General features: G+C 47.9%; 41 protein-coding genes and 3 riboswitches. Of the genes, 20 read left to right on the top strand and 21 right to left on the bottom strand.

The genetic code is table 11. From position 1 onward, the window contains the following. Positions 1–277: 277 nt before the first annotated feature. A complete protein-coding gene (locus tag KNQ13_RS10065; protein WP_014971664.1) occupies positions 278–1,150 on the bottom strand; it encodes a prohibitin family protein in 873 nt (290 codons plus the stop codon). Between the two features lie 300 nt (positions 1,151–1,450). Here KNQ13_RS10065 and KNQ13_RS10060 point away from each other — a divergent pair, with 300 nt between their 5' ends. Both KNQ13_RS10060 and KNQ13_RS10055 read left to right on the top strand, forming a co-directional pair. Further along, positions 1,451–3,076: an ABC-F family ATP-binding cassette domain-containing protein gene (locus KNQ13_RS10060; protein WP_014971666.1), complete on the top strand. Its 1,626-nt coding sequence runs from the start codon at positions 1,451–1,453 to the stop codon at positions 3,074–3,076. A 236-nt stretch (positions 3,077–3,312) separates the two neighbouring features. Continuing rightward, positions 3,313–5,190, top strand: coding sequence for a PhoX family protein (locus KNQ13_RS10055; RefSeq protein ID WP_209548333.1), 1,878 nt, complete (start codon positions 3,313–3,315; stop codon positions 5,188–5,190). 100 nt (positions 5,191–5,290) lie between these two features. On the opposite strand, the gene KNQ13_RS10050 is transcribed toward KNQ13_RS10055, so the two are convergent. From KNQ13_RS10050 to KNQ13_RS10025, 6 genes are all read right to left on the bottom strand, one after another. Next, the gene (locus tag KNQ13_RS10050; protein ID WP_014971668.1) at positions 5,291–5,749 is read right to left on the bottom strand and encodes an SRPBCC family protein; all 459 of its coding nucleotides are present in this window, start codon (positions 5,747–5,749) and stop codon (positions 5,291–5,293) included. 103 nt (positions 5,750–5,852) lie between these two features. Further along, positions 5,853–6,800 carry an ATP-grasp domain-containing protein gene (locus KNQ13_RS10045; RefSeq protein ID WP_209548332.1) on the bottom strand — a complete coding sequence of 316 codons (948 nt, stop codon included), beginning with the start codon at positions 6,798–6,800 and terminating at the stop codon, positions 5,853–5,855. Beyond that, a complete protein-coding gene (locus tag KNQ13_RS10040; RefSeq protein ID WP_209548331.1) occupies positions 6,797–7,855 on the bottom strand; it encodes an LLM class flavin-dependent oxidoreductase in 1,059 nt (352 codons plus the stop codon). Before KNQ13_RS10040 ends, KNQ13_RS10045 begins: the two co-directional genes overlap by 4 nt. A 72-nt stretch (positions 7,856–7,927) precedes the next feature. Beyond that, positions 7,928–8,033, bottom strand: a riboswitch (SAM riboswitch). 118 nt (positions 8,034–8,151) lie between these two features. Further along, on the bottom strand, positions 8,152–8,790 hold the full coding sequence (locus tag KNQ13_RS10035) for a DUF975 family protein (protein ID WP_209548330.1): 639 nt from the start codon (positions 8,788–8,790) through the stop codon (positions 8,152–8,154). A gap of 67 nt (positions 8,791–8,857) precedes the next feature. Next, a complete protein-coding gene (locus tag KNQ13_RS10030) occupies positions 8,858–10,120 on the bottom strand; it encodes a DUF2325 domain-containing protein (protein WP_209548329.1) in 1,263 nt (420 codons plus the stop codon). A gap of 84 nt (positions 10,121–10,204) precedes the next feature. Continuing rightward, complete coding sequence (locus tag KNQ13_RS10025) at positions 10,205–10,990, bottom strand: DUF817 domain-containing protein (protein ID WP_014971673.1); 786 nt, start codon at positions 10,988–10,990, stop codon at positions 10,205–10,207. A gap of 150 nt (positions 10,991–11,140) precedes the next feature. Here KNQ13_RS10025 and KNQ13_RS10020 point away from each other — a divergent pair, with 150 nt between their 5' ends. The 5 genes from KNQ13_RS10020 to KNQ13_RS10000 all read left to right on the top strand — a co-directional run bounded on the left by KNQ13_RS10020 (position 11,141) and on the right by KNQ13_RS10000 (position 15,139). Next, on the top strand, positions 11,141–11,809 hold the full coding sequence (locus tag KNQ13_RS10020; RefSeq protein WP_014971674.1) for a YczE/YyaS/YitT family protein: 669 nt from the start codon (positions 11,141–11,143) through the stop codon (positions 11,807–11,809). Between the two features lie 151 nt (positions 11,810–11,960). Continuing rightward, the gene (locus KNQ13_RS10015) at positions 11,961–12,416 is read left to right on the top strand and encodes a MarR family winged helix-turn-helix transcriptional regulator (protein ID WP_034774103.1); all 456 of its coding nucleotides are present in this window, start codon (positions 11,961–11,963) and stop codon (positions 12,414–12,416) included. A 15-nt stretch (positions 12,417–12,431) separates the two neighbouring features. Next, positions 12,432–13,067, top strand: coding sequence for a nitroreductase family protein (locus KNQ13_RS10010; RefSeq protein ID WP_209548328.1), 636 nt, complete (start codon positions 12,432–12,434; stop codon positions 13,065–13,067). A gap of 52 nt (positions 13,068–13,119) precedes the next feature. After that, on the top strand, positions 13,120–13,755 hold the full coding sequence (locus tag KNQ13_RS10005) for a nitroreductase family protein (protein WP_014971677.1): 636 nt from the start codon (positions 13,120–13,122) through the stop codon (positions 13,753–13,755). A gap of 73 nt (positions 13,756–13,828) precedes the next feature. Beyond that, on the top strand, positions 13,829–15,139 hold the full coding sequence (locus KNQ13_RS10000; protein WP_026830453.1) for an NAD(P)/FAD-dependent oxidoreductase: 1,311 nt from the start codon (positions 13,829–13,831) through the stop codon (positions 15,137–15,139). A 44-nt stretch (positions 15,140–15,183) separates the two neighbouring features. Here KNQ13_RS10000 and KNQ13_RS09995 read toward each other — a convergent pair whose 3' ends face one another. The 5 genes from KNQ13_RS09995 to KNQ13_RS09975 form a co-directional block, all read right to left on the bottom strand. Next, positions 15,184–16,629 carry a DEAD/DEAH box helicase gene (locus KNQ13_RS09995; RefSeq protein ID WP_014971679.1) on the bottom strand — a complete coding sequence of 482 codons (1,446 nt, stop codon included), beginning with the start codon at positions 16,627–16,629 and terminating at the stop codon, positions 15,184–15,186. A 140-nt stretch (positions 16,630–16,769) separates the two neighbouring features. After that, positions 16,770–17,843: a dual-specificity RNA methyltransferase RlmN gene (gene rlmN, locus KNQ13_RS09990; RefSeq protein WP_014971680.1), complete on the bottom strand. Its 1,074-nt coding sequence runs from the start codon at positions 17,841–17,843 to the stop codon at positions 16,770–16,772. 144 nt (positions 17,844–17,987) lie between these two features. Next, positions 17,988–18,794: an ABC transporter permease subunit gene (locus KNQ13_RS09985; protein WP_014971681.1), complete on the bottom strand. Its 807-nt coding sequence runs from the start codon at positions 18,792–18,794 to the stop codon at positions 17,988–17,990. After that, positions 18,791–19,672: an ABC transporter ATP-binding protein gene (locus KNQ13_RS09980; protein ID WP_026830454.1), complete on the bottom strand. Its 882-nt coding sequence runs from the start codon at positions 19,670–19,672 to the stop codon at positions 18,791–18,793. Before KNQ13_RS09980 ends, KNQ13_RS09985 begins: the two co-directional genes overlap by 4 nt. A 40-nt stretch (positions 19,673–19,712) precedes the next feature. Further along, a complete protein-coding gene (locus KNQ13_RS09975) occupies positions 19,713–20,345 on the bottom strand; it encodes a methyltransferase (RefSeq protein ID WP_026830455.1) in 633 nt (210 codons plus the stop codon). A gap of 85 nt (positions 20,346–20,430) precedes the next feature. On the opposite strand from KNQ13_RS09975, the gene KNQ13_RS09970 reads away from it, so the two are divergent. From KNQ13_RS09970 to KNQ13_RS09960, 3 genes are all read left to right on the top strand, one after another. Then, positions 20,431–20,769: a heme oxygenase gene (locus tag KNQ13_RS09970; protein WP_014971684.1), complete on the top strand. Its 339-nt coding sequence runs from the start codon at positions 20,431–20,433 to the stop codon at positions 20,767–20,769. 153 nt (positions 20,770–20,922) lie between these two features. Continuing rightward, a complete protein-coding gene (locus KNQ13_RS09965) occupies positions 20,923–21,663 on the top strand; it encodes a uracil-DNA glycosylase family protein (protein ID WP_026830456.1) in 741 nt (246 codons plus the stop codon). Positions 21,664–21,732: 69 nt separating this feature from the next. Then, positions 21,733–21,908, top strand: a riboswitch (Lysine riboswitch). Between the two features lie 105 nt (positions 21,909–22,013). Continuing rightward, complete coding sequence (locus KNQ13_RS09960) at positions 22,014–23,597, top strand: Na+/H+ antiporter NhaC family protein (protein WP_026830457.1); 1,584 nt, start codon at positions 22,014–22,016, stop codon at positions 23,595–23,597. A gap of 97 nt (positions 23,598–23,694) precedes the next feature. Here the strand turns inward: KNQ13_RS09960 and htpG are convergent, their stop codons facing one another. Further along, positions 23,695–25,560 (bottom strand): molecular chaperone HtpG, encoded by a 1,866-nt coding sequence (gene htpG, locus KNQ13_RS09955; RefSeq protein ID WP_209548326.1) that lies wholly within the window; start codon positions 25,558–25,560, stop codon positions 23,695–23,697. Between the two features lie 82 nt (positions 25,561–25,642). Next, the gene (locus tag KNQ13_RS09950) at positions 25,643–26,515 is read right to left on the bottom strand and encodes a hypothetical protein (protein ID WP_026830459.1); all 873 of its coding nucleotides are present in this window, start codon (positions 26,513–26,515) and stop codon (positions 25,643–25,645) included. Between the two features lie 146 nt (positions 26,516–26,661). Here KNQ13_RS09950 and KNQ13_RS09945 point away from each other — a divergent pair, with 146 nt between their 5' ends. Both KNQ13_RS09945 and KNQ13_RS09940 read left to right on the top strand, forming a co-directional pair. Then, positions 26,662–27,483: an SDR family oxidoreductase gene (locus tag KNQ13_RS09945; RefSeq protein WP_014971689.1), complete on the top strand. Its 822-nt coding sequence runs from the start codon at positions 26,662–26,664 to the stop codon at positions 27,481–27,483. 168 nt (positions 27,484–27,651) lie between these two features. Continuing rightward, positions 27,652–28,809, top strand: a complete 1,158-nt coding sequence (locus KNQ13_RS09940) for an ArgE/DapE family deacylase (protein WP_026830460.1) — start codon at positions 27,652–27,654, stop codon at positions 28,807–28,809. Between the two features lie 39 nt (positions 28,810–28,848). Here KNQ13_RS09940 and KNQ13_RS09935 read toward each other — a convergent pair whose 3' ends face one another. Further along, on the bottom strand, positions 28,849–29,196 hold the full coding sequence (locus tag KNQ13_RS09935; RefSeq protein WP_236624374.1) for a hypothetical protein: 348 nt from the start codon (positions 29,194–29,196) through the stop codon (positions 28,849–28,851). Positions 29,197–29,306: 110 nt separating this feature from the next. On the opposite strand from KNQ13_RS09935, the gene KNQ13_RS09930 reads away from it, so the two are divergent. After that, positions 29,307–29,729 (top strand): DUF1801 domain-containing protein, encoded by a 423-nt coding sequence (locus tag KNQ13_RS09930; RefSeq protein WP_026830462.1) that lies wholly within the window; start codon positions 29,307–29,309, stop codon positions 29,727–29,729. Positions 29,730–29,790: 61 nt separating this feature from the next. Here KNQ13_RS09930 and KNQ13_RS09925 read toward each other — a convergent pair whose 3' ends face one another. Beyond that, a complete protein-coding gene (locus tag KNQ13_RS09925) occupies positions 29,791–31,029 on the bottom strand; it encodes an MFS transporter (RefSeq protein WP_026830463.1) in 1,239 nt (412 codons plus the stop codon). Between the two features lie 15 nt (positions 31,030–31,044). Further along, a complete protein-coding gene (locus KNQ13_RS09920; protein ID WP_014971694.1) occupies positions 31,045–31,500 on the bottom strand; it encodes a CBS domain-containing protein in 456 nt (151 codons plus the stop codon). Positions 31,501–31,684: 184 nt separating this feature from the next. Between KNQ13_RS09920 and KNQ13_RS09915 the strand changes: the two genes are divergently transcribed. Further along, positions 31,685–32,107, top strand: coding sequence for a MarR family winged helix-turn-helix transcriptional regulator (locus KNQ13_RS09915; protein ID WP_026830464.1), 423 nt, complete (start codon positions 31,685–31,687; stop codon positions 32,105–32,107). Positions 32,108–32,170: 63 nt separating this feature from the next. Here KNQ13_RS09915 and mmuM read toward each other — a convergent pair whose 3' ends face one another. The 4 genes from mmuM to KNQ13_RS09895 all read right to left on the bottom strand — a co-directional run bounded on the left by mmuM (position 32,171) and on the right by KNQ13_RS09895 (position 37,312). Further along, the gene (gene mmuM / locus KNQ13_RS09910) at positions 32,171–33,103 is read right to left on the bottom strand and encodes a homocysteine S-methyltransferase (RefSeq protein WP_026830465.1); all 933 of its coding nucleotides are present in this window, start codon (positions 33,101–33,103) and stop codon (positions 32,171–32,173) included. Beyond that, the gene (locus KNQ13_RS09905; protein ID WP_014971697.1) at positions 33,078–34,478 is read right to left on the bottom strand and encodes an amino acid permease; all 1,401 of its coding nucleotides are present in this window, start codon (positions 34,476–34,478) and stop codon (positions 33,078–33,080) included. The genes mmuM and KNQ13_RS09905 overlap by 26 nt, the downstream gene beginning before the upstream one ends. An 81-nt stretch (positions 34,479–34,559) precedes the next feature. Further along, positions 34,560–34,661: riboswitch (SAM riboswitch) on the bottom strand. A gap of 107 nt (positions 34,662–34,768) precedes the next feature. After that, on the bottom strand, positions 34,769–36,187 hold the full coding sequence (locus KNQ13_RS09900; RefSeq protein WP_014971698.1) for a polysaccharide pyruvyl transferase family protein: 1,419 nt from the start codon (positions 36,185–36,187) through the stop codon (positions 34,769–34,771). Between the two features lie 213 nt (positions 36,188–36,400). After that, a complete protein-coding gene (locus KNQ13_RS09895) occupies positions 36,401–37,312 on the bottom strand; it encodes a ketopantoate reductase family protein (RefSeq protein ID WP_026830466.1) in 912 nt (303 codons plus the stop codon). 181 nt (positions 37,313–37,493) lie between these two features. Here KNQ13_RS09895 and KNQ13_RS09890 point away from each other — a divergent pair, with 181 nt between their 5' ends. From KNQ13_RS09890 to ahpF, 6 genes are all read left to right on the top strand, one after another. Beyond that, the gene (locus KNQ13_RS09890) at positions 37,494–38,210 is read left to right on the top strand and encodes a GntR family transcriptional regulator (RefSeq protein WP_026830467.1); all 717 of its coding nucleotides are present in this window, start codon (positions 37,494–37,496) and stop codon (positions 38,208–38,210) included. Then, positions 38,203–39,744 carry a gluconokinase gene (gene gntK / locus KNQ13_RS09885; protein WP_026830468.1) on the top strand — a complete coding sequence of 514 codons (1,542 nt, stop codon included), beginning with the start codon at positions 38,203–38,205 and terminating at the stop codon, positions 39,742–39,744. The genes KNQ13_RS09890 and gntK overlap by 8 nt, the downstream gene beginning before the upstream one ends. 25 nt (positions 39,745–39,769) lie before the next feature. Then, the gene (locus tag KNQ13_RS09880) at positions 39,770–41,116 is read left to right on the top strand and encodes a GntP family permease (RefSeq protein WP_014971702.1); all 1,347 of its coding nucleotides are present in this window, start codon (positions 39,770–39,772) and stop codon (positions 41,114–41,116) included. Between the two features lie 18 nt (positions 41,117–41,134). Then, positions 41,135–42,535 carry a decarboxylating NADP(+)-dependent phosphogluconate dehydrogenase gene (gene gnd, locus KNQ13_RS09875; protein WP_014971703.1) on the top strand — a complete coding sequence of 467 codons (1,401 nt, stop codon included), beginning with the start codon at positions 41,135–41,137 and terminating at the stop codon, positions 42,533–42,535. A 220-nt stretch (positions 42,536–42,755) separates the two neighbouring features. Next, complete coding sequence (ahpC, locus tag KNQ13_RS09870) at positions 42,756–43,319, top strand: alkyl hydroperoxide reductase subunit C (protein WP_026830469.1); 564 nt, start codon at positions 42,756–42,758, stop codon at positions 43,317–43,319. A gap of 14 nt (positions 43,320–43,333) precedes the next feature. After that, entirely contained in the window at positions 43,334–44,863 is a 1,530-nt protein-coding gene (gene ahpF / locus KNQ13_RS09865; RefSeq protein WP_026830470.1) for an alkyl hydroperoxide reductase subunit F, read from the top strand. The last annotated feature ends 191 nt before the right edge of the window (positions 44,864–45,054 follow it).

Genomic DNA, 45,054 nt, shown 5'->3' with positions numbered 1-45,054 from the left:
ATGGCTACCGAAACCTCGAACGATTCTTTTTGAGATTGCGCCTTGAGCTTGGTCGTTAAAATAGCAACCACGTGTTATGGTGATGAGCCTCAAAACAGGTAAATAAACCAATTAATGGGTATTTTAAAAAGGTACTTTACAGATTTTTTTCTTGAAATATGATTTTAAGCGTCTTCCACTTAACTTTTTACTTTATTTTACTTTTTCAGAATTACAGTTTCCTTTTAAATTTTCAGCAAAAAAAATACGCCTTTCAATCGAAAGACGTACCCATTTCTTACTTTTCTTCTGTTGTTGTTTGCTGATCCGGAATCGGTAGTTGGACCATGCTGCCCGATCCACTAACGAGCGGTGATTTTCCGTCCCACTTCTTGACGGCTTCATACTGAATCATTTCTTCCGTCAACGTTTTCTGTAATTCTTTTTGGGCTTTCGCGAGCCCCTGTGCTTCAATGAGTCGGGCATCCGCTGCCCCTTTCGCTTCGACCCGCAGACGTTCCGCTTCTGCTTTCGCAATCGCAAGATCCGTCTTCTTTTTATCGAGTTCCTGTGAAGCTTTCACCCGTGCATCGATTGCTTCCTGCGTTTTCACATCTGGTTTTGGTGCACCGAGTGCGACGTCTTCGATGATGAAGCCAATCTTTTTCACATCTTCGGCAAATTGTGTCTGAATGCTTGTTGAGACGTTACCCGACTGTTCTCCGAATAATTCGAGGACGGTGACTTTCGAAATCTGTTCACGTGACGCATCATAAAGACGCTGTTTTAAGTAACCGGCTGCAATCTCATCAATTTCAACAGGACCAAATTTATTGAATACTTCCGTCACTTGATCAGGCGAGACAGAAAAACTGTACGTAAAGTCAACGACGATGTTTTTACCGTCCTTTGTTGCCAGTGTCATGTTGTCGAGTGACTTGGTCTGTGTCCGGATCGGATATTCCGTGACGCGTGTAATCGGCGAAACGATATGCCATCCTTGCGAGAGTGTCTCATCCTGGACACCACTTGACGGTTTGTAGACGACCCCGACCTGTCCCGGTTCGATTTGTTCGACGATGAATGGTGTCATCGCAAGAAGTGCGACGACAATCACACCTGCGATGATCATCGACGGCCTAATACGTTTTTTCGGTTTAATTTCTCTCATTTGGAGTCTCCTTTATCAATTTTATCCTGAATATACTTATACAGTTCAATGGCCAGCAAGACGATCAGTGCAAAAAATAACAACGTGAAAAGTACTGCCATGCCGTCCTCCTCCTTCATGAATGTTCTAACTACTCTTACGCCTCAGATTGGAAAATGTTTCATTTTTTAAAAAGTGAGGTTGCTAATTTGGTGAATCCGGTCTAAGATGTAAAGAACTTTGTCCTTGAAACGAGACGTATCATTTTGTGGTACACTCGTAACAGCACATCACACACTAGAAACGAGGGTTCTTCTTTATATGATTACAGTACAAAACGTCGGTCTCCGCTTTGCGGACCGCAAATTATTCGAAGACGTCAACATTAAGTTTACACCAGGTAACTGCTACGGTCTCATCGGCGCAAACGGTGCCGGTAAATCCACATTCCTTAAAATTCTTGCCGGTGATATCGAAGCGCAACAAGGAGACGTCATCATCACGCCGGGCGAACGTCTTGGTGTCCTTCGTCAGAACCATTATGAATATGAAGAGTTCCAAGTCATCGAAACGGTCATGATGGGACATAAACGTCTATATGAAGTCATGAAAGAAAAAGATGCGATTTATATGAAAGAAAACTTCTCGGACGAAGACGGCATGCGTGCCGCTGAGCTCGAAGGTGAGTTCGCAGAAATGAACGGATGGGAAGCAGAGTCGGAAGCGGCGATGCTCTTACAGGGTCTCGGCATCAAAGAAAACCTGCACACGAAAACGATGGCCGAGTTAACTGGCGGCGAGAAAGTCAAAGTCTTGCTCGCTCAAGCGTTGTTCGGTAAACCAGACATCCTGTTGCTCGATGAGCCTACCAACGGTCTTGACTTGAAAGCCGTCAAATGGCTTGAAGAGTTCTTAATCGGGTTTGAAAATACGGTCATCGTCATTTCCCACGACCGTCACTTCCTCAACAACGTTTGTACGCATATGGCCGATCTCGACTACGGGAAAATCCAACTGTATATCGGAAACTATGATTTCTGGTACGAATCAAGTCAGCTTGCTTCACGTATGGCCGGCGACCAAAACAAGAAAAAAGAAGAAAAAATCAAAGAACTTCAAGCCTTCATCGCCCGTTTCAGCTCGAACGCCTCAAAAGCGAAACAAGCGACATCACGGAAGAAGTTGCTCGATAAGATCACACTCGATGATATCCGTCCATCGTCACGCCGTTATCCGTTCGTCGGTTTTACGCCGGAACGTGAAATCGGAAATGATCTGTTGATCGTCGATGGTATCTCGAAGACGATCGATGGTGTCAAAGTCCTCGACAATGTCCGTTTCTCATTAAACAAAACAGATAAAGTCGTCTTTATCAGCCAAAATGACATTGCAATCACGACACTCTTTAAAATCCTCATGGGTGAAGTCGAAGCAGACAGCGGGACATTTAAATGGGGCGTCACGACGTCACAATCGTACTTGCCAAAAGATAACTCTGCTTTCTTCGAAGGATCAGACAAAACGATCCTCGACTGGTTACGCCAGTATTCACCAGCCGATGAGAGCGACACGTTCCTCCGTGGTTTCCTCGGCCGGATGCTCTTCTCAGGCGAAGAAGTCATGAAAAAAGCTTCTGTTTTATCCGGGGGAGAAAAAGTCCGTTGTATGTTATCGAAAGCGATGCTCAGCGGTTCAAACGTTCTCGTCTTGGATGATCCGACGAATCACTTGGATCTTGAATCCATCACGGCACTCAACGATGGGTTGATCACTTATAAAGGTGCGATGCTGTTCAGCTCGCATGACCATCAGTTCGTCGAAACCATCGCGAATCGGATCATCGAATTGACGCCAAACGGTATCGTCGACAAAGAAACGACGTATGATGAATACCTCAACAACGAATCCGTTCAACAGCAATTAACTACGTTGTACGCAACGAACTAATCAGTGAACAGAGACCTGTCCTAGCGGATCGGGTCTCTTTTTTGTAAACTGAAGTAAATCATTGGAGAAAACGTCACGTACCTATGCTACTTTGAAAGCAAAGATCTCGTCATCTCTTGTAAATAGAAACTTAACCAAGTGAAATACAACTGTCCTGTTATGTTTACATCCTCTTCATAATCAACTGATTAAATGAGAAAGTAGCAAGACAACAAACAACTTGGAGGGAAATCACTATGAAACGAACACTGATCGTCGGTCTATCCGCAGCTGTCCTGTCATCGAGTCTGATTCCAACATTCGCTGATGCCCATACATCCCGTGCAGCACGCGATATCAAGAAAGTTGAGTTTCTATCGATGGATGCACCAAGCACAGTCAATCAAATGGTCAAAACGTATACGGAAGCTAAGGTTAAAGTCACGTATCAAAACGGTAAAACAGAAATCAAGCCACTGAACTACAACCAATTGTTCTTATCACAAGATAAGATCGTCGAAAATAAAGGTGCGATGATTGCCGCCGGAACACCAATCGATGTCAACGGCGATCCGATCATCGACCGGAGCGTCCCGGACAAGCCGGAAGCCTTCGTCTCGGATGCACCGGATTCAAACAGTTTGCTTGAAGTCCATGGTAAAAAGTACATGGTCTCCCACTTCGAGTACGATTCAATCGATAACGCCGGAAATGAGGTCAAGGGACTGCCCGCTTCGATGACATTGACAGAAGTCGTACAGGATAAAAAGACCGGGAAACTTGCGGTCAAGAAAGCGAGTAAAATCGACTTCAAGAACGTCAACGGTCTTTGGACACCATGTAACGGTTCGACGACGCCGTGGGGCACGCACCTTGGCTCAGAAGAATACGAACCGGACGCACGGGCTTTCGAGTCGGATCCGACATCTTCTGCCTATAAAGAAGTTAACGCCTTTGCTGAACGTTACTTCGGAACAAAAGAAAAAGCGAACCCTTATTTCTATGGCTTCACGCCGGAAATTTCGGTGGACCGCAAAGGAAAATCGTCGGTCGTCAAACACTACAGTACTGGTCGTTTCTCACACGAGATGATGCAGATTCTGCCGGACCAAAAAACGGCCATCTTCGGCGATGACGGCAACAATACGATGATGTTCATGTACGTCGCTGATAAAAAGAAAGACTTCTCACAAGGAACACTGTACGCGGCTAAATTCAATCAAACAAAGGCGACAGAAGGCGGCGCCGGGGATCTCGAATGGATCAAGCTCGGACATGCATCCGATAAAGAAGTGAAACGTTTAATCGATAAAGGAACTAAGTTTAGTGACATCTTTGAGACGGCTGATGCTCCAGCACCTGGCTTTAAAGCAGTCAAGACAGCTGCCAGCAAAAAGGTCGAGTATCTGAAGTTAAAACCAGGCAAGGAAAAAGAAGCGGCTTTCCTCGAATCGCGTCGTTACGGTGCGTTGCTCGGAGCAACGTCTGAGTTCAACAAGATGGAAGGCATCACCGTCAACGCTGAGGACAAAAAAGCCTATATCGCTCTTTCGTATGTTTCCGGCAGTACGGAAAAACAAGACGGTGCCGTTCAAGACGATATTCAGCTTGAGAAACGCGAATCCGGTGCGACCTTTGAAATCGATCTCGGGCGTGCCAAAGGAATCGACAGCCGTTATGTGCCAACGAACATGCAGGCACTCGTCATCGGTGAGGATTTAGCGAAGCCGGATGCGTACGGCAATACGGCGAACCCGAATCTCGTCGCAAATCCGGATAATCTGGCCTATTCGGCAACATCAAACACACTTTTCATCGGTGAAGACAGCTCGTTGCATACGAATAACTTCGTCTGGGCGTATAATTTGAAGACGAAAAAACTCTCACGGATTCTGTCCGTCCCGGTCGGTGCTGAAGCAACAGGACTCCGGTCACTTGACCGTGTCGGTGGATACAGCTACCTGCTCAGTAACTACCAACATCCGGGTGAAGGGTTAAACGGGAAGCAGATCACAGCCGTTGATCCGAAGAAACTGGAACAAGCGATGCAAGAAGGAATTGGCATTCAAAAAACAGGTGGTGTCGGTTACTTGTCTGGTCTGCCGACAGGTCAGAAATCGTATTCTCATCGTTAAGACAACGAAAGAGGCTGACTCAAAAATGAGGGTGTCTCTCGATTAAAAGGAATGAAGGGAGGTGGCTTGTGTCTCGCGTGAAAGAATGATTCTTTGTTGATCACGCACGCAACTGACCGGCCTCTTCTTCCACACGCCGGAGTAATCCTTGAACGATTTTTTCCGTCTCCCGTTCGCCTCCAAGCGACAGCAGACTTCGTCCAACAAAATTAGCCCCTTCGTTTTTCCCGGTATAAATCAGCTGACAACTTGTTTCGTCAAGCCGCTTTAACGTAAACGTCATCTCGAGCTTAAAAATCTTAGCGAGGGTAAAGCCAATCGTATTTTGCTTGAAGTCCGGTTGATTTGTATAGGCAAGATCCGTCACGATGTATGTCTCGAGGCGGTTCCCCTGCATATACGTTTGCCGGTACGTCGAACCGACGACACCCGGTTTCCGCTCAATCACCTCGTGCTGGACGACACCCGGAATCAGGCGTTGCAACCGATCGTGATCAAAGATATGCCAGGCTTCCTCGATCGGAACGTCGAGGATTTTTTCTTCGTGCCACGTCACCATCCCAACACCTCCTTTTATTAAAAAATACCCTGATGTGTGTAGTTCTAACTTCAGACTACGTCACATACAGGGTATTTGGCTCATTTCAATCGGTGAATGGTTCTTATTTTACAGTTTGACGCTCTAACGCATGCCCAAGGAACTTCGCGAGTTCCAACATGCCGAACTTACCGGCAGCCGCTTCCGCATCCGAGTTGTAGTTCGTATTCGTATTGACGTCATACGTATAAATCGTTCCGTCTGCATCCTTGATGAACTCGATCCCGGCGACCGCGATTTGGTTCGCTTGCAGGAATGCTTCATACTTTTGAATGATCGGATCATTAAATCCGTCGACGACTTTAAACTTCATCGGAGTTTGCGGTGCTTCTTCCCCGACCGGGCAGAACAAGTCATCGATCACACACGCATCCGCCGGGCACAGTTCAAAGCCTTCTGATGTATCGACTTGGACGGCGTAAACGAATTTTCCGCCGACGAATTCACAACGCGTGATATACGGTTCCGGCGCTTGAATATATTCTTGAATCAGCGTGATGCCATCGACCGGCTCATCAAAGGTCGGACCATCGAGATACGTCTCGAGCGCTTCAATCGAATGGAACAGCTGGACGCCGAGTCCTTTTCCGGCACGGTTGTGTTTCGTGATAAACGAGGACACACCAATATTTTTTGCCGCTTCAACGATTTGATCGCGACCGACGGCAGCCGTTGTTTTCGGGACCCGGATACCGGCTTTTCGAAGCGCCGTATACTGATTGATTTTACTGACTTCCAGACGTAGGGCACGCGTTCCGTTGAAGACGGTCCGGTCATGTTCTTCAAGCCAAGCGAGCACTCCTTCCGTCAATTCCGGTGCGTAACGGTGGCCACGCGTGTGCGACGACGCACTCATTCGGCTGTAGAAAACGCCTTCCGGCGGGACTTCATCAAGCGGGACTTGCCCTTCGTCGAGATGCCACTGTTCATACGGCAACTCCAGTTCCTCGAGTCGTTTAATCAGATGATCCGTCCATTCCTGATTTTCGTGTAAGATATGAATTTTTGTCATTTGGTTTGACCTACCTTTCGTTTTTCCTCGACAAGCGGCATGACGTCGCGTGCGAAGCGTTCCATTTCTTCAAGTTGCGGTGAAAATTGTAACAACAACAATGTGACACCGACTTCTTCAAAGGCGAGAATCCGCTCGGCAATCTGTTCCGGTGTCCCGATTAAATCCGGACGGAGTCCGCGGTTTGAGACCGAATAATCATTCCGTTTTACCTGTTGCTCGAGTTGCGATTTACTGACAAAGTCGTCGTAGCCGACGTAACCGGCACTGTCTTCTTTGACGTCCGTGATCCGTTGCCATTCTTGAACCGCTTCTTCTTCTGTATCCCGGCAGATGATGTAGGCAGCAAGGCCAAAACTTTCAAGCGGTGGTTGCCCTGTTGCATGTCGACGCGTTTTCATATCCTCAATCTTGACGGTCACTTCCTCAACCGTTCCCCCATGCATAACATAGGCATCACACTGTTCGACGATGGTTTGTTTTCCGGCTTCGCTTTCTCCACCGGCATACAGCTTGATGCCCGGTCGTTGAACCGGCTTCGGATGCAGTTGTGTCTGCTCGAGCGTATAGTAGTTGCCATCGAAGCTATATGGTGAGGCGTCTGCCCATAACCCTTTCATGATCGTGACGAATTCTTTGGTCCGAGCGTACCGTTCATCATGGGCCGTAAAAATGCCGTTGTATTGCCGGGCCTCTTCTTCCCACCAGGCCGAGACGACGTTTAGCGTAAATCGTCCGTTGCTGAGTTGATCGATGTTCGCTGCCATCTTCGCCGTCGTCGCCGGATTATGGAACCCCGGGCGGACGGCCGTCATGATTTCCAGTCGTTCCGTCGTTGCGGCAATCGCCGCTGCCGTCGTCCAGGCTTCTAAGCTTGGTGCTTCAAGTCCTTTAATATCATTTAAATTCAACTCCGCAATCAGCGTCGTCGAAAAACCGATTCGTTCAGCCGTTTGTGCGACCTGTTTCGCATAATCGAATGTCGCCGGCATCTGTTCGTCCTCGACATTCCGTAACCATCCTCCAAAAATCGGCAACCAAAATCCATACTCCATCCGCTATGTCCCCCTCATTAAAAAAGTCGCTCTTCTCGAAAATCGAAAAGAGCGACGGATTGATCGTGTCTGCTCTTATCTGTAAAGGAAAAGATTCCTTTAGGAAGTAGCACCTTCCGCTGCTTGCGGGGTTGCTGAAGTGTCTTCGGGCCATTCCCTCGACTTCTCTTGATAAGAATTATTGGAATTATCGTACACTTTTTAGCAGAGTAAAGCAACCATTAAACCCTGTTTTCCAATCGGAATTAAAAACAGCGATAAAAAAGGACGAGAGCTGGGCTCTCATCCTCGTTGTCTTAATATGGGGCAACAAACGTTGATTCCTCGATGGGTGCTACCTCGCCGCGGATCCGATCATAAAACTTCGCAAGCGTGACGCTGAAATAAGGTCCAACCCAGAGGAAGGCAATTCCGATGGTGATCAAGCCGAGCAGGAACCAACCAATGAATGAGAGGACGAGCATAAAGGCTTCCATCTTATGGCCATCCATCATTTGGCGTGAACGGGTGATCGCATCCAAAATTCCAATCGACGGCTCGTCGCGTAGGATGTAGAACGTCAACAGATACGAAAACGACTTGATGATTCCGGGAACGATTAACAGTAAGAACCACAATCCAAGAAGAATACCTTGAACAATTGAAAGACCAACTGCTTTCAAGAAAATTTTATACGGTTCGAATAAATCAACGATTTTTGCGTCTTCTTTACGGGAGACAGACATTGCGAGCCATGCCCAACCGATCGCAAGCGGTAGGAGAAGTATGCTTAGCACAAATCCAATCAAATCGATGAACTGAAAGTCTTCGTTAGGATCAGAAGAAAAGGCAGTTGGAATCATTTGAATGATAAGAAACAGTAAAAACATAAGTGCCATGAAGACCCAACGTCCACTGAGTGCCTCACGTGCGGATAATTTTAATTCTTTTATCATGGAGATCCTCCTCAAAATAAGTTCTACTCCTATTTACGGCTAATCGCACAAGGAGTTTCAGTTATTTTCAGGATTTCCCTGTTTTTAACTGATTCAGGCGGGCTTTCTCAAGCTGACGCTGACAGGCCGTATAAAGTGAACGGCGACCGTCCAGTCGTTCCATCGCAAACGGAATATTATATTTTTTCGCTTGCGCAATGACATGTGCTGACGCAGCATGGGAGACACGACTCGTGATAACGACGATGGCATCGGTCTTTTTAGCCAGGCTGGCGATTTTCTTAGCCGACTGGGCGTCTCCCGCAAGATGAATCAATTCGATTCCTGTCTCGGCGAAAAAGGTCCGGTAGACGGGCGCCTGTTGTTCATTCCCGACGATGACGAGACGCATTCCTTCAAAAGATGCAAAATCAAGTGGCTTCTTATCGATGAAGTCGATTGGTTGTCCCGGTAAAGAAGTCGTGACGAGTGGCGCAATCGATTGTTGCTTTTTTTCACGGATCTGACGGACTTGTCGTGCTTTTTTGATGTTTGGTTTTCGTTTCATTTGTTTGGCGTAACGACCGGTAGATTTCTTTGATTCTGGTGTCACGATCACTTCGGTGGTTGAACCTGCTCGTTTCGTATCCTGTGACGAGCTCAACGGCTGGACGATCGGTTCTTCATATTGAAAGGCATACTTCCAAACAATCGTCAGCGTTTCCGGATGACCTTTCCACATGACAAGATCGACGAGTTGTCCTTCCTTCAATTGAAAGAATCGCATGTCTTCCACCGGTGTTGCGTAATAAAACGGTTTCCCCGTCTCATCCTTCAACGGTCCTTCGACTGTCGACTCGATGATACCGTGATTCTTGACGATACATTTCTCGAAGACAATTCGTTCCTCAAGCGTCTTCATTTGATCGGTTGCGATGACGGCGAGCACTTCCAGTGACGTCCGGCGGTGATCTTGATGGCTGATTTGTACACGGACTTCCATCCCATGCTCAAGATTCCACTGACGGATCTCTTTTTCGGAGATATGACTGTTCGGCCATTCCCGTAACGAGCCTCCTTTCAGCTCACGGACAAACGTGTACGTGTATCGTTGCTCGAAGGTCGGTTCCGCTACTTCCCGCTTCTGACTGAGTAATGGTGCCGGTTCATCCTTTACCGGTTCGACAAGTCCGGATTGATTCTTGCGTGGTGTGTAATAACGCGATAGTTGGATCCATTCGTCGATTCCCCGGATTTCCTCGAGCAGCAACTCCCAGTCTTCTGCCGTTTCAACAATCTGTAATTTACTTGCGACCAAATCTTTCGCTCGCTCCATGATCTGTTGCATCATTTTCAACAACCCCTTTGCTTTTTTTCAACTATAGCAAGTGAGTTTAGCCAAGGTTGGTCTAAAAATGACCCGGTATTTTTTTGTTTAAGGTTCACGTTTAATTTCGATTGACGGATCACCCAGGCGGTATTTTTCGACGGCAACAATCAAAATCGTGATGATGACAAGTAAGAACCAGGAGGAGAGTTTACCGAAGTCGACCAGTTCCCAGCCTTCCTCCTGATTCGGATAAACCCATCCCTTAAAAAACGTCACGATGTTTTCTGCCAGCCAGATGAACCAGGCAATCAAACCGAACGACAGGACAAGCGGCATCCGGTAGACGGTCTCATTCAGGCGGTAATAGACCCAGGATTTTAAGAAGACCAGTGCAACCAGTCCCATCAACATCCAGCGGAAATCAAGTAACCAGTGATGGGTAAAAAAATTCAAGTAGACTAAGAGACCTATCACTAAGGCGAGTGCAGGACGTGGAAACGCGGTGACACGGAGATCAAACCGGCGGAAAGCTTGGCAGATGTAGCTCGCGACACTGGCATACATGAAGCCGGCATAGAGCGGAACACCCATAACTTTGCTCCACGCTTCTTCCGGATAACTCCAGGAACCGACCTGGACCTTGAACAATTCAAGACCTAAACCAATCGCATGGAAGATTAAGATCAGTTTAAACTCTTCTTTTGTTTCATACCGTGTCACGAGCAAAACAATTTGCACGATGAGACACCAGAGCAGCAACAAATCATAACGGGCAATCGGTTCAGACGGCAGATAACGGGATGTTGCAAGCGCAAAGAAAATCGCGACCGGGAAGACACAACAGATGGCTTCAAGATATGTAAAACGGATGAAATGCCGAATTTTCTGCAAGACGACGCCCCCTTTTCCTTAGTATACGGATACGACATCCCCATTCCCTCCATCTAAAGATGGAAAATATCGGATTCGCTTCGATTTTGTTCACAAACATGATACAGTTAATGAATCAATTTTAATCTAGAAGTGAGGTGTTATCCGTAAATGATGCAGACCCTTCAAACGTCTTGGCTGTTACGTTCCGTCTTAAAATGGGCATTGTTCTTATTTGGTCTTTTTCTACTTGCCGTCGGTTCATCGATGATGATCACGGCACAACTTGGCGTCTCGACGTGGGACGTTCTTCACCTTGGTCTCCAAAATAAAACACCGTTTTCCGTCGGGACGATCATCCTCCTTGTCGGCTTGTTGTTGGTATTCGTCAAGTATTTGCTCGACCGGATCACCCCGCAGGTCGGCACGCTCGTCAATGCGATTTTCGTCGGGGTGTTCATGAACTTAGTCCTCGGTTCCGGTCTCTTACCCTCCTTTTCATCCGTTTGGCAAAATACGCTTTGGCTGATCACTGGTATCTTCATCATTGGAATCGGTGCGGGGCTTTATGTCGCTGTCGGGTATGGCGCCGGACCCCGTGACGGACTGACCTTGACGCTTGCTGAGCGATTTGGAACGTCGATCCGGATGATGCGGACGTTCATGGAAATCACTGCCTGCGGAATCGGTTGGTTACTCGGTGGACCGGTCTTCTTCGGGACGATTTTATCCATTTTCTTGATCGGTCCGTTTCTGCAGTTTTGGTTAGGTCATTTCCGGCGGATGATTGCCGCGATTGATGCCGGGACGACTCCTCGGAAACAACAAAAAATCAGTTAAGTCGGTTGACTCGGATACCCTTTCACTTGAAACGGTATCTTTTTTGCGTCGATCAAGCATATTCGTTGCAACAGTGAAACAGACGCGTTATATTCGTTTACATATCAATCTTTGATACGTCAAGGATTTTTCGAACGAAGGGAAGGATGTGATGAACTTGAGTATTTCCTGTACTGAAAAAGGACGGCTGATTTATGCACTCGTCTCCGTCAATAAGACGATTGCTCAAAAATTCGATCTCTGTACGGACGGCTTTAGCCAAACCCGGATGGACTTATTAGCCCAACTCGAGGTCGACACGACGATTAGTCAAAAAGAGTTACAGCAACGGGTCAACGTCGATAATGCAGCTGTGACACGACACTTAAAGCATCTTGAAACGAACGGCATGATTGAACGTGTCCGTTCCGCAACAGATAACCGCGTCATTCTCGTTTCGTTGACGCCAGAAGGCGCAACCCGGATCACCCGGTTACGTGAGCAAAAAGATGACTTCCTCGAGCAGTTGCTTGAAGGATTCACGGCAGACGAACAACACCAGCTTACACAGATGATGCAACGGATTGAAACGAATGCCCTCACTTTACCTAAAACAACCGTTAATTAAAAAGGAGACTTTCAAATGACTACACAAACTACGACTGATTTCATGGAAATCGTTAAAGGACGCCGCTCAATCCGTAACTACGACACAAACGTCAAGATTTCAAAAGAAGAGATGACACAAATCCTTGAAGAAGCGACACTTGCTCCATCTTCTGTCAACATGCAGCCATGGCGTTTCCTCGTCATCGACAGTGCTGAAGGTAAAGCGACACTCGCTCCACTTGCGAAATTCAACCAGGTCCAAGTCGAGACGTCGTCTGCCGTCATCGCTGTCTTCGGTGATATGAATGCGGTCGACCAACTTGAAAACATTTATGATACAGCCGTCGCACAAGGACTCATGCCGCAAGATGTCCGCGACCGTCAAGTACCTGCGATTCAAGGCATGTATGAAAGTGTACCAGCCAGCGCACTGAGAGACAGCATCTTAATCGACTCAGGTCTCGTCTCGATGCAATTGATGCTCGTTGCCCGGGCACACGGTTATGATACGAACCCAATCGGCGGCTACGAGAAAGAGCAAATCGCAGAAGCATTCGGCATGGATAAAGACCGTTACGTACCGGTCATGCTTTTATCAATCGGGAAAGCCGTCGACGCAGGATACCCATCAGTCCGTCTGCCGATCAACGACATCACAGACTGGAAATAAGTACGACGTAACTCAAAAAAAATAGAGATCAGATAAAAGGGAGATTATTACTATGACAACTCAAACAACTACAGACTTTATGGAAATCGTTAAAGGACGCCGCTCAATCCGTAACTACGACACAAACGTCAAGATTTCAAAAGAAGAGATGACACACATCCTTGAAGAAGCGACACTTGCTCCATCTTCTGTCAACATGCAGCCATGGCGCTTCCTCGTCATCGACAGCGCAGAAGGTAAAGCGACACTCGCTCCACTTGCGAAGTTCAACCAGGTCCAAGTCGAGACGTCATCTGCTGTCATCGCCGTCTTCGGTGACATGAATGCCGTCGACAGCATCGATACCATCTACGATATGGCAGTTGAAAAAGGCTTAATGCCACAAGATGTCCGCGATCGCCAAGTACCGGCTATCAAAGGCTTCTACAGCCCGGAAGATACGGATACACTTCGTGACAGCATCCTGATCGATTCAGGTCTTGTCTCGATGCAATTGATGCTCGTCGCGCGTGCGCACGGCTATGACACAAATCCGATCGGCGGCTACGAAAAAGATCAAATCGCTGAAGCCTTCGGTATGGATAAAGACCGTTACCTTCCTGTCATGCTCCTTTCCATCGGAAAAGCAGTTGACGCTGGTTACCCATCGGTTCGTCTGCCGATCAACGACATCACAGACTGGAAATAATCGTTTTCGAACTCCGGATTCCTCAACAGGAATCCGTTTTTTTGTATACTGACGAAAAGGAGCTGGTCAAATGATGTATGATGTGACGATTATCGGTGCCGGCGTCGCTGGCATCTTTTTGGCACATGAACTGATGGAACAGGGTCAGACGGTCCTGTTGATTGATGCCGGAAAACGACTTGAACAACGGACCAAGCAAGAAGCCTATCTTGGTTTTGGCGGTCTCGGGAAATCGGAAGGGAAATACAACTATTCTGCTGGATTTGGAGGCGAACTTGCCGAAAAGCTTGGACCGAAGACAACGCTCCGCTTGATGCAACAAGTCGATGCACTCTTGTGTCGCTACGGGGCAAATGAAGTTGAATTGTACTCCACGTCCAATCCCGTTCTAGCTGATCGGGCAAAAGTGGCCGGTCTTGAGACGATCGAAACGACGGTCCGGCATTTAGGAAGCGCACTATCGGAACGGATTTTAAGACGGCTCGAAGCCGCAATTCACCAACACGTCACCTTTCGTTTTGAGACGGTTGTTGCGACAATCGAACAACAAGCGGACGGATTTTTGCTCACGACTGAACACGAAACATTTTCGAGTCAACGCGTCGTCTTCGCGACCGGACGCTCCGGTACTGCGTGGATGCAGGAGCAACTTCAGGCATTAGGTCTGGCTCAAAGCAAAACCCGTCTCGACCTCGGCATCCGGATCGAGATGGAAGAAACGGCATTCCGAACGTTGTTACAGGATACGTTCGAAACAAAACTGGCTTATGCGTCAGCAGCAGGGACCGCCGTTACATACTGCATGAATCCGAAAGGACGGATCATCCGAAAACATCAGGAAGGTCTGATCATGCCGGACGGGCAAAACTTCCGCGAACAGGATTCCGGTACGACCAACTTGAACTTTACACTGTTTTTACCCCGCTATTTTGCGACACTCGAAGAAGCGAATCATTATGCCGCTTCCGTCATTGGAAAAATCAATCAAGGGACGGACCGGATTGTCGTGCAACGACTCGGGGATTTGCGGACCGGTCGTTCGACGCAGTCAGGTGCTCTCACCGAAAACAAAGTGCGCCCGACACTTGCAGCGACAGCGGGTAATCTGATCGAGGAAGTCCCGGGCACAGACATCACGGTCTTGTTGGAGTTCCTGAAACGACTTGAGCAGTTGCTTGAGACGCCTCTCTCAAACGACACACTGCTGTATGGAATGGACGGAAAATTTTATGCTCCGATGCTGTCGACGTCCGTTACCTTTGAGACGGACATCCCGGGACTGTATGCAATCGGCGATTGTTCCGGTGTGACGCACTCGCTGTCGCAAGCCGCTGCGAGCGGACTCCACCTCGGACAACACCTGACACAAAAACAGCCGTCCTAAGAGATAAGTTCTCTTGAGACGGCTGGTTGAACGTGTAGGGTACTTTATTTTTTAAACGCTTCATACACCTTCAACTGTTTACCTTTGACTTTCGTCGTCTTCATCGCCCGCAGGACGAGCGGGCCTTTTCCGTTCAGAATTTCCACGTACGTGACGGTATCCTGAATCGTGATGATTCCGATGTCTTGAGCGGTCATGCCTTCGATTTTCGCAATCGTTCCGACAAAATCAACGGCACGCAGTTTCTTTTTCTTCCCGCCGTTAAAATACAGCTTCATGATATCCGCATTAAGCTGCTCTGTTTTTGACGCCCGGACATCTGCCGTCGTGATTTTTTCTTCAAAGGCATCTGCCGTCCGAATCAATTCCCGTTCAGTCGGTGCCTGGCGTTTTTCAATCGCCTCACCCCGGTATTGTTCGACTTCACGCAGACGACGCATGTCCGACTCTGTCACTAAACTGATGGCTTTTCCGAGTGCACCGGCACGCCCTGTCCGACCTGTCCGGTGAACATAACTTTCTTTTTCGACCGGCATATCGTATTGGATGACATGGGTGATGTTTTCGATATCAATCCCCCGTGCTGCGACATCCGTCGCGACGAGATAACGGAATTCACCTGCTCGGAACGCTTTCATGACGGCAAGACGCTCATCCTGTTCCATACCACCATGAATTTTTTCGACCGGATACTCCATCGCGGTTAATCCTTGTGCGACAAAATCGACATGTTCTTTTGTCCGGCAGAAAATCATGCAACGGTCTGGATTTTCAACGACCGTGACATCTTTCAGGATGGCGAACTTCGTTTTGTCGGTCACAGAAATATAACTGTGTTCGATTTCTGCGATTTCGGTTGCCTTCGTCATGATTTCGACTTCCTTTGGTGCCTGCATGTAGCGGTCACTTAACTGATGAATATCTTGCGGGAACGTCGCTGAGAACAACATCGTCGTCCGTTGCTTCGGTAATTGCTTCAAAATCGTATCGACTTGATCGAGGAAGCCCATATTAAGCATCTCGTCCGCTTCATCAAGGACGAGGTATTTGACCTTCTCAAGCGATAATGTCCCCCGCTCTAAATGATCGAGGACACGACCTGGTGTACCGACGACGATGTGCGTCTTTTGTTTGAGTTCCGCGACTTGACCTCGGAATGGCTGTTTACCGAAGACAGCCGTCGCCTTGATGCGTTTATAACGTCCGATGTTCATGACGTCTTCCGTGACTTGCAGCGCAAGTTCGCGGGTTGGTGTCAAAATCAACGCTTGTGGTTTATTTTCTTCCCACTCGATCAGTTCACAAAGCGGAATCCCGAACGATGCCGTTTTCCCGCTACCGGTCCGTGATTTGACGATGATATCTTTTTCGGATAAGGCGACCGGGATGACCGCTTGCTGGACATCGGTCGGTGTATGGTAACCGAGCTGTTCGATTGCTTCTAGGATGGGTGCACTGAGTTGAAAATCGGTGAATGGTTTTTTAGACATAAGAATACCTCATTTATTTTTATAGTTTAATTTGAAATGTAGAATGATGTGTCAGGCATTAGACGTGACCTCTCATTATGCGCTACTTTCGACAGGACGTCAAAAGAGCTTCCCGTCAACTGACGGGAAGCTCGACTTGCTTATTTTGCTGCGACTGTATCTTTTTTGATCTGTTTACTACGTAATTGACCGCAGGCAGCATCAATATCCGTACCGTGCTCAAGACGTACCCCACAGTTCAGACCGTTCTTTTTCAACGTATCATAAAACGCCGAGATGTCTTCCGACGTACTCCGTTGGTATTGACCATGCTCGTCGACCGGATTGTATGGAATCAAGTTGACGTACGTCAAATGACGTTTGTCTTCGAACAGTTTCGCAAGCTCGATCGCTTGGGCTTTTTGGTCATTGACACCACGTAAGAGGATGTACTCAATCGTGATTTTCCGGTTCGTCGTCTTGACGTAGTAATCGATGGCCGGCATCAATTTCTCGAGCGGAATCGCACGGTTGATTTTCATGATTTGTGTCCGCAGTTCGTTGTTTGGCGCGTGAAGCGAAATCGCCAAGTTGACTTGAAGTTTTAAATCGGCGAATTTGTAGATCTTGTCTGCAAGTCCACTTGTCGAGACCGTGATGTGACGCGCACCGATCGCAAGACCGTTGTGGTCCTTGATGACGTTCAAGAAATCGACCATGTTGTCGAAGTTATCGAACGGCTCACCGATACCCATGACGACGACGTGGCTGACACGTTCTTCTTTACCGACGGCATCGAGATGATGTTGGACGTTCATGATTTGCTCGACGATTTCTCCAGCCGAGAGATCGCGGCTCTTCTTGATCAAGCCACTGGCACAGAAACTACAGCCGATGTTGCAACCGACTTGTGTCGTGACACAGACAGACAAGCCGTACTTGTGACGCATCAAGACTGTTTCAATCAAACTACCATCGTACAATTTAAAGAGGAACTTGATCGTTCCATCTGCCGATTCCTGTTTGACGGATTCTGTCATCGAATTAATCGCAAAACTCTGATCTAACAACTCAAGGCAATCCTTGTTGACATTCGTCATTTCAGCGAAAGTAGTGACACGTTTACGATACAACCAATCCCATACTTGTTTCGCACGGAACGGTTTGTGACCTTGATGCGATAACCATTCTGTCATCTGCTCAATTGTTAATCCATAAATGGACGGTTTATTCATTAGTGAGACCTCATTTCTTTTTCCAGAACTATAACATTCCTTTATCTTAGTAAAAATCGAGCACTTACGCAACGTTCAAATCCTAAATGTTCACTTTCTGTAGATTTCCACGTTCTCTTTTGCTTGTTTTCTGATTCGATTGTGTCAGATCGACAAACTTCGTTTCCGAAAACCCAAAAACGCACTTGCGTTAAAAAACAGACTGATTCCCGTAAGGATCGACAGGTGCAGAAATAAATCACCCGTCCCTTCTAATAACTGCTGTGTATTAAAAAGACTGAAAATCGAACCATAGCGCATCCAATCCATTTTTTCACTCAATCCTGCCCCAATCGTCAAGACAATCGATAGTACAAGCACACCACCCGCAATCGAAAAGGCACGCCGCTCATCGTCAAACAAGGTCGCGACGAACAGGGTGAAGCCACCAATCGCATAGAGCAAGAACAGCGCATTCACTTGAAAGCGGACCAGGGTCATCCCATCAATCGAAACACCGGCAACGAACCAGTCCGCTAGCAGCAAGACAAACGTATTGAATAATACAAGGCATGTACTGGCAATCATCATCACGATCATCGCAGACGCAGTATATTGATGGCGTGTAATCGGCGCAGCCAAGTATAAAATCAGTTCCCCGTTGTCGATCGGTCGGGCCAGCAGGCGCGCCGCAAGGGATAACAAGAACAGGGAGGCAATGATTTGAAAGATCAATCCGTAATAATTACCGCCCAGTAAATCCAAGACGTTATCAAACCCGGTCACCTTGTCATACTGAAAGGCTTTTAAGACTTCCGGTGGCAACGCTTGAAGTTTCGCTTCGAGCAGACCACTCTTCATCATCGATGGATACAGTGCCGCAAGCATCAATAAATACAGACTCGTTCCAATGGCATACGCTGTAATCGGTTTTCCGTTATGCTTCAATAACGACCAAATGATGGTCATCATGGTGATTCCTCCTCACTATAATAATGTAAGAAGACGTGTTCCAAGTCATCCGCGGAAGAGTGAATCGTCCGCACATCATACTCCGTCAAGAAACGGATGACTTGATTTAAGGTCAATTGCTTCGTCGTCACAAAAGACACCTGATTCTGCATCCGTTCACTTCCGATTTGTCTGGCGAATTGTTCCGCATGTGCCCCTAACCCAAATTCAATCGTGTATTGTTTTCGACTCGACCGGACAAGCTCGTGAATATCGGCTTCGATGATGAGTCGTCCTTCTTTGATAAGGGCAGCCCGGTCACACGATTTTTCCATCTCCGGAAAATGGTGTGAACTCATTAAAATCGCTTTCCCCTGTTGTCGTTCTTCATCAATCAAGGCTAAGAAACGTTCCTGCATCAACGGATCAAGTCCACTCGTCGGTTCATCGAGCAGATAGACCGGTGCATCTTTCATGAAGCAGCCGACTAATGCCAGTTTCTGTTTCATCCCTTTCGACATCTTTCGAATTTTCGTTTTCGTCTCAAACGGAAAACGTTCCAACAATTCCAATTGACGTTCCGGTTTACTGTGATGTAATTTCTGCATCAAGTGTAGAATTTGCTCGCCTGTAAAATCACCAGGTAAATTGATTTCTCCTGGTAAGTAACCGACGATTCGTTTTACATCTTCTGTTTGGTTCCAGCAATCATAACCACCGATCGTCGCGTGACCGGAGTCCGCTCGAATCAAACCCATCAGTTGCCGGATCGCCGTTGACTTCCCCGCTCCGTTCGGTCCGATGAAACCAAATACCATCCCCGGTTCCACCGAAAAACTGACATCAAACAAACCTCGTTTCGGTGCAAATTCCTTCGTCACATGTTCCAAATGAATCATCCGAATCGCCTCACTTTTTTGGGAGATCACCGTTAGTACCTTATACCCGTTTTGGCACTTCTTGGGACAGACCGGTCCGATAAATGACAAATCGTTCGTCGTGATTTTTTTCAAACAATTCCTTTAAACGAACTTCTTCAATTTGTTCAAATACCGTTTGATGCTCTAAATAATACCGGTACTCATCTGCCGGATAATAAAGGATAAGATCGACCGGACGTGGATGCCGCTCGACAGACATCAGAATCTGGTCGACGACCTTCATAAATATTTGAATCGAAAATGGATTAAAAAAATAGCATGTCGTGACGTCATCCGGAATCGAATACGCTTCCGCATACGTATGTTCAAAACGAATGCTCCCCCGCCGCTTTTTCATCTTTTTCGTGTACGCCATCTGATTCGCAAGCGCATCCTCGTAAAACTGACCATTCATCTCAATTCCGATGACGGAACAATCAAACCGATCATGCAAGTAAAAATTCAACCGTCCTTTTCCGCACCCAAAATCAATCACCGTATCGGTCTGGTCAAACGGATAGACGGCACATAATTCCTCGAGTGCCGCGTAAGGAGTCGGCTCGTAACGGTTGTAGTGGCTGAAGGCGTTATAGAGATGTTGGACTTCGATCGTCTTGATGTGTAGACGTGCTTCATAATCTTGTTCATTCATAATGATGGATTCCTTCTTTCAAGCATTGTTGTTTCCATCGTACTATACTTAAAAGGTACACAATTCGATAAAAGGGGATGTTTTTATGATCGTCGTGACGAACCGGATCAAAGTCAAAAAAGGAATGGCTGCTGCACTCGCACCACGCTTTACTCGCCCAAGTGGTCTTGACTCGATGAAGGGATTTGTTCGTGTCGAAGTTTTACTGACTCAAGGTCTCGAAGAACACGATGAAATGAACGTCAACATGTACTGGGAAGACATGAAGGATTTTGAAGCATGGCGGAACAGTGATGATTTTAAAGAGTCCCATAAACGTCCTGCTCCGTCAGACGGCAAACAAGAAGAATCTCCGATGCTTGGAAGTGAAATCATCACCTACGAAGTCGCTTCCGTCAAAGAACGGACTTCTGCTTCTTCTTGATCCCACCTACTGAAAACCTTGCGTCCATTCTGGATTCAGGGTTTTTCTGTCTTCACTCCAAAAGACCCTCCACTATATTGATATGGGTGTAAATTGTATGTAATACCATTATTTGTTATCATAAGTCCAACACAGAAAGAGAGAGGACTTATCATGCTGAATTCATTGTCTATTTTCGAACAGGCCATTCGGACTTTACCGATTGACCGCCCTCTGACACGTCAGGATTTATGCGTGGACAGTTTTTTATTACAACAGGATCAGGGTTTATCCGTCTATTATTCACCGATCGGCGAATACATCAATCATTCTGCGAAAATCGTCTTCATTGGAATCACACCCGGATTTGAACAGATGCGAATTGCTTACGAAGAAGCCGCTGACGCCTTTCATCATGGTGCGACAATCGAGGAAACGTCGAAAATCGTCAAATACAGTGCCAGTTTTGCTGGTCCGATGCGTCGTAATTTGACAATGATGTTGGATGAGCTCGAATTAAATCGTCTACTAAAGATTCCTTCCACAGCAACCTTATTTCATACAGATCAGGAACTGTTGCACACGACTTCGATTCTGAGACATCCTGTTTTTTACCGGGATAAAAATTATACGGGACATCAACCGAAAATCGACCGGACCCCCCTTCTGCAACATTACGCGTATGAACATTTTGCCGCTGAGCTGAATCAGTTACCCCATCCGGTCATCCTCGTTCCGTTTGGACGTGTTGTCGAGTCTACGGTCCGGACATTACTGCATCAAGGGCGCATCAAAAAACATACCGTATTATTTGGTTTCCCTCACCCTTCCGGTGCAAACGGACACCGAAAGCGACAGTTTGAAGAAAATAAAGATTATTTACTGAAGCAGTTGACGTCCTACTTCAATATTTAACAAACAGACTTGAAACTATTTTCTGAAATATGATAAAGTTTTCTTATGAAAAGAATATGACTATTCTATCGATGAGGTAGAGGCGCGGTCTCAAAAAGTATTTGGTCTGAGGATGACAACAAAGACGATCAAAGAAAGGTGATGCCGCCGAAGTATCGTCATGTGTCAGACTTGACGATGCTGGTCGAATTGGGAAATACCCGTTCGATTGCCATACGTATGTTGTATGGAGCGCTCCAATTCGGCTAAGAAAGACGCATCCAGCAAGGGTGTCGGCTTTGTTGCCGGTGCCCTTGCTTTTTTGTATGCAATGGGTCTCATCTTCTAAAAAAAGAGGAGGAACCACAACCATGGTCAACTATTCAGATTCCATCGTCGCGCTTGCGCCGGCGGTCATCGCCATCGTCTTGGCGATCGTCACACGAAAGGTCGTCATCTCACTCGGTGTCGGGATTTTAATCGGTGCGTTACTGCTTCATCGTTTTAATCCAATCGACACGGTCGTTTATCTCGGCAAAAACATCTTCAGTCTGTTTTGGGCAGATGGTGCATTAAATGAATGGAACGTCTTATTACTCGTTTTCTTACTTTTACTGGGTGTCTTATCGACATTGATTCAAACATCCGGTGGTGCTCGTGCCTTCGGCGAATGGGCAACGACCCACGTCAAGACGGCACGTGGTGCACGTCTCGCCGCTTTTGGTTTAGGGATCTTAATCTTTATTGATGATTACTTCAACAGTCTTGCTGTCGGAAACGTCAGTCGCCCGTTGACGGACCGTCGTGGTGTCTCGCGTGCCAAACTGGCTTATATCATCGATTCCACTGCTGCACCGGTCTGTGTCATCAGTCCATTATCGAGTTGGGGTGCGTTCATCATCTCGATCATCGCCGGGATCTTAACGACACATTCGATCACTGATTATTCGGCGTTTAGTGCCTTCATGATGATCGTGCCGTTAAACTTCTATGCCATCTTTGCTTTATTACTGACACTTTACATCGCCTATACCGGGATTGCTGTTGGACCGATGCGGACGCACGAGTTACGTGCACTTCAAGGTGAATTGTTTGATACAAACAAAGGAACACCGATGGGCATGGCAGAAGAAGTCAAGGAACACGATGGTGGAAAAGTCCGTGACTTAGTTGTTCCGATTGTCGTGTTAGTCATCGCAACCGTCACTGCTCTTCTGTGGACAGGTGCTCAAGCCTTAGCTGCTGACGATCGTCCCTTCACATTGATCGGTGCGTTCGAAGCGACCGATGTCACACGTTCGCTCGTTGCTGGTGTCGTCATCAGTTTAGTGGTTGCCTTCTTGATGTTGATCGGCCGGAAGATTCCGGCACGTGAGTATCGCATCAGCATCTGGGCTGGAATGAGATCCATGTGGCCAGCCGTCGTCATCCTGTTGTTCGCCTGGACCATCATTGCCGTCATCGGTGACATGAAGACCGGCGACTATCTCGCAAGTTTCGTCAGCAAATCAATTCCTGCTTCCTATCTGCCGTTCCTGTTGTTCTTGATCGCGAGTATCATGGCATTCTCAACCGGAACGAGTTGGGGAACATTCGGTATCATGTTACCGATCGGTGCTGACCTCATCATGGCGGTTGAGCCGAGTCTGTTGCTACCAACGCTTGCAGCTGTCCTTGCCGGATCAGTCTTCGGTGACCACTGTTCGCCGATTTCCGATACGACGATTCTCAGCTCGACCGGTGCCGGATCCCACCACATCGATCACGTCACGACACAATTGCCGTATGCGTTGATTGGTGCAGCAACGTCGGCTGTCGGGTACCTTATGCTCGGTGTCACCGGTTCGTCTGTCTTCGGATTCATCGGTGCGCTTGTCGCCTTCATGATTTTCCTCGTCATGTTGAACGTGCTGTCACGACGCGGTGAAGTCCCGTCGCAACTTCGTTCTGAATAAACCAAGCCTGTTAAACTGTTTCCATTCAAAAGCCGGACCCGATTAAAAAATCGGATCCGGCTTTTTTACATGAATTTTGGTTATTGCTGGAACCGGATCAAACCATCAACGCACAGACTTCGTTCGCAAACGCGACCGGATCTTCAATTGGTAATCCTTCCATCAATAACGCTTGTTGGTACATCAATTTCGTATACCGTTCGAATTTCGGACGATCTGCTGCATACGCTGCTTCGATTGCTTTGAAGACGTCATGTGACGTATTCAGTTCGAGGATCTTCACCGCTGCGACATCTTGATTGTTCGGCATCGCCTTAAGGATTTTCTCCATTTCAATCGATACGGCACCATCTGTCGCGAAGCAAACCGGATGTGATTTCAAGCGCGACGATGCTTTGACTTCTTTGACTTGTCCCGCCAGTACGTCCTGCATCGCTGTAAACATCTCGACTTGTGTCTCTGTCGTTTCTGCCTGGTCCGTTTGCTCGATGCCAAGATCACTGCTCGTCACGGACTTAAATTCTTTTCCGTCGTAGTTGAGAAGCATCTGAATCGCAAACTCATCAATCTCTTCCGTAAAATAGAGGATATCGAATCCTTTGTCCTTGACGAGCTCTGATTGTGGCAGCTTATCCAACCGATCCGTGCTTTCTCCTGACGCATAATAAATATACTTCTGCTCTTCCGGCATCGCTGCGACGTATTCTGCGAGCGTCACTAATTTTTTCTCTTTTGCCGAATGGAACAAGACGAGTTCTTTTACGCTGTCCTTGTGCATTCCGTAATCGTTATAGATGCCAAACTTCAGTTGACGGCCAAAGGCTTGGTAAAACGTCTCGTATTTCTCCCGGTCGTCACGAAGTAATGCCTCGAGTTGTGTTTTGATTTTGCTTTGGATGTTCTTCGCAATTAATTTTAACTGACGGTCGTGCTGCAACATTTCGCGCGAGATGTTGAGCGACAAGTCTTCTGAATCGACCATTCCTTTGACGAAACTGAAATGATCCGGCAACAGATCACTGCATTTTTCCATGATCAAGACACCGTTCGCATACAGTTCGAGTCCCTTTTCGAACTCTTTCGAATAGTAATCAAACGACGGTTGCTCGGGAATGAACAAAATTGATTGATACCGGACGGCGCCATCCGCACTAATATGGATATGTTTGACTGGTGTATCGAATCCATACCGTTTTTCTTGATAGAAGTTGACATAGTCTTCATCCGTCAGTTCCCGTTTGTTTTTTCGCCAGATCGGGATCATGCTGTTGACTGTCTTCATGACCGTCACGTCTTCTGTTTCGTCCGATCCTTCGACCGGGCGCTGTTCCGTTTCTTCCATCTCGATCGGATAGCGGATGAAATCCGAGTACTTTTTGATGATACTCCGAAGACGGTACGGCTCTAAGTATTCATCGTAGTTCTCTTCTTCTTCGTTTGCTTTGATATGAAGTGTGATGTCCGTTCCGACTGTTTCTTTGTCGACCTCTTCGATCGTGTACCCGTCTATTCCGTGCGACTCCCACTTATAGGCGACGTCACTGCCAAACGGTTTCGTCACGACGGTCACGGTATCAGCGACCATGAAGGCGGAATAAAAACCGACTCCGAACTGCCCGATGATGTCATGGCCGTCTTTTGATTCGTTTTCCGCTTTAAAGGCAAGCGAACCACTTTTCGCAATCGTTCCGAGGTTTTCTTCCAGCTCTTCTTTTGTCATCCCGATTCCTGTGTCACGTAAAATCAGTTGACGTGTTTCTTTGTTCGGCTCAATCGTAATCTTGTAGGCTTCTTTGTCAAACGTCATCGTCTCGTCCGTCAACGCCTTATAATAAATCTTGTCCATTGCATCACTGGCGTTCGAAATCAACTCACGTAAAAAGATTTCCTTATGTGTGTAGATGGAATGAATCATCATTTCGAGCAATCGTTTAGATTCTGCTTTGAATTGTTTCGTTTCCATGTTCGATACCCCCTGTTGTTTTTAGCACTCAAGTCATTAGAGTGCTAATTCACTTCCATTATTACGGATATGAAAAAGGCTGTCAATCCTTCACCTCATAGAATTGATTCAATTTTTTGCGTACCTCCCGTCCAATCTCATGTAATCCTTTCGTCGACCCATATGTTCCGTGACTGACCCCCTTCTCATCGACACGACTGCCCAGACCTATAAACTGTTCACTCGGTTTAAAGTGTAGTCCGATGACCGGGATACATAATTCAGCCGAATAACCAAATTCGACGATTGCATCCGGATAATTGGTGACGGTTACCGGTGCTTGCCACGTGATGCTTGGATCCAAACTCCGAAACCTCTCCGTGTGTTCACGTCCTAATAAAATGATGCCATGCAGAGAAAACAGATGCAGCAACTTCTTGAAAAAGGTTTGACCGAATGCTGTCTGTTCGAGATCCTGCCGCATCGCGATCGTCCCCATGTAGCGTCTTGTCGGAAACGGGAAAAAATCCGTGTGGATCACGGGGAGCAGGGACGTGTCATACAAGGACGCACCAAACCCGTTTAGAAAACCTTCCAGTTTGCCACCCTGTTCTTTTCCGAACCATGTCTTGTAGACGTCCTTTTGCTGAAAATAACGGTTATAGTTCCCGATGGTTTGGTCATAATATCTGTCGTTTTGGTAAGTACTTAAGGATACTCCCGACTCGCGTAAAAAGAAGGGACCGGTTGTATCGTAACGCATCGTCCCGTCTTTTTTTAAGAACTGTCCCGCCGAAGGATTGGTCGCCACCGTCAACCAGCTTGTTTTCGTCGCGTCGCCAAACCATAAGACAGGAGTAGTCCCCTCAATCAATTCGTTTTTCATCGGTCCATTCTCTAACTCGATTTGATGCTGAACGGCTTCCGCCAATAATTTTTTTGCATACTTCCATTGATCTGATATCAGCGTTCTCATCCCTTTCACTTTGCGCTTTTCTGTTTTACCTGTTCCCGTTCCAGAAAAACGTTAGACACTTCGATGGGTTTATCCGCATCTGCTCAGGGAATGTTTCATAAGGTGAAGTACAAAATCGGACATTACTTATCAGGAGGAGATTTTTTATGAAACGACTTGAAAACAAAGTAGCAGTCATCACCGGATCGGCCACAGGAATCGGTCAAGCAACGGCACTTGTCTTTGCGGAGCAAGGGGCAACCGTCGTCTGTGCTGACATCGATCTTGAAAAAACACAAGCGACCGTAAAACAGATTGAGCAGGCCGGTGGAAAAGCAGAAGCCGTTCACGTCGATGTCTCACAAGTCGACAGCGTCAAACAACTCGCAGGCCATCTACAGTCTACATACGGGACGGTCGATGTTTTGTTCAACAATGCCGGGATTGATCAACAAGGCGGAAAAGTCCATGAATATCCGATCGAACTGTTTGATCAAATCATCGCCGTTGATTTACGCGGTACGTTTTTGACAAGTAGGTTCGTCATTCCGTTAATGCTGAAAAACGGCGGATCGATCATCAATACGTCATCGATGTCGGGACGGGCTGCTGACTTGAACCGTTCGGGATACAACGCGGCAAAAGGCGGAATCGCCAACTTCACGCGGGCGATGGCGATTGATTATGCCCGCGACGGCATCCGTGTCAACTCGCTTTCCCCGGGGACAATCGAAACCCCACTCATCGATACACTCGTCGGCGGGAAAGAAGACGAGCAAGGGAAACAATTCCGCGACGCCAATGCTTGGATTACACCACTCGGCCGTCTCGGTAAACCGCGCGAGATGGCGACAGTCGCCCTGTTCCTCGCGTCAGATGACAGTTCATACGTCACGGGTGAAGACATCACGGCTGACGGCGGCATCATGGCGTATACGTGGCCGGGAGAGATGTTGATCGACGATAAATGGAAAACAGACGCCGAATAAGCGATGGTTTTCCGTTCAGCACGGCCCCCATTTGTGGAGCCGTGCTTTTTTTGTTCATTTTCAAACGGTTGAAGTTTAAGAAATTCATTTCCTTTAAATATTTTGAGAATTAGTTTACCTCACTGAACTACTTTTGAATGGGAAAAATAAAGCAAAGGGGGAGAATCTATGCTGACAGAACCGATTACTTATTTGCAACGCTGTTTACAGATCCCAAGCACCAATCCACTCGACGGGGAAGAGAACTCCGCCGTGTACGTCTATGATCTCTTGACGTCTCACGGGGTTGAGACCGAATGGATCGAGGTATCACCGAAACGGATTTGCCTTGTTGCTACGATTCAGGCCGGTGCTTCTGCCATTGAACCGAAAACGATCGGCTTCTCCGGTCATCTCGATACGGTCCCGGTCAAAATCAGCGAGTGGACGACAGATCCGTTCGGAGGCAACATTGAGGACGGACGGATCTACGGACGCGGTGCCTCCGACATGAAGTCCGGTGTCATGGCGCTTGTCAGTATGATGCTTGATTTAAATACACGGACCGACTTACCAAATCACCTGAAGTTATTGATTACGTCGGATGAAGAAAACGGGATGACCGGAGCCCGCCATTTGACCGAGCGTGGTGACGCAGATGATTTAGACGCTCTGTTGATCACAGAACCGACAAGCGGTTTTCTTGGTTACGCGCAAAAAGGGGTCATCGGCGTGGAAGTGTCGTGTACGGGAAAAAGTGCCCACAGTTCTTCGCCCCAACTCGGCAAAAACGCGATTGATGATCTGTATCGTGTGATTCGAGAAATCAAATCCGATCGTTTTGCGATCACCAATCATAGTCATCCGGAACTTGGACCCGTCGTCGCTTCCATCACATCAATCACAGGCGGGGAAGGTCCCAACGTCATTCCGAGCCATGCTGCTTTTTATCTGGACATCCGGACGATTCCCGGATTTGGACGGGAACAGGTCTTGCAGGCGCTCGAAGAAGTTAACCAACGGCTGCGTCAACAGGACGACAGCTTCTCGATGGAAGTCACGATCATCAAGGACATCCCCTCCTGTGAGACCGATCGTGACGATCCATTCTTACAAATTGTTGCGGACACGATGGAATCAATCCGGCAGCAGCCGACACAGCGCGTCGCGATTCCTGGCGGGACAGACGGTGCCATGTTCAGCCAGGCCGCCCGGAGCTTCCCGATTGCGGTGGCTTCGTTCCACGATTTCCGGCTGGCCCATCAAATCGATGAGTCGATTCCCCTGTCGGAATATGCGGAAACGATCGAGTTGTGTATGCGTCTTGCGCTACATTCCTATGACTGAAAAAATCCTCCATCTGTTTAAGGGACAGATGGAGGATTTTTAAGTGTAGACACCCATTAAAGCGAGCGCTTGCCCAATATAACTCTGATCAGACGGCAGGACGTGTTTCGGTTCACCGGCAACACACCATTCGATCCGGACATGACCGAGTCGGTCGTATACGAGTTTAAACAAAAAGCCGTTATCTTGAAACGACACGACACCCGGCAACTGTTCATGCACCCGCCGAAACCGGCTTGCAAATTGATCATACTCGGAGAAGGACAGCATCATTTCATGGATAAGCATATCCTGATACAAGACTTCGATCTGCAGTGTCTCTATGATTGGATTGACCTCGACGATTTGCCAGACAAGCGTCTCATCGTATCCTACAAATGAAATCACGTGTTTCAACTCATTCACCTCTTTTCTTTGGAGTGAACATCCCAGAAATCGGGAATCTTCTTACTATAGACATCAGGGTACCGTTATCGACTCACGAAAGGAGTTTTCTTATGACCGATCAGCAAAAGACCTTACCGACAGATCAAAACGTCGATGCCTTTTTGAGTACGATCACGCCACCGATGAAACGGACGGATTGTGAGCAATTACGGCAGATTTTTGAAGAAATGACGGGTTATCCGGCCGTCATATGGGGGAACACGATGATCGGATTTGGTCACTATCATTATCGTTATTCCTCCGGACACGAAGGAGATTCATTTCTTGTCGGATTCTCGCCCCGCAAAGCGAACATCAGTCTGTATTTCGCAACAGGTCCGGAGCGGGAGCAATTCTTGGTACGTCTCGGCAAACACAAGAGTGGAAAAAGTTGCATCTCTATCAATAAACTAGCAGATATCGATCTGCTTGTCTTAAGGGAACTGATTGTCCATTCGGTCGCTTTCCTCGAAAAGACGTATCCAAAATCCTGAGGGCACTAAAAAACGTCCCCTCTTCCGCTGACTGCGAAAGAAGGGACGCTTGCTGCTTAAATCAATGTCCACTGTCTGCTGTGTCGATATGACGAATATGTTTGAGATTGACCCCGATGATGACGACAGACAGAAGAACGAATGCACTCCCGACATAAAACGGGAGGTTGGCGTTATAGATCTCAGCCAATTTACCGGCCATGAATGGCGCGATGGCTGCCCCGAGAAAACGTAAGAAACTGTATGCCGCTGACGCCGTCGAACGTTCGACCGGTGCTGCATCCATGACTGCCGTCGTAATCAAGGTGTTATTGTTCCCGAGCACGGCTCCCGCAAGAATGACACAAACGATGACGACAGCCGGTGTTTCTGTAAAGATTCCCATTAACAGTAACAGGACGGCGAACAAGAGAAGCATCAGCACCATTGCTTTGATCGTGCCGAGCCATTGTTTTAATTTCGGTGCGGTCAGAACAGACGTCAAGGCGAGCAACATTCCCCAACCGAGGAAGACGAAGCCGAGTCCTTGCGCCGGCAACTTCATGACAAATGGTGCATACGCCATGATCGTGAAGAATCCGACGTTATACAAGGCTGCGACGATCCCAAGTGTCAACAGCGAACGGTGCTTCATCGCCTGGAATGGGGCAATCAACGAAATCTTTTTCGCTGGTGTCGCCGTTGCGACTGGTTTTGGCATCAAGAATAACAAAACGAGGAACGCGATGACCATGATCGTCGCGACACCCATGAACGGGGCACGCCAGGTGATCGAACCAAGTGTTCCACCAAGCAAGGGCCCAATCGAAATACCAAGACCGACTGCCGCTTCATATAAGATGATGGCTTTCGCCGTTCCGCCGGATGAGAGGGATACGATGGCAGCAAGTGCCGTCGCGACGAACAAGGCGTTTCCGAGCCCCCAACCGCCACGCAAGGCGACGAGTGTCCAGATACTATCTGCTTGTGATGCAAAACCGGCGACAACCGCAATGACGGCAATCCCAAGCATCAGTGTTCCCTTTTGACCGATCCGAGACGAAATCGCACCGGTAATCAACATCGCAAACGCCATGACGGCATTATAGCTCGTAAATAAGAGTGTCACTTCACTTTTAGAGGCTTCTAGATTTTCGGCAATCGTCGGTAAGACCGGATTAACGAGTCCCATTCCCATGAAAGCCGTGATACTGGCAAAAAATACTGCCCATACAGCAATCGGTTGATGCAGTAAACCATGTTTGCTTTCCTCTAAGACTGTCTCAGGCGCAAGTGTCGTTGTTTTTTCAGCAAAAGCCATATAAATCCTTCTTTCTTAAATAAACTGTTTAAAGGAGTGACGGATGACGTCACCGCGACTGATGATTCCGACGAGCTTTCCGTCTTTTAGAATCGGTAATTTTTTGATTCGTTTTGCGCCAAGTGTAGCCGCAATTTCTTCCATCTCGGTCTCAACGTTGGCTGTGACGACTTTCCGGCGCGCCATGTCCATGACGGGACGCGTCAAGATGTGACGGACCCGTTCTTCGTAGTTTTTGTCATCGCCTTTGATGACGTCGACGTACAAAAACGTATCGACGATGATATCTTTATGTTTGCCGATTACTCGCATGATATCCCCATCGCTGATATAGCCGACAACTTCCTGCTGGTCGTTGACGACCGGGACCCCACTGATTCCAGACGTGATAAAACGTTCAACAACCGTCCGGATTGTATCTTGTTCGTTGACGGTAATGACCGTCTCTTTCATCGATTGATAAGCTTTCATCGGAATTCTCCTTCGTAACATGCTGTAATGGATGAGTTCTTATTAATAAGTTGCACGATACAATTAAATGACATTTATGATTGTATAATACAACTATAACCCTGTCAAGAAGCCTGCCTTTGATTGACAGAGGACAGTGTGTGCGTAATGATGAGGGCAATGAATGCAAATAAGAGGTGACAACATGTCCAATCAATCCCTGGAAACGATCGAGCTCCAACTGGCGATTTTAATTCGTCGTTTGACGACAGCGACGGCCGATAACCGTAACTTGGATCGCGCTTCCTACTTACTCTTGCGCCAGTTGTCCGATTCCGGTCAGGTCGGTGTCAAGACACTGGCACGCGAATTACAACTCGATGTGTCGACCGTCAGCCGGCAAGCTGCTGCGCTCGATCAGAAAAAATTAGTCGAAAAAATAAAAGACCCGACAGACGGCCGGGCCTTCTTTTACAACATCACCCATTACGGTCAACAGGAGCTCGAAATTTACCGGACGGCCCGTCTGACGAGTATCGAACGGTTGCTGACAGACTGGCCGGATGAAGATGCCGAGTCATTTGGGCGATTGCTGAAGAAGTTCAACCAAGCATTACGGGAACGGTGAACTCCTTAGAATATGAAACAGAGGACGGATTTCCATCCGCCCTCTGTTTTTTATTGTCGCCTGTTAACCGATTGTCACCTTCTGTTGAATCCGTTCGATTTGCTCCGGCGTCGTCCGACAACAGCCGCCGATCAACCGGGCACCTGCGGCATACCATTCGGGGGCAACGTCTTCAAACGCGGTACAGACTGCTTCACCGGACCAGGTCTTGCTGACCGGATCATACTGTTCCCCAGAATTCGGATAGACGATGATCGGCACATCCGTCAGTTGTTTTAATGTCGTGATGAAGTCGGTCGCGATCGACGCCGGAAAACAGTTGGCGCCGATTGCCGCCAGTTGCGGATGCTCCCCTAAGGACTCGATACATTCACTTAACGGTGTTCCTTCACTGATGTGTGTTGCGTCACGCAGAGAAAAGGCAAGCCACGCCGATCGTTCCGGAAATTCTTCGAGCAGTCGAAACAGTACTTTTGCTTCCTGTAAGGACGGAATCGTCTCAAACGCCAACACGTCTGCCCCTGCTGCAATCAACGCTTCAAGCCGCGGACGGTGGAATGCTTCCAGTTGTGCATCGTCGACTCCGTAATGACCGACATACTCGGAACCGTCTGACAGATACGCACCGTAAGGACCGACCGATCCCGCAATCAGGGCGTGACTTGCCGCCTGTCCGGTTTCCGCACGCGCCTGTTGCGCCAGATAAACCGTTTGTTTCATCAGTTCAATCGCTTCGTCTTCTTTGATTCCCCGGCTGCTAAAACCGGCGACACTCGCTTGATAACTGGACGTGATGGCGCAATCTGCCCCAATTTTAAAATAATCCGTATGGACGCGGTGAATCTGCTCCGGTTCCTCAAGCAATACCCGAGCCGACCACAGCGGGTCCTCGAGATTGCTCCCGTGGCGCTCGAGTTCCGTCGCCAATGCGCCGTCCAATAAAAGATACGGCTTTTCCTTTAACAGTTGTTCAACTGGATTGTTGTTCTTTGACATCTTCTTCACTCCGTTTCCATGAGGTTTTCGTTAGATGATGCACGATGTAGCAGACGGCGATAAACGGCACCCCGAAATACAGAGCGACCCGTTGTGTCGGATCAAAGGCGATCCCGATCAGTGAAGCCAAACACATTAAAAATGACAGAATCGGGACAAATGGATACCAAGGTGTCCGGTAAACCAAATCGTTTACATCATGTCCCTCTTGCAGATAGCGCTTGCGAAACATGAACTGGGAAGCACTGATGCTCATCCAGACGACGACAACTGCCAGTCCGGAAATCGAAACGAGCGCAATGTAAACGGAACCCGGTGCATAGACACTGGACAATAAGGCGAGTAGACCTCCGAGCATACTGAAGAGAACGGCACGTGTCGGGACTCCGCTTGCATTTAATTTAGAAAAGAACGGCGTGATCATCCGTTGATCGGAAAGTGACCAAAGCATCCGTGAAGCGGCGTACAGACCCGAGTTCGCCGCTGACAAAATCGCCGTCAGGATGACGAAATTCATGATATCTGCAGCAAACGGCAGACCAATCCGTTCGAATACGGCAACGAATGGGCTTTCGAGCACTCCTTTTGAATCGTTGGGTAACAGAATCGCGAGAACGATAATCGTCCCGACAAAAAATAAGACAAGCCGGAAGACCGTTGTTCGAATGGCCAGCGGAACCGTCCGTTTCGGATCGACGGCCTCACCTGCTGCAATCCCGATCAACTCTGTTCCGGAATAGGCAAAGTTGACGGCGAGCATCGTCATCAGGATGGCGAATGCTCCGTTCGGGAATAATCCGCCATCCGTCAACGGGGCAAGAAGCGGCGCTTGCGATCCGTCCGCGAGTGGCAGAAATCCGACAATCGCTGCTGTCCCTAAGACGATGAATACTAAAATCGTTAATACTTTGACAGCCGAAAACCAAAATTCAACTTCTGCGAACAAACGAACCGTCAAGACATTGATGCCTAAAATCATGACGACGAACAAGGCACTGAACAGCCAGACCGGGACATCCGGAAACCACCGTTGCATCAATAAACCGGCTGCCGTAAATTCTGAACCGAGCGCCACCGTCCACGTCAGCCAGTAGAGCCAAGCGACGGTATAACCTGTTCCGGATCCAAGATACTTCGTCGCGTAGCTGTGAAAGGCACCCGTCTCCGGCATATGTACGGCCAGTTCTCCTAAGCAGAGCATGACTAGATACACGGCGAGTGCTCCGACCAAGTACGATAAAATCGTTCCGACCCGCCCTGCCTGCTCGAGCGTGTAACCTGTACTTAAAAATAATCCGGTCCCGATGACGCCGCCGAGTGACAACATGACGATATGCCGGGATTCCATTTTCCGGCGAAATGTTCCTTCTTTCATTACTCCTCCACACTCCTCTTTTTCTCATAAAATAAAAAAACGCACCCACATACATGGGTGCGTCGGTCGACAATAAAAAGAAGCTTATCGATCGGGTACGACACCCGCAGGAATTAGCACAGTATCTTTCGACCTGTTGCTGAGGCTTCAAAGGGCCAGTCCCTCCACCTCTCTGGATAAGAATGTAATTTTTCATAACAGTACCAACCCTGTTTTGAATTGTCAAAACAATTCAGAATTCATTACACAAAAAAACGCCTTACACCAAAATGGTATAAGACGTCCGTAGCTTATTTCTTCGCAAACAAATCAGCTGTCTTCAATGCCATCCGAACCGCTTTCCGGTTCAGTGTGCCTTGTTGATGCTTGATTTCTTTTGTCTGACTGTTCAACTTGCCTTGAAGCGATTTGATTTTCTTATCTTTTTCAGCCATTTTTGCTTTATCGCGTTTTTGAGCTGCGACGATTTTTTGTTCTTCTTCTGGGAAGTACGATTCAAAACGTGAAACGGCTTCTTCAATACTGATTCCTGTGATCGGTTTGACGACTGGAAGCAACTCTGCTTTTGCCATTTCACGATCAAACGGAACGTTCTCTGGGTAGTTCGTTTCTTTGTAGATGTGCTCTAAATCATTTGTGTTCAAGAATTCAACGAAATTATCAAAGTTACGCGCTTGGACACGTGTCGGGCTTTGGAAGTCAGCCGACTCAATTACATCTGACAAGCGTGTGCTGTCTGTGATGTCGTTTGCCCAGATGTGTGTCAATTGGTGATAATCCGTTAATTCGCGCATCCGTGCATCTTTTGGAATCAGGATACTTGGTGTTCCGGCAAGTGTTGCCGTGATGTTACCGTGAAGACGTGCTCCGAAGCTGAAGTCAGCTTCTTTCAAGAAGTCGATCCATGTCTGTGCGTTCAAGAAGAAGCGGACACGGTCGTTCATGTAAGTCGGATCCGACATTTTAACCGGATAGTTCGTTACAGATAAGTCAGCAATCGGATGTGTTCCTGTGTACGTCAAACGTAACTCTTTCATCCATTGTGGGATGAAGTAGTGGTTCGGGTACTCTTCCATTCCGCGTGTGATGAAGTTGAGGACGTTTTGTGGTGCAAGACGTGACGAGTTGACACCGATCATCGAATCTTTTGTGATGTTCGTCTCACGGATTTTTAAATCACGGCCAAAGGCATACATCGATGGGCAACCGATGACTTTGTGATCGATTCCTTCGCGGAAACCAAGACGCGTCAAGTATTTTGATGTGATTTCGCCGCGAAGTCCAAGCATGCTTGAGCGTTCAAGAACTGCGCTGACAAAAGCTTTCACATCTTCATCGAATGAGAAACCTTCTTTTAGATCCGGCTCAAATGGTGCGCGTAAACCAACGCCGATGACGACGACTGGAATCTTGAGTTTTTTAATTAATTTCGTATATTTACGCAGTGTCGGGACGAATTCTTTACGGAATGCGTCAGCGAGCGGAATGACATACAAATCAAAGTTCGCGTTGATCTCATCTGCACGCTCTTCTTCATAGTAGTAGTAATCCGGTGTAATCGTCGTACCTTCTGTCATCAATGTACGGAAGATGCTGTATTGATAAATCAAGTTCCCAACATTTCCTCCGATTGAATTGTGTTTCATGAGATACTCTGCGTCAAACTGTTCAAACGGTGTCATACCTGCGCGAATAATAATACGTGTCATGTAAAGTAAATCCCCTCTCACATCTGGTGTTCTTGTTTTATCATTAAATTAACGTCAAAAAATATATTAACGGTTTTTATCAATCTCATTAAGAATAGAGGAGTTTGATTCAAAAAGTCAATGTATAGCCGAGCAGATCCGTTTTCAAACAGACCTGAAAATGATCGATTTTCATGGTAATTTTTCCAATATAATAAACCCATTACTTGATTTTCAGGAGGTGCGTGTGGCTCGATAGACCTGTAAGTTGGCATAAATAGCTCGTAACAGCGGATACCTCGTTTGATCCGCCGTCATGAGCAGACTTCCGAAGAGATGATCGTCCTCGACATCCTGTCCCTTTTCCATGTCGCGTTGCAGGGAGGATTTCATCGTGTCGGTCATTTGAACGATCTGTTTTTCTTGAACCTGTTCGATCTCGTCACTGAAGACAGCACCTTGTTGCTCCATCGCCTGTTTTGCTTCAGCCGTCAATTGACGGATCAGCTCCATCCCCTGTTCCTGCTCTCGGATCGGACCAATCGCCGAACGGAAGAGCGACGTCACACCGGAAAACGTCGTGATGAAAAGATACTTGTTCCACATGTCACGGATGATGGTTTCCGAATACTTGATCGGCGATTTTGTCCCGGTCAGATGCCGTTCCAGTTCTGCCAAGCGTTGCGTCCGTTCCCCCGTTAATGGACCAAACAACAGATGATGGGAAGGACTGGTTTGAAGAATCCGTCCCTGTTCATCCAGTGTCGATTCAATAAAGCATAGTCCGCCGAGCACACGGTGTTCACCAAATGTTTCAGTTAACCGCTCCAGATGTGCCATTCCATTTAACAATGGCAGAATGTATGTATGTTCCACGACAAACGGTTCGATATCCTGTACGACTTGATTCAGGTGGTAGGCTTTCGTCGAAAGCAGAATCAGATCAAACGTCTCATCTGTTCCAGCTTCGATTACACGTGGCGACATCTCAAAATCACCGTGCGGACTGCTGATCTGGAGTCCGGATTTTTCTAACTCCTGCATGCGGCGTTTACGGACTAAAAACGTGACATCCTCCCCTTTTTCCGCCAAACGTCCTCCAAAATAACCGCCGACCGCCCCTGCTCCGACAACTAGAATTTTCATTTTCATCCCTCCGGATCTCTGATTTTTTTCTTCCATTAGTACCTGTTCTTTGTCTAGCCTATCATACAGATCAGACCGAATTGGACAAAGATGACAATTTAATTAAAGCGCTTGCATTTTAGTTTCCGTCGTTTATACTACTTGTATACAAGTATACTCATCAAACAAAGTAGGTGTTTTTATGTCTGATCTTTTATACCCGATTAAGTGGTTATCAAAAGCATCCGCCGGTGATCGTGTCGCCTATGAACTGCGCATGCGGATCATTTCCGGCAAGATCGAGAGCGGTACAGTCTTATCTGAAAACAAATTAGCCGCTGATTTTTCCGTCAGTCGGTCGCCTGTCCGGGATGCCCTGAAGGTGTTGGCGTCAGAACGCATCATCCGGTTGGAACGGATGGGTGCCGTCGTCGTCGGACTGTCGAAGCAAGACATCCAGGAAATTTACGATGTCCGTCTGTTAATCGAGACGTTCGTCTTCGAACGTATCGTCCGGATGGATCGCCAGGATCTTGTCCGTGAATTGAGCAAGATTCTCGAGATGATGAAGATTGCCATCAAGTATAAGGATGCGGATGAATTTTCTTATCAAGACGTCCTGTTCCATGAAACGATCATCCGATCGATTGATCACGGCTATGTCAGCATGATGTGGCAGAATCTCAAGCCCGTCATGGAAAGCTTCATCTTATTGTCGATGCGTCAGCGTCTGGATGATGATATCGAAGATTTCGAGCGGATTCTTGAGAACCACGCGCTCTACATCGAAGCCATCGAGACCGGCGATCGTAAACGGATGATCGCTTCCCTGCACCAGAACTTTGATGATGTACAGGAAGTTGAGGATTTATGGAAATCGCAACAACTGATGACGAAGGGAGTAGAGCCGCATGACTGAATATATGTTAGGAATCGATATCGGAACGACAAGTACAAAAGCAGTGCTCTTCACGACAAAAGGGGAAGTCGTCGGACAAACGAATGTCGGTTATCCGCTTCATACACCAAACCGTTCGACGGCGGAGCAGGATCCGGAAGAGATTTTTCATGCTGTGTTGGAAAGCATCCGGTTGATGACGAAACAACATCCGACGGAACATCCCAAGTTCGTCGCCTTCAGCAGCGCGATGCACAGTCTGATTGCGATGGACGAACACGATCAACCGTTGACTGCCTGCATCACGTGGGCGGACAGCCGAAGCGAGGCCTGGTCGAACAAGATCAAAGAACAGTATGGTTATTCGATCTATCACCGGACAGGAACACCGGTCCATCCGATGTCACCACTCAGCAAGATTTGTTGGCTCGTCGAAGAACATCCCGACATCGCCGCCCGGACAAAAAAATATATCGGCATCAAGGAATTTGTCTTCCAACGTTTGTTCGGTGAATATGTCATCGACCACTCACTCGCGTCCGCAACCGGCTTGTTCAACATTCATGAACTCGACTGGGATACAGAAGCCTTGCACGTCGCCGGCATCGATGCATCCAAACTGTCACGACCGGTTTCAACGACGACTTCGTTTACGAATCTCGCACCGGAATACGCCAAACAAATTGGACTAGATTCCTCTACACCATTCCTGATCGGAGCCAGTGACGGCGTCCTGTCGAATCTTGGCGTCAATGCGATCCGCAAAGGCGAAATCGCGATTACGATCGGAACGAGTGGTGCCATCCGGACGATCATCGACCGGCCGCAAACGGACGAAAAAGGCCGGATCTTCTGTTATGCCTTAACCGAAAACCATTGGGTCATCGGTGGTCCGGTCAATAACGGAGGGATGGTCTTACGCTGGATTCGCGACGAGCTTGCATCGTCTGAAGTCGAAACGGCGAAACGACTCGGGATTGATCCGTATGCCGTCTTGACGAAAATCGCGGAACGGGTCCGCCCCGGTTCGGACGGTTTACTGTTCCATCCGTATCTGTCCGGCGAACGGGCGCCGCTCTGGAATCCGGACGTCAGCGGCTCATTTTTTGGTCTGACATTGTCGCATAAAAAGGAACATATGATTCGGGCAGCCCTGGAAGGTGTCATCTATAACTTGTACACCGTTTTCCTTGCGCTCATTGAATGTATGGATGGTCCGGTCACACGGATTCAGGCGACCGGGGGGTTCGCCCGTTCTGAAGTGTGGCGTCAGATGATGGCGGATATCTTCGAATCAGAAGTCGTCATTCCGGAAAGTTTTGAAAGTTCATGTCTTGGGGCCTGTATTCTCGGATTGTATGCGACGGGGGAAGTCGATTCATTTGAGGTGGCAGCCGACATGATCGGTGATACACATCGTCATGTACCAAATGAAGAAGCGATGCACGAGTATCGTCAGTTATTACCGATCTTCATCAGTTTAGCGCGCGTTCTTGAAAACGACTATCGACGCATCGCTACGTATCAACGGGGTTTGATTCAAAAAGAAATTTAACTTAACGTTTTTTGGGGGAAGTCACATGCCATTAGTCATTGTTGCCATCGGGATTGTTTTATTACTCGTCTTAATCATGGGGTTAAAATTAAATACATTCGTTTCACTGATCATCGTCTCATTCGTCGTCGCGTTACTGCTTGGAATGCCGCTTGATCAAATCGTCACGACGATCGAAGCCGGTCTCGGCGGAACGCTTGGTCACCTCGCCTTGATCTTCGGACTTGGTGCGATGCTCGGAAAGCTGATTGCCGACGCTGGTGGTGCGCAACGAATCGCGATGACGCTTGTCGCGAAATTTGGGGAAAAGAATATCCAATGGGCCGTCGTCGTCGCTTCATTCATCATCGGGATTGCCTTGTTCTTTGAAGTCGGATTGGTTTTATTGATTCCAATCGTCTTCGCGATTTCACGTCAGTTACGGGTCTCGATTCTCTATCTCGGGATTCCGATGGTCGCCGCTTTATCGGTCACACACGGTTTCCTGCCGCCCCATCCGGGCCCAACTGTCATTGCCGGCGAGTACGGCGCCGACCTTGGTCAAGTTCTCTTATACGGCTTTATCGTTGCCGTACCGACGGTCATCATCGCCGGTCCGATTTTCACGAAAATCGCGAAGCGTATCGTACCGGAATCATTCAAGAAAACAGGCAACATCGCGTCACTCGGGGAACAGAAGGAATTTGATTTAAATGATACACCAGGGTTCGGCATCAGTGTCTTCACGGCGATGTTACCGGTCCTCCTGATGTCGATCGCAACCGTATTAACGTTATTACAAAAGACGCTTGGCTGGGACAACAACCCCACTTTAGCTGCCATTCAGTTCATCGGAAACGCGTCGACGGCGATGCTGATTTCCTTGCTCGTCGCTGTCTATACGATGGGACTGGCTCGCCAGATTCCGATCAGAACGGTCATGGATTCATGTACGACCGCGATCACCCAAATCGGGATGATGTTATTGATCATCGGTGGTGGTGGTGCCTTTAAACAGGTGCTGATTGATGGTGGTGTCGGTGATTACGTCGCTGAAATCTTTGACGGAACGACATTATCACCGATTTTACTTGCCTGGATCATCGCCGCCATCTTACGGATTTCACTTGGTTCGGCGACGGTCGCCTCACTGACGACAGCCGGTCTCGTCATTCCGTTGCTCGGTCAATCGGACGTCAACCTCGCACTCGTCGTCTTGGCGACTGGAGCCGGCAGTTTGATCGCTTCCCACGTCAACGATGCCGGGTTCTGGATGTTTAAAGAATATTTTGGATTAACGATGAAAGAAACGTTCGCGACGTGGACCTTGCTTGAGACAATCATTTCCGTCTTCGGACTTGGATTCGTCCTCTTACTCAGTCTCGTCGTCTAAAAAAAGGAGTCGATCTATATGCTACATTCAATCGGAGTCATCGGGCTCGGTGTCATGGGGCGCAACATCGCCCTCAACATGGCGAGCCATCAAGAAGACGTCGCCGTCTACAACTACACACGTGATTTAACAGATGACTTAATGGCACATAACGAAGGATTACCGCTGCATCCTTATTACGAAGTAGCAGATTTTGTTCAATCCCTTGCCCGTCCACGGAAAATTTTCGTGATGGTCACGGCAGGAAGCGCGATTGATTCAGTCATCGAATCACTCATTCCGCATCTTGAAGAAGGCGATATCATCATGGACGGCGGGAATTCTCATTTCCTCGATACAGAACGTCGTTTTGATCAATTGCAACAACACAAGATCGAATACATCGGCGTCGGTGTCTCCGGCGGTGAAGTCGGTGCCCGGACCGGTCCTGCCATCATGCCGGGTGGAACAAAAGAAGCCTACGCACAAGTTGCACCGATTTTGACGAAGATTGCCGCCAAAGTGAACGGCGAGCCGTGTTGCGTCTACATCGGACCAAAAGGGGCCGGTCATTTCGTCAAAATGGTCCACAACGGCATCGAATATGCGGACATGCAATTGATTGCAGAAGCGTACAGTTTCCTCCGGTTCCGTCTTGGACTCGACGTTGAAGAAATCGCTGATGTCTTCTCGTCTTGGAACGAAGGCGAACTGAAAAGTTACCTGATTGAAATCACAGCGGATATTCTCCGGAAAAAAGATGATGCGACCGGTCTTCCATTGATCGATGTCATCTTGGACCAAGCCGGTCAAAAAGGCACAGGCAAATGGACGAGCATGCAATCGATTGATAATGGGATCGCCTCTTCGATCATTACCGAAGCCTTGTTCGCCCGTTATCTCTCGGCCGTCAAAGAAGAACGTGTCGTAGCGGCTACTGTCCTCGGCGGACCAGACGCCCGTGAAACGCTTGATAAAGACGTCTGGATCGAGCGAATCCGCCAAGCGCTTTATATGGGGAAAATTGCAGCCTATGCCCAAGGCTTCACCCAGTACCGGGCGTCGTCCGAACTGTATGACTGGAATTTACGCCTCGAAGAAATCGCCTTGATCTTCCGCGGCGGCTGCATCATCCGGGCCGATTTCCTCAACGTCATCAGTGACGCCTTTGCCAAGGACGAGTCACTGGCGAACCTGATGCTCGCGCCGTACTTCGCCGAGAAGGTTCAGGCTTATCAAACGTCACTGCGCCAAGTCGTCGCAGAAGGTTTCTTGTCCGGACTCGCTGCTCCATGTCTCAGCACCTCATTGACGTATTACGACAGCTACCGAACTGCTAGTTCTAACGCCAACATCTTACAAGCCCAACGTGATTATTTCGGTGCACATACATATGCCCGAACCGATCGCGAAGGGACGTTCCATACGGACTGGCAGTAACTCATACAGCTCTCGTTTCCTGTTTCGTTCAGGAAAACGGGAGTTCTTTTTTTGTTCACACTTTGTTTATCAGAATAGGAAATTACAGGTTATCTCTTGACAAAACAGAGCGGTTATATGAAATTAGTATTAGATTAGAATTATTCTAGTGTGATAGATACAGCTTTTTCTTTTCACTAGAACAGATTCTTAAATAGAACCCAACAGGAGGATTTTTATCATGTCTTTAATCGGAAGTGAAGTAAAACCATTCAGTGCATCAGCATTCCATAACGGAGAGTTCGTCGATCTTACAGATGCTAACCTTCGTGGAAAATGGAGTGTCGTTTGTTTCTACCCAGCAGACTTTACATTCGTTTGCCCGACTGAGCTCGAAGATCTTCAAAACCAATACGCAGCACTCAAAGCGCTTGACGTTGAAGTTTACTCAGTTTCAACAGATACGCACTTTACACATAAAGCTTGGCACGAAACTTCAGAAACAATCGGTAAAATCGAGTACGTCATGATTGGTGATCCGTCACACGTCATCTCACGTAACTTCGAAGTCTTGAACGAACAAGACGGACTTGCAGACCGCGGAACGTTCATCATCGATCCAGACGGTGTCATCCAAACGGTTGAGATCAACGCAGACGGAATCGGTCGCGACGCAAGCACACTCGTTAACAAAATCAAAGCAGCACAATACGTACGCAACAACCCAGGCGAAGTTTGCCCAGCGAAATGGGAAGAAGGTTCTGCAACACTCACACCGAGCCTCGACCTCGTCGGAAAAATTTAAGGAGCGGATTTGAGATGGCTTTAGCAGCAGATATTAAAGCACAACTCGCTCAATACCTGGAGTTATTGGAAGGAGATCTTGTCCTCGCGGTCAGCGCCGGGACAGACTCCGTTTCTCTTGAGATGAGCGAGCTCGTCGAAGAAATCGCGAGCATGTCACCACGAATCAGCATCGAGCAGGCGTCACTGGCTCGGACACCAAGCTTCAGCGTCAATCGTGTCGGTGAAGAGAGCGGAATCACGTTTGCCGGGATTCCACTCGGTCACGAGTTCACGTCCCTCGTCTTGGCGTTACTCCAAGTCAGCGGTCGTGCACCAAAAGTCGATGCTTCACTGATCGATCAGATCAAAGGCATCAAAGAAACATACCACTTCGAGTCCTACATCAGTCTCAGTTGCCACAACTGTCCGGATGTCGTCCAAGCCTTAAACGTCATGAGTGTCCTGAACCCAAATATCAGCCACACGATGATTGATGGTGGCGCGTTTAAACAAGAAGTCGAAGCGAAAGAAATCATGGCTGTCCCAACGGTCTTCGTCAACGGCGAAGCGTTCGGAAACGGTCGGATGTCGCTCGAAGAAATTCTTGCGAAACTCGGCACAGGTGTCGATGCGTCTGACTTTGCGGACAAAGATCCGTACGACGTCCTTGTCGTCGGTGGAGGTCCTGCTGGTTCAAGTGCCGCGATTTATGCAGCCCGTAAAGGCATCCGGACCGGGATCGTCGCGGAACGGTTTGGCGGTCAGGTCATGGATACGATGAGCATCGAGAACTTCATCAGCATGAAGTATACGGAAGGTCCGAAACTCGTTGCGAGTCTTGAAGAACACGTCAAAGAGTACGGCATCGATGTCATGAACCTCCAGCGGGCAAAACGTCTTGAGAAAAAAGACCTCGTCGAACTGGAACTTGAGAACGGTGCGGTCTTGAAAACGAAAAGTCTGATCCTCTCAACAGGAGCACGCTGGCGCAACATCGGTGTACCGGGCGAACTCGAGTTCAAGAACAAAGGGGTTGCGTACTGTCCCCACTGTGACGGTCCACTCTTCGAAGGAAAACGTGTCGCTGTCATCGGCGGCGGGAATTCCGGTGTCGAAGCTGCGATCGATCTTGCCGGTCTCGTCAAACATGTGACGGTGCTTGAATTTGCACCGGAACTGAAAGCAGACGCGGTCTTACAAGACCGTCTGGCAAGTCTTCCGAACGTCACGGTCGTTGCCAACGCCCAGACGAAGGAAATCACAGGTACGGATAAAGTGAACGGCATCACGTATGTCGAACGCGCAACAGGTGCTGAGCATCATGTCGAGCTCGAAGGCGTTTTCGTCCAAATCGGTCTTGTGCCAAACACAGACTGGCTCGGCGAAACGATCGAACGCAACAAGTTCGGTGAAATCCTTGTCGATCGTCATGGCGCAACGAACATCCCGGGTGTCTTCGCAGCCGGTGACTGTACGGACAGTGCTTACAAACAGATCATCATCTCGATGGGATCAGGTGCTACAGCTGCACTCGGTGCCTTCGATTACATGATTCGTAACTGATTATCGAAACGCTTTGCTTCGGCAAGGCGTTTTTTTGATTAGAAAAAAGGTATGTTTCACAAAAGATGTTTCTTTCCGTGCTTTTCTCGGGCGAGGCGCAAGCCCATAGATGTCAACTTAGCCAAAAGATGAGTTGAGAAAGCTCTCATTTTTTATTCCTGATGCGTTTCATTCGGATGATTAGCGGAAAA

The sequence above is a fragment of the Exiguobacterium sp. s128 genome (assembly GCF_018618815.1).
In the GTDB taxonomy this organism is placed as follows: domain Bacteria; phylum Bacillota; class Bacilli; order Exiguobacteriales; family Exiguobacteriaceae; genus Exiguobacterium_A; species Exiguobacterium_A antarcticum.
Note: the sequence above shows the minus strand (reverse complement) of the source record. Positions and strands in the feature narration are given on the sequence as shown.

What these genes read in the sequence shown, in the direction of transcription:
- KNQ13_RS10065 (WP_014971664.1), bottom strand. Translation starts at nt 1,150, where the DNA reads ATGAGAGAAATTAAACCGAAAAAACGTATTAGGCCGTCGATGATCATC.
- KNQ13_RS10060 (WP_014971666.1), top strand. Translation starts at nt 1,451, where the DNA reads ATGATTACAGTACAAAACGTCGGTCTCCGCTTTGCGGACCGCAAATTA.
- KNQ13_RS10055 (WP_209548333.1), top strand. Translation starts at nt 3,313, where the DNA reads ATGAAACGAACACTGATCGTCGGTCTATCCGCAGCTGTCCTGTCATCG.
- KNQ13_RS10050 (WP_014971668.1), bottom strand. Translation starts at nt 5,749, where the DNA reads ATGGTGACGTGGCACGAAGAAAAAATCCTCGACGTTCCGATCGAGGAA.
- KNQ13_RS10045 (WP_209548332.1), bottom strand. Translation starts at nt 6,800, where the DNA reads ATGACAAAAATTCATATCTTACACGAAAATCAGGAATGGACGGATCAT.
- KNQ13_RS10040 (WP_209548331.1), bottom strand. Translation starts at nt 7,855, where the DNA reads ATGGAGTATGGATTTTGGTTGCCGATTTTTGGAGGATGGTTACGGAAT.
- KNQ13_RS10035 (WP_209548330.1), bottom strand. Translation starts at nt 8,790, where the DNA reads ATGATAAAAGAATTAAAATTATCCGCACGTGAGGCACTCAGTGGACGT.
- KNQ13_RS10030 (WP_209548329.1), bottom strand. Translation starts at nt 10,120, where the DNA reads ATGATGCAACAGATCATGGAGCGAGCGAAAGATTTGGTCGCAAGTAAA.
- KNQ13_RS10020 (WP_014971674.1), top strand. Translation starts at nt 11,141, where the DNA reads ATGATGCAGACCCTTCAAACGTCTTGGCTGTTACGTTCCGTCTTAAAA.
- KNQ13_RS10015 (WP_034774103.1), top strand. Translation starts at nt 11,961, where the DNA reads ATGAACTTGAGTATTTCCTGTACTGAAAAAGGACGGCTGATTTATGCA.
- KNQ13_RS10010 (WP_209548328.1), top strand. Translation starts at nt 12,432, where the DNA reads ATGACTACACAAACTACGACTGATTTCATGGAAATCGTTAAAGGACGC.
- KNQ13_RS10005 (WP_014971677.1), top strand. Translation starts at nt 13,120, where the DNA reads ATGACAACTCAAACAACTACAGACTTTATGGAAATCGTTAAAGGACGC.
- KNQ13_RS10000 (WP_026830453.1), top strand. Translation starts at nt 13,829, where the DNA reads ATGTATGATGTGACGATTATCGGTGCCGGCGTCGCTGGCATCTTTTTG.
- KNQ13_RS09995 (WP_014971679.1), bottom strand. Translation starts at nt 16,629, where the DNA reads ATGTCTAAAAAACCATTCACCGATTTTCAACTCAGTGCACCCATCCTA.
- rlmN (WP_014971680.1), bottom strand. Translation starts at nt 17,843, where the DNA reads ATGAATAAACCGTCCATTTATGGATTAACAATTGAGCAGATGACAGAA.
- KNQ13_RS09985 (WP_014971681.1), bottom strand. Translation starts at nt 18,794, where the DNA reads ATGATGACCATCATTTGGTCGTTATTGAAGCATAACGGAAAACCGATT.
- KNQ13_RS09980 (WP_026830454.1), bottom strand. Translation starts at nt 19,672, where the DNA reads ATGATTCATTTGGAACATGTGACGAAGGAATTTGCACCGAAACGAGGT.
- KNQ13_RS09975 (WP_026830455.1), bottom strand. Translation starts at nt 20,345, where the DNA reads ATGAATGAACAAGATTATGAAGCACGTCTACACATCAAGACGATCGAA.
- KNQ13_RS09970 (WP_014971684.1), top strand. Translation starts at nt 20,431, where the DNA reads ATGATCGTCGTGACGAACCGGATCAAAGTCAAAAAAGGAATGGCTGCT.
- KNQ13_RS09965 (WP_026830456.1), top strand. Translation starts at nt 20,923, where the DNA reads ATGCTGAATTCATTGTCTATTTTCGAACAGGCCATTCGGACTTTACCG.
- KNQ13_RS09960 (WP_026830457.1), top strand. Translation starts at nt 22,014, where the DNA reads ATGGTCAACTATTCAGATTCCATCGTCGCGCTTGCGCCGGCGGTCATC.
- htpG (WP_209548326.1), bottom strand. Translation starts at nt 25,560, where the DNA reads ATGGAAACGAAACAATTCAAAGCAGAATCTAAACGATTGCTCGAAATG.
- KNQ13_RS09950 (WP_026830459.1), bottom strand. Translation starts at nt 26,515, where the DNA reads ATGAGAACGCTGATATCAGATCAATGGAAGTATGCAAAAAAATTATTG.
- KNQ13_RS09945 (WP_014971689.1), top strand. Translation starts at nt 26,662, where the DNA reads ATGAAACGACTTGAAAACAAAGTAGCAGTCATCACCGGATCGGCCACA.
- KNQ13_RS09940 (WP_026830460.1), top strand. Translation starts at nt 27,652, where the DNA reads ATGCTGACAGAACCGATTACTTATTTGCAACGCTGTTTACAGATCCCA.
- KNQ13_RS09930 (WP_026830462.1), top strand. Translation starts at nt 29,307, where the DNA reads ATGACCGATCAGCAAAAGACCTTACCGACAGATCAAAACGTCGATGCC.
- KNQ13_RS09925 (WP_026830463.1), bottom strand. Translation starts at nt 31,029, where the DNA reads ATGGCTTTTGCTGAAAAAACAACGACACTTGCGCCTGAGACAGTCTTA.
- KNQ13_RS09920 (WP_014971694.1), bottom strand. Translation starts at nt 31,500, where the DNA reads ATGAAAGCTTATCAATCGATGAAAGAGACGGTCATTACCGTCAACGAA.
- KNQ13_RS09915 (WP_026830464.1), top strand. Translation starts at nt 31,685, where the DNA reads ATGTCCAATCAATCCCTGGAAACGATCGAGCTCCAACTGGCGATTTTA.
- mmuM (WP_026830465.1), bottom strand. Translation starts at nt 33,103, where the DNA reads ATGTCAAAGAACAACAATCCAGTTGAACAACTGTTAAAGGAAAAGCCG.
- KNQ13_RS09905 (WP_014971697.1), bottom strand. Translation starts at nt 34,478, where the DNA reads ATGAAAGAAGGAACATTTCGCCGGAAAATGGAATCCCGGCATATCGTC.
- KNQ13_RS09900 (WP_014971698.1), bottom strand. Translation starts at nt 36,187, where the DNA reads ATGACACGTATTATTATTCGCGCAGGTATGACACCGTTTGAACAGTTT.
- KNQ13_RS09895 (WP_026830466.1), bottom strand. Translation starts at nt 37,312, where the DNA reads ATGAAAATTCTAGTTGTCGGAGCAGGGGCGGTCGGCGGTTATTTTGGA.
- KNQ13_RS09890 (WP_026830467.1), top strand. Translation starts at nt 37,494, where the DNA reads ATGTCTGATCTTTTATACCCGATTAAGTGGTTATCAAAAGCATCCGCC.
- gntK (WP_026830468.1), top strand. Translation starts at nt 38,203, where the DNA reads ATGACTGAATATATGTTAGGAATCGATATCGGAACGACAAGTACAAAA.
- KNQ13_RS09880 (WP_014971702.1), top strand. Translation starts at nt 39,770, where the DNA reads ATGCCATTAGTCATTGTTGCCATCGGGATTGTTTTATTACTCGTCTTA.
- gnd (WP_014971703.1), top strand. Translation starts at nt 41,135, where the DNA reads ATGCTACATTCAATCGGAGTCATCGGGCTCGGTGTCATGGGGCGCAAC.
- ahpC (WP_026830469.1), top strand. Translation starts at nt 42,756, where the DNA reads ATGTCTTTAATCGGAAGTGAAGTAAAACCATTCAGTGCATCAGCATTC.
- ahpF (WP_026830470.1), top strand. Translation starts at nt 43,334, where the DNA reads ATGGCTTTAGCAGCAGATATTAAAGCACAACTCGCTCAATACCTGGAG.